The sequence below is a fragment of the Kordiimonas marina genome (assembly GCF_023006325.1).
GTDB lineage: Bacteria > Pseudomonadota > Alphaproteobacteria > Sphingomonadales > Kordiimonadaceae > Kordiimonas > Kordiimonas marina.
The window spans coordinates 57,672-114,365 of sequence record NZ_JAINDF010000002.1; the positions used below are offsets into that span (position 1 = coordinate 57,672).

A 56,694-nucleotide genomic window follows, 5' to 3' on the forward strand; every position below is an offset into this window, starting at 1 on the left:
GGATCATCCCGGCGGGCATTGCGCCCACCAGCGTCGCCACCGCGACCCACAGGGTGGGCAGGCCCAACAGATAGTGGGTGACCAAGAACACGGCGGCGGGCAACAGGGCCAGCTTGATGACAACAGACGTGCCGGCCTGGGTGAGGTCACCCGCGATCTTGACGCGCGAGAGGGCCATGCCGGCCGCGAACAGGCCGACGGGAGAGGCCGCAAGGGATGGCAGCTCGAACAACCGGTCGAACCAGCGCGGGAACGGCAGCCCGAGCGCCGACCAACTCAGGCCGGTGATGAGCGCGATGATGATCGGGTTATGGCGGATGCTTTGGAACACGCGCTTGGCGACGCCGTCCTCACCTTCAAGCGTGCCCTTGCCGCGTTCGACCAGAATAGTGGTGACGGGCAGAAGCGTCAGCGAATGGAAGCTCATCAGCATCAGCAGAAGCCGCACGCCTTCATCACCGTAAGCGCCATGCATGATCGGGATGCCGACGAAGCCGAGGTTGGCGAAACAGCTCGAAAGCGCAAAGATGCCGCGCTCGGCGGCGCTCAGGCCGAACGCCACCCGCGCGATCAGCATGGACAGGGCATAGACCGTGTACATGGCGCCGTAATAGCTGCCGACCAGCAGGATTTCATTGGCATCCGGCAGGTGCCTGGGGGCGAGCGAGCGGAACAAGAGCGCCGGGATCGCCACATACCAGACAAAAGCAATGAGGACGTCGCTGGACCCGTCCGGGAACAGACGGGTCTTCCCAAGCCCGAACCCCAGTATCATCAGAAGGAATACCGGGGCGATGATGGTCAGGATATCAGCCACACGCCCTCACGCTCATGGTTTCGTTATTTGCCGCTCCGGCTGTTCCGGCGCGACAGAAGCTGCAGGCGGAGCGCGTTCAGCTTGATGAAGCCCTGGGCGTCGCGCTGGTCGTAGACGCTGTCTTCCTCGAAGGTCACATGCTCCATGGAATAGAGGCTGTAGGGGCTCTTGCGGCCAACCACATGCACACCACCCTTGAACAGCATCAGCCGCACGGTACCGGCGACATATTCCTGGCTCTTGTCAATGAGCGCCTGCATCATCTCGCGTTCGGGCGCGAACCAGAAGCCGTTGTAGATCAGCTCGGCATACTTGGGCATGATCTCATCCTTGAGGTGCATGGCACCCCGGTCGAGCGTGATCTGCTCGATACCGCGGTGGGCCTGCAGCAGGATGGTGCCGCCCGGTGTCTCATAGATGCCGCGGGATTTCATGCCGACAAAGCGGTTCTCCAGCAGGTCGAGGCGGCCGATGCCATGCTTCTTGCCGAGCTCGTTGAGCTTCGTGAGCAGCGTCGCAGGCGTCATGGACACACCGTTGATGGCAACAGCGTCGCCCTTTTCGAATTCGACCTCGATATATTCGGGTGCGTCGGGGGCGGTTACCGGGTTGTCGGTACGGCTGTAGACATATTCCTCGGCGCTGACCCATGGGTCCTCAAGCGCCTTGCCTTCGGATGACGTGTGCAGGAGGTTGGCGTCGACGCTGAAGGGCGCTTCGCCGCGCTTGTCTTTGGGGACCGGAATCTGATGCTTTTCGGCGAACTCGATCAGGTCGGTCCGGCTGTGCAGGTCCCATTCCCGCCACGGCGCGATCACCTTGATGTCGGGGTTGAGGGCATAATAGCCGAGTTCGAAGCGGACCTGGTCGTTGCCCTTGCCGGTGGCGCCGTGGCACACCGCGTCGGCGCCGGTCTCTTTTGCGATTTCGATCTGGCGCTTGGCAATCAGCGGCCGGGCGATCGAGGTGCCGAGGAGATAGAGGCCTTCATAGACCGTGTTTGCGCGGAACATCGGGAAGACATACTCGCTCACGAACTCTTCGCGGACGTCCTCGATGAAGATTTCCTTGATGCCCAACATCTCGGCTTTTCGTCGTGCCGGCTCAAGCTCCTCACCCTGGCCGAGGTCGGCCGTGAAGGTGACGACTTCACAGTCGTACGTGACCTGAAGCCACTTGAGGATGATCGAGGTGTCGAGACCCCCCGAATAGGCAAGCACCACTTTATTGATTTTGTCGGACATCTAACTCTGCTCCGTTAAGATTAACAGGCCGGGAGTATAGGGTAAGCGAAAGCTTGGTCAATCGCCAAAAGGCCTTAATTTTTGCGGGTTTCATGCAGTTTTTCTTGTCTCAGGGCCGCAAGCCACACCCAGCCCGCGTATTTTTCTTGAAAAAAGGCCTTGCCCCTGACGTAACGTCAGGCCTTAGGGCTTTTCCCTGTGGAAAGAAAACAGGTGTTTCATGCAGACAATGATGATCGGCGATCTGGCGAAACGGTCGGGCCTTACCGAACGGGCGCTCAGGCACTATGAAAAGATCGGGCTTCTTAACCCCCGGCGGACCCAGTCACGACAGCGGGTTTATAGCTATGCCGATATCCTGCGGCTGAATGAAATCCAGCTTCTCAAGCGCGCGGGCTTCACGCTCAGTGAAATCGGCGGGATGCTCGGCAAGACCGCGCTGGATGCCCGCGCGCTCCTTGAAGGCCAGAAGGCGGTGCTGGAGGCGGAAGCCGAAAAGCTCCGCGCGGGGGTGGGCGCCATTGAGGGCGCCCTCAAGGCCGTCGAGGCGGGCACCCCTGTCAATCTTTCCACGCTATGTCAGCTCATCAAATTAGGAGAACAGACCATGAGCGAGGAAAAGTGGCAAAAAGTATGGGACAAATTCTATACGGAAGAAGAACGAGAACGCTGGAAAGCAGCCAAGAATGCCGTACCGGACGCTGTTGTGCAGGAACATCAGAACATGTGGCCCGCCCTGATAGCCCGGACCGAGGAACTGGTGGCTGCGGGCGCAGATCCGACAAGCGACGAGGCACTTGAGGTCGTCGCCGAATGGAACAAGATGACCCAGGTGGTCTATGACATAGACCCTAAACTGGCAGGCAGCGCTGCCAAGCTTTATGACAATATGGACGCCTGGCCAGCGGACGGCCCGGCGCTGCCTTTCTCGAAGGAGGTCTGGGCCTTCATCAAGGAAGCCGGGGAAACCCTCAAGGCATCCCAGGTTGAGGCCTGATCCTTACACCCAACCAAGCGCGCTGTCGGCGGCGTCCACATGGGCGCCGTCTGCAGTTGCAGCCTTGGCCGCCGCTTCTTCACGGTCGCGCTCAGCGCGGGATTTCTTCTCACTGGCCGACTTCAGCTGGCCGCACGCGGCCATGATGTCGCGCCCGCGCGGCGTCCGCACGGGGGCCGAGATACCGCCTTCATACACAATGTCGGAGAAGCGCTGGATGCGGTCCCAGTCGCTGCATTCATAGTCCGACCCGGGCCACGGGTTGAACGGGATCAGGTTCACCTTGGCGGGCAGCTTGTATTTGCGGATCAGGCGCACCAGCTCCTTGGCGTCAGCGTCAGAATCGTTGATGTCCTTGAGCATGGTGTATTCGAACGTGATGCGGCGGGCATTGTGGGCGCCGGGGTAATCGGCGCAGGCCTGCAGCACCTCAGCGAGCCCGTATTTCTTGTTGATCGGCATGATGTCCGAGCGCACGTCGTCGCGCACGGCATGGAGCGAGACGGCGAGGTTGACGCCGATCTCCTGCCCGCAGCGTTCCATGTGCGGCACCACGCCGGAGGTCGACAGTGTGATCCTGCGCTTGGAAAGCTGGATGCCTTCCTCGTCCATCACGATCTCCAGCGCCTTCTTGACGTTGTCGAAGTTATAGAGCGGTTCGCCCATGCCCATCATGACGATGTTGGTCACCCGGCGGCCTTCGGTCGGGTTTTCCCATTCGCCGAGGTCGTCGCGCGCGACCATCAGTTGGGCGACAATCTCACCTGCCGTCAGGTTGCGGACCAGCCGCATGGTGCCGGTGTGGCAGAATTTGCAGTTGAGCGTGCAGCCGACCTGGGACGAGATACACAGCGTGCCGCGGTCATCCTCGGGGATATAGACTGTCTCGGCCTCATTGCCGTCGGCGAAGCGGATCAGATATTTACGCGTGCCGTCGTTTGAATATTGCGCTTCCACCACTTCGGGCCGCGTGATCAGGAAATGTTCCTTCAGGAGCGCGCGCACGTCCTTCGACACATTGGTCATGGCGTCAAAGTCGGTCACACCGCGGTGGTACAGCCAGTGCCATACCTGGCTCGTGCGCATTTTCACCTGTTTTTCGGGGACGCCAGCTTCGAGGAGCGCAGCCTTCAGGTCATCCCGGTCATAGCCGAGGATGTTCTTCTTACCGGTGGCTTCCGCCGGGTCGATACGCGGGGAGACGATCGGCTCTTGGCCGTTCGGGGTGATCTGCATCTTTTTAACTCCTGCCTTTAGGGCGCATGTCTTGCCCGCCAGGTCGCTTCAGGCACCGGGGCGTTCCACCCCGGTACGGGTTTATCTTGGCGCGGCTTATACGCTTCACGAAAGCTCTTGTAAAGCTGCTCGCCATAGGGGAAGGATGGGACAACCTATCAGGGAGTATTGATGCCGTGGATACTATCCTCAAAAAGAAGCTGGCCTTTGCGCTTATCCAGCTCGCCGCCGGGATCGCTCTTTTAGTCGGTGATTCCCTCGGTTGGTTTTCGGCCACTGTTTTTCCGTTTGTGATCATCAGCAGCGGTCTTTACCAGACCGTACGGTTCTATGATCTTCTGAAGGAGAGGAAACAGAAGGGTACTGACCGCTTCATCAAGGATCAGGCTCGCCAGTTGACCTATGCGGGTCTCCTGTTCAGCGCTGGCCGGAAAGCTGGTGCAGGGAAGGCCGAGATCGAAAAGCTCCAGCAGCTGATGGAGGAACGCTTTGGGTCCGCGCCCCTCTATCCGATGGTGGCCAGGGGTATCGAGGAGGCGGACGGCTTGGAAGGCAGGAAGTCTCTTTTTGAAGATCTGCGGCTGTTTTCCCGCAGCTTTGGCGCCGATACCGTGCAGGAGCTTTTGCAGCTGTTCCAAGGGTTCGCTCATGATCCGGTACTGAGGTCGCCGATGACTGAGCAAGCTTATAGCGAGCTGGAGGCTGTGCTGGAGAGCGCACGGGCCTGAGCCCGCGCGCCATTTTTTCCTTTATTCCGCCATCACAGGCACAGCCTTGGCTTTCAGCGCCTTCAGGCTGGGCGCATCCCCGAACACGCCGAACAGGGGCCGGAGCCACGAAAGCGGCCGGATGACATATTCATAAAGCCCGAAGCAGCCGAGCGTGGTGAGCCCCACGAGGGCCACGAACTCGGGCACGGCGCCAAGGTGGAAGCCGGACAGCCATACCCCGAACAGGATAATCAGCGTCTGGTGCAGGATATAATAAGGGAAGATCGCCCGGGTGAAATAGGTCAGCAGCGGGCTCGGCCGGTTGAGATATTCCTGGGCCGCGCCCAGAAGGCTCAGGATAACCGCCCAAGCATAGAGCACCTTGGACACCTGCGCGATCACGGTCAGCACCGGGTGGCCGTGCATCCACTGGGCCCAATGGCTCCAGACCGGGGTGAGGATGATGCCGAGGCCCACCGCCACGGTCAGGCACAGCCGCCACTGGCTTGCGACCACCCGCCAGAAGGCACCGCTTTTCGCAAGGAGCAGGCCATAGAGGAAGATGGTGAAAAAGTTGGCGTGGGCGTTCCAGTCGTCAATGAGCGCATGGGTCATCGGGAACCACATGTCGGTGGTGAAGCGGAACAGGATGAAGGGCAGGATCGGGATGATGAGGATACGCCCGCCTGACAGCAGGCGTTCGACTCGGTCATTATCGAGTCGTGCCGCCAGCCGGCGGAGCAGCGGCATCAGCGCCATGGCGACGAGCGTGTAAGCGATCAGGTACGCGACATACCAAAGATGGTTCCAGGTCGGCACGATGATGCTGAAGCTGTCATGGCTCAGGTAGCGCGGCCAGAAGGCGAGGATGCCGGGCTCGATCTCATGAAGCCGGAGCAGCTGGAAGTAGGATTGCGGCATCACGATCACCGCCATGCCGAACGCGAGCGGCACGAAAAGCTTGTAGAAACGGCTCCAGGTGAACTGAAGCGCCGGCGCTTTGTCGGCGGCGAAGCGGATGGCAACGCCCGATATGAAGAACAGAAGTGACAGGCGCCACGGACTGAGGAGCATCATCGGGGCTTCGGGAGCCGTGTTCATATAGGGGCTTTTGACGTGCCAGTCCCACGGCACATAATACATGCCGATGTGATAGAAGATCAGAAGCCCGAAGGCGATGACGCGTAACCAGTCAAGGTCATAGCGCCTGCGGCTGAGGGTGGGTGCTGTCATGACTCGGGTCTCCCGAAATTTTTGCGATGTTTTTTGATGTCAGGAAACCTGCCTGAGATGCCTGTCTGCCGCCAGCGCGTGGGGGCGAATTATGCGCCCGGCGGGATAAGCGGCAGGCGTAATTCGGGCCGCTGGGATGAGCGGAAAGTGGGCAGGGACAAGCGGTAAAAGCCCTGATTTAAAAGGCCTTTGCGGAAATTCCGCGCCGTAATAGACTGCCGTGCATGATTGGACGTGCGCTTAAAGCTTATATCGGCACCTACCGGCGGCATGTGGCCTTTGTCGTGGCGACAGTGGCGATAACGGCCGTCTTTACCGCCGTCAACAGCGCCTCCGTTATCAGCGATTACGCCCGGCTCGGCCAGCCCATCGCCTGGGGCAAGCCGGTGATGTTTGAGACCACGAGCGCGCTCGCGATCCTGATCATGCTGCCGCTCATCATCCGGGTGGGGGAGGTCTGGCCGCCCACCCGCGCCACGTGGCTCCGGCAGGTGCCGCGCTATATTTTGGCCAGTCTCATCTTTTCCGCCGGGCACGTCACGCTCATGGTCATCATGCGGCAGTTGCTTTATACGCCGCTCTTTGGGGGCAGCTATGACTTTTTCCGCGGTGGCTATGGCGCCATCCCTTACGAATATTGGAAGGACCTCCGCACCTTCGTGCTGCTGACAGGGGCTTTTTTCCTGCTTAAGGATGCTATGGCCGGGCGGGCGGCCAAAAAAGGAATGGCCCCAATCGAGCTCAGGAGCGGCGCTACGCGCATCTTGCTGGACCCGGCCGAGTTTCTTTACGCCAAGGCGGCGGCCAACTATGCCGAGATCATCACGCTCACCGGCGAAAGCCTCGCCCGCATCACGCTGAAGGAGCTTGAGGAAAAGCTGAAAGAAGGCGGGGTTCAGGCCGTGCGGGTGCACCGTTCGATGCTGGTGAACCGCGCCATGATCCAGACAATCGACCCGCTACCGGGCGGCGATATGAAGCTGGCCCTCAAGGGCGGCCACACGCTCCGCGCCAGCCGCCGCTATAAGGCGGGGCTTGATCAGTAAAGTTGCGTTTTAGGTGCCTTCCCAACCCAAGTCCTCATAGTGTCACCCCGGGGTCGTAAAGCGGGCGCTTGCGCCACCTGATCCCGGAGTCCATACGATGCTTGAACTCGCACGGAAGGCGGCCGGTTGAGTTGTGGATAGCGGGATCAAGTCCCGCTATGACTCAAGGAAAGAAATGGCGCAGAGTAAGATACTTCGCCTTAGTTGCATGCCTTCGTAATGGCGTTATAGGCGGCGGTGAAGCCCGAAAGGCTGTAGGTGTCGGTCGTCTTCGTGCCGCGCTGGCTGACGCCGTAGGCGACAAGGTGGCTGCCGGCCCTCATGGCGTTCACCATGGCGGTGTCATCCTTGGGGTCATAGGCCCAGGCGCCCTCGCCTTCGGTGAACAGCTCGAATTGGTGGCGGCCGTCGACGCGCACCTTCATGGTGCTGCCTTCCTTGAGCGGATAGCCGACGATGACATTCACTTCGTTTTTCACGTGCGCGGCCGGGCGGTGGCTGATGGTGATATAGATATCGCCGCGGCTGGCCCCGCTGCGGCTGGCGACTGATTTTTTCGGCATCGAGATCATGTAGCAGACCTTGGTGTTGCCATGTTTGGAAACGATGGCGTCCCAGTCCCGGTAACTGCCCAATAGTTCGCGCCCCGCTGCGGCGCTGGCCGGCAGGCTAAGCCCGAGGATAAGGGCGGCGAACAGGGTAACGGTTCTGGTCTGCATGAAATCAGTCCTCCTTGGTGTCTCGTTGTGTTTTAGCGCGTTTCTCTCTGCGTTCGAGGCGGCTGAAGCTGCCGCCGTGCACATGCTCAGCGCGCGGCTTTACCTCCTGGCCTGCCATAACCGGGCGTTCCGGGTAGCCCCCCAGAAGCCGGTGGCGATCATAGAGGACTATAGCACCCGCAGTCGCCACGTTAAGGCTGAACTTTGTCGGGATTTTGATCATATGGTCGCACCTGGCGGCCATGGACGGGCTCAGGCTCTTGCGTTCACCGCCGAGCACATAGATGGCGTTTAAAGGGTGGCGGAAACTCGGCAGGTCGACGGCATCGTCGGTTATCTCAATGCCGACAAGCTGGCAGCCCTCAGGGATCGGCACCTCATCCGCGCTCGCGTAGGTGAAAAAGGGCATTTGCCCCGCGCTCTTGCTGGTGTCGGTGACAGGTTTGGTCACCAGTTCGCCGGAGTGGGCAATGACCTTGGGGTTCACCGCGAAGGCGAAGCTGGCGCCAAAGGCATGGGCGGTGCGCACCAGGTTGCCGATGTTGCCGGTCTTCGAAACACCGTCAATCCCGATTGCGAAATAGCCGCGCAAGGCTCAGTCCTCCACTGTGGCGTTGGGGGCTTGCGGGTCCGGTCTGCGGTCACGGGGCCTTCTGGCGTCCGGGTGCAGCGCGGCGGTGACCATGAGCACAACCATGATCGCCGAGGTTATCAGGAGCGAGCCCTCCAGGTTAATCTCGAAGGCTAAACCCATAACGGCATTGGCGATGGGAAGCAACCCGATGGCCATAACCATGAAGATGCTCATCACCCGGCCGAGCATCCGCTCCGGTGTGATGCGCTGCAGCCAGGTGGTGAAATTGACCCACATGAAACTGTCGCCCAGCCCGGCGACGAAGAAGAAGCCCATGGCATATTCGTAAGGGTGAAAGAGCACCAGAAGCCCGAGCGAGGCGCCCGAATAGGCGAACACCCAGAACATGATGCGGAGGAGCATCCGCTCCGGCACGCTTTTCATGGTGCCGCCCGCGAGCGAGCCAATGAGCGCGCCGGTGCCGTAAGCCGCGAGCTCGAGGCCGTAGACCAGCGCGCCTTCCTCGAAACGCTGTTTGGCCAGCACGGGCAGGCCGACGAAGATCGGCGCCTGATAGAGGAATTCGAGCGCGGCGACCCCGATGAAGCCGAGGCGGATGCTCGGGTGGGCCCACACCCATCTGAGCGCCTCCATCACGTCGCGGACAAGCGAGGGACCGCTTTCCGCTTCGTCCTTCTTGAGCGAGCGCGCCCGTACGAACAGGAGCGTGACGAAGGAGGTCGCGAACACGATGCTGTTGAAGCCGAAGGCGCGGGCGAGGCCCAGCCGGTCGGTGGCATAAGTGCTGCCGCCCATGCCTGCCTCATGCCCGGCCATGCTGACGTGCCCCGCGATCACCAGGCCCGCGATCAGCGGCCCGAGGATGACGGAGAGATAGATGGTCATCTGAATCACGGCATTGCCCGCCTGCAGCTGCTCCTTGCTCACCAGGCTCGGCAGGATGGCGTTCTGCGCCGGGTAGAAGAAGGCGTCCACCAGCCCGAAGGCGAGCGCCATGATGAACACCAGCGTGATGTCGGCGCGGTCCATGGTGATGAGCCAGGCGAGCGCGAGCACGAGCATCGCGCGCAACAGGTTGCTGACCAGCATCACCGCGCGGGGGCTGGTACGGTCAACCACGGCACCGCCCGCGAGCAAGAGCACCGCCCGTGGCAGGCCCTGGACGGCATAGACGAGGCCGGTCATCGCCGGGCTGCCCGTCAGCTGCAGCGTCAGCCACGGGAAGGCGATCAGGCTGACATGGTCCCCGACCACAGACACAAATTGCCCGATCCAGAAGACGAGAAAGTTGCGATTGCGGAAAAGCTCAAGCATAAAAGGCATCCGTTTCAAAGCGTGGGCGCCACTCTGGGGCCGGGAAACGCTGGCGGGCAAGCCGTAACGGCCCCGTGGGTCACACATTCAGGGTTTTGAGGACAAGATGGCTGACAAAAAAGCAACAGATATGACAGAAGCCACATCCCAATCGGAAAAGAAGGCGCCGTCCGCGCTGACCCGGATCGCGATCGACTTCGGCCCGCTGATCGCCTTTTTCCTCAGCTTCAAGTTCGGCGGCATCTATACCGCCACCGCCACCTTCATGGTTGCGTCCGCGATCGCGATGGTCGTCTCACGTGTTCTGACAGGCCATGTCGCCACCACGCTCAAATTCACCTTTGTTGTCGTGATGGTGATGGGTGGCCTCACGCTGTGGCTGAAGGATGAGACCTTCGTCAAGATGAAGCTGACGGTCATCAACACCATCTTCGCGCTTATCCTGTTCTTCGGGCTCAAGACCGGTCGGCTCTATATCAAGATGCTGATGGGCACGGCGATGGAGATGGAAGAGGCCGGCTGGCGCCTCCTCACCCGTAACTATGCCATCTTCCTGGCGGTGATGGCGGGGGTGAACGAGCTGATCTGGCGCACGCAGTCCACCGACCTGTGGGTTGATTTCAAGACCTTCGGCTATATGGGCATCATGATCATCTTCCTGTTCGCGCAGGCGCCTGTCCTCGCCAAATATATGCCACAGGAAGAAAAGTCCGACAAAGACGAAGGCTGAGGGCGTCCGTCAGGCCTGTTCCCAGCCTTCGGGGTTGGTGAAGGGGACGATGCTGTCCTGGTCCATCACCGCCCGGTAATGGTTCAAGACCCAATGGACGCTCGGGAAGGCGAGCTCGTCCCACGGGATGTCCTCCCACGCGAACAGGCCGACCTCGAGGCTTTCATAGCCCGGCGCGAACTCAGGGCTCGCCAGCCGGGCGCGGTACATCATTTGCACCTGGCTGATGCGGCGGACCGAATAAACCGCCAGCAGGTCGCGGATTTCGATGCGGGCTGTCGCTTCTTCATAAGCCTCACGCACCGCGCCTTCGGCCGGGGCTTCGCCGAGCTCCAGAAAGCCTGCCGGGATGGTCCATTTACCATGCTGGGGGTTGATCGCGCGCCTGCACAGCATGATCTTGCCGTCATGCTCGACCACCGAACCGGTGATGATGCGCGGGTTCTCGTAAGCGATAAAACCGCAGTCCTTGCAGACGAGCCGTTCGCGCTCGTCGCCTTCAGGCACGGTTTCGTGGAAGTTCGCGGGTCTGTTTAAGGGGTCAGCCATAAAGCATGATGGTAAAGCGCATTTGGCCGCCGTCCAGCGGAAATGAAAAAGGCTGACCTGAAGGCTGGCTTAAACCCGGATGTCGATGATCTGGCCGAGCGGCACATTGCGGCCGTTCGCGGCCTGAGTCGAAATCCGGCCGATGGGTGCTTCACGCTGGCCCGCGCCGAAACTTGTGGCGCGTTCGGTCGCGGCTTCGATTTCCGCGTCGGTTGAAAGTCCGCCGGTGCGCGGGTTCGCGCTTTTGATCAGCTGGCGGCCGGTGCCGGTTTCCGATCCCTTTTCAAAGGGGCTTTGCACGCGTGCGACAGGTTTGGCCGGGCCTTTGCCTGCCCGTGCCTGAAGCTGTGCCTGCAACTGGGTCTGCAGCCCGGATGCGTTTGGATTGATATCGACCATGGTCGTCGGACCCTGTCCAAAACGGTTAAAGCTCTTTTAGCATGGATGTCGGTGCGGACTTCTTACCGCACCAAGGGACACCTGGCTCTAACGCGCAGAATAAGACGCATTCCTCACCAGAATGTTAAGGATCGGATTTTGAGGCGATCTTGTCAAGAAACGCCTGCATTTCCGCCTTTTTATCCGCGTCGGTAACCGAGGCAAGCCCGCGCTTGAGCGCCGCGGCAGCAGCGTCCTTGTCGCCCATCGTCAGGTGGGAGCGCGCCAGCATCATCCAGCCCTCGGCATCGTCAGGATTGGCTTCCAGCTTGGCGGACAGCCGGTCCATCATCGAATGGATGAAGGCCTTGCGGTCCTTTTCGTTCATGCCGGCAACCGCCGCCATCTGGCCCTGGCTGAGTGCGGGCGGGGCACTGTCGCCATCCAATTTGGCGATCTGGGCCTTGAGCCCCGGCATCCAGGGCGCATCGGGCGCGGAGCGATTCGCAAGCGCGGTCCAGACCGCCTTGGCCTGGTCCGTCTTGCCCGCCTGCAGATAGGCGAGGCCGAGATAATATTGCCCGGCCGGGTGGTTCGGTTCCCGCTGGATAATATCAGCCAGCAACATCCTTGAGGCCGGGGTCATCTGCCCGTTGGCGAGCGCGAGGAAGGCTTCGAAGCGATCGATCCGCCAGCGGATGTTGTCGGGCTCCAGCTCAACCAGTTTGCCGTAGGCATCGGCGGAGACATGAAATTCCTGCACCGTGCGTGCGGCTTTCGCGAGCACGAGCCAGCCTTTTTTGTCCTTGGGGTCCTTTTTCAGGTGGGCTTCGACCGCCTTGATCGCGGCGTCATAGGTCGGCCCACCGGGTTTGACCGGTGCCTCGCGCGCGACCATGACGGCGGCTGGCGCTGACGGCAGGTCCGGGCGGCCGAGGAACATATAAAAGGCGAAGGCACCGGCGACGGCGGCGATGGCGAGCAAGAGCGGCAGCGGTGTCTTGCCGGACGTATCCACGGGTGCCGCTTCAGCCTTATTGTCAGCCGCTTTCAGGATGCGGCGCTCTATCTCCAGCCGGGCGGCCTTGGCCTCATCGGCACCGATCACGCCGCGGGCTTCGTCTTCTTCAAGCTCATTCAGCTGCGCGCGGAAATGGGCGAGCGCATCGGTCGGCTTGACCTTGGGCGCGCGCACGGTGGCGAGCAGCAGCAAAACGACGAGGGCGACAAGGGCGAAACCAAGCCAGATCATGCCTTGTCTCCTTTGCTGCGCAGCAGCTTCTTCAGCTTGGCTTCTTCTTCCGCGCTCAAGGGCTCAGGCGCGTTCGCGCGCACCCGGCGGCGCATCACGGCGATCCCGCCGAGGATGAGAAACAGGAAGGGTGAGCCCCACAGAAGGTAGGTGCTGGGTTGGACCGGCGGCTTGAGGAGCACCCAGTCGCCGTAACGGTCGACCAGGAACTGACGTATCTGTTTCGGACTGTCGCCCTTGGCGACATGCTCGCGGATAAGACCGCGCAGGTCCTTGGCGAGGTCGGCGTCCGACTCGTCGATCGACTCGTTCTGGCAGACCAGGCAGCGGATTTCCTTCATCAGGCTGCGGGCGACCGCTTCCTTGGCCGGGTCAGCAAGCGGCTTGTCCGCCACCACAGCAAATGCGGGTGCAGAAAACGCGAGGCACAGGATGAAGACCATCAATCGTTTCATTTGATCGCCTCGATTTCCGGCAGGATTTTCTTCTCGATGCTATCCACCACCACAGGCCCCCACAGACGGTCCCGGATTTTGCCGTTGCCGTCGACGATGAAGGTTTCCGGCACGCCGGTCACACCCCAGTCGATACCGGTGCGGCCATGCAGGTCGGCGGCGATGGTGACATAGGGGTCACCCAGTTCAGCCAGATAGGCCCGTGCCTTGGCCGGGTCATCCTTATAATTGATGCCGATGATCGGGATATGGTGTTCTTTCGCAAGTTTCATCAGGTTGGCGTGTTCGGCCCGGCAGGGCACGCACCAGCTGGCGAAGAAATTGACCAGAACCGGGTGCCCGGTCCGGAGCACGTCATCGGTTACCTGCTTGTCCGCTTCCAGAAGCGCGGGCAGCGTGAAGGCGGGCGATTCCTTACCCATCATCACGCTCTTGATCTCATGCGGGTTCCGGTCCCGGAGCAGCATGGACAGGAACAGGGCGGCAAGCGCCGCGACCACAATCAGGGGCAGGAAACGCTGCATCGGCTCAGGCCTCCTTCAGCTTCGTGGACGGCTTTTTGGCCTTGCTGCCCGTCGGCGCCCCGATACGGCGGCGGCGGTCGCTCAAGGACAGCAGGCCGCCCAGCATCATCATCAGCGCGCCGGTCCACAGGCCGGAAATGAAGGGTTTGAAATAAAGCCGTACGGACCATTTACCGCCGCCTGCGGCCTGGCCGATCACGGCATAAAGGTCCCCGGTCAGAAGCGGGCGGATCGCGGCTTCGGTCGTCTCCATCATCGGATGGGCATAGACCCGGTCCTCAGGCGCCAGCTTGGCGATCTTTTTGCCATTTTTGGTCACGTCAAAGAAAGCGCGCACGGCGGTATAGTTCGGGCCTGCCACGGGGGCGACGCCGTTGAAGCGGAAGTCATAGGCGCCGACCTTGACCGTGTCACCGGGGCTTACCAGCTTCAGCTCTTCCTTGGTCCAGGCGGTGCTGATGGTGATGCCGAGGACGATGACGGCCAGCCCGGCGTGTGCGAGGCTCATGCCCCAGCTTGCGCGCGGGATCGCCTTCGCCCGGGCCCAGAAACGGCCGGGTTTCTTGAACAGCTGGGTGCGTTCGGCAACTTCAAGGAAGACCGAGGCGATGAGCCAGGCGGCGAGCGCGAGGCCGACAGCGGTCATGATCAGCTGGCCGGACGAATGCCACAGCACCGCAAGCGCTGCCACAAGCGCGACACCCAGCGCCGGGAGCATGATCTGCGCGGCGCGGCTCAACCGGCCCCGCTTCCAGGCCAGCAGGGGCCCGATACCGAGCGCGACGATCAGCGGGCTCATCAGCACGGTGGCGCCATAGTTGAAGAAGGGCGCGCCGACGCTGATCTGGCCAGCGTTGAAGGCTTCCATAACCAAGGGATACAGCGTGCCCACCAGCACCACGGCGGCGAAGCAGGACAGCAGGATGTTATTGAGGACCAGCGCGCTTTCGCGGCTGACCATGCCGAATAGGCCACCGGGTACCAGCTTGGGCGCGCGCCAGGCATAGAGGGTCAGCGAGCTGCCAATGGCGATTGCCAGGAAAATCAGGATGAAGATGCCGCGGGCCGGGTCAACCGCGAAGGCGTGCACGCTCGTCAGCACGCCGGAGCGCACAAGGAAGGTGCCGAGGAGGCTGAAGGAAAAGGCGACGATCGCCAGAAGGATCGTCCAGCTTTTAAGCGCGTCGCGTTTCTCGACCACGATGGCGGAATGGAGGAGCGCGGCTGCCGCCAGCCACGGCATGAAGCTGGCATTCTCGACCGGGTCCCAGAACCACCAGCCGCCCCAGCCGAGCTCGTAATAGGACCACCAGCTGCCAAGCGCGATGCCGCCGGTCAGGAAAATCCAGGCCATCAGCGTCCATGGGCGGACCCAGCGGGCCCAGAGGGGCGTCACTTCGCCGTCAATCAGCGCTGCGACCGCGAAGGAGAAGGAGACCGAAAGCCCGACATAGCCGAGGTACAGCATCGGCGGATGGAAGGCGAGGCCGGGGTCCTGCAATAGCGGGTTCAGGCCGTTGCCTTCAGCGGGCGCGGGATTGAGGCGCAGGAACGGGTTGCTGGTGAGCAATATGAACAAGAGGAAACCGACCGCGAGCAGGCATTGGACCGACAGCACACGCGCGCGAAAATGCAGCGGCAGCTTGCGCCCGGCCAGCGAAACCGCGGCGGCGAAGACGGTCAGGATCAGGATCCACAGCATCAGGCTGCCTTCGTGGTTCCCCCACACGCCGGAAATTTTATAGAGCATCGGCTTGGCGGTATGGCTGTTCGCGGCGACCAGCAGGACCGAAAAGTCCGAGGTCACGAAACTATACATCAGGCAGCCGAAGGAAATGGCGACCATCAGGAACAGGCCGACGGCGACACGGTCGGCCAGCGCCATCAGGCGGCGGTTGCCAAGGTGGATGCCGATATGCGGCACGCTCGCGCCCAAAAGCGCCAGCATGAGCGCCATGACGAGCGCGAAATGTCCGATCTCAGGTGCCATCAACGGCCGCCTTTCTTGAGGGCCGACAGCGCTTCCGGGTGGCTGCAGGCTTCGGCGTTCTTGGGGGCGGTGCCCGGCGGCGTGTAATTCTCGTCGTGCTTCGCGAGCACGGTTTCGGCGACGAAGACACCCTGCTTGTTGAGGCGGCCTTCGGTCACGACACCCTGGCCCTCACGGAACAGGTCCGGCAGCAGGCCCTTGAACTTGACCGGAATATCGACTGCACAGTCGGTCACCGTGAACAGGTAGGTCAGGCCGTCGGTGTCCCGGTGGAAGGAGCCGGTGGCGACAAGGCCGCCCAGGCGGAAGCGCTTGCCTGCGGGCACCTGTTTTTCCATCACCGCGCTTGGCTGCAGATACAGGTTCAGGCTGTCGCCGCCGAGCGCGAAAGTGATCAGGATGATCGCACCGACAATGGCGATGAGCGCGGCCGAGACAATGACAAGACGCTGGCGCTTGCGCGTTTTCAGCCCCTTGGATTTTTTCGGTGCGGCCATGGCTTATCCTTCCTTGCGGCGACGCGCGCGCAGGGCTTCAACGCGCTTGCGGGTCGTCCTGCTCGCCCTGAGGCTGGAGACGGCAAGCCAGACAAGCGCCACGGTGCTGATGCCGTACGCCGACCAGACGAAAACGGCATAGCCGCCCATATGGAAAAAATTTGCCATCAGCCGTAAACCTCGGCTCTGTTCATCACGCTGAGTTTGCGCTGATTGATCTCAAGCTTCATGCGCCACAGGAACACGACGACAAAATACGCCTGGAAAGCTGTCGCCATGATGAACAAGGGCCAAAGCATGGAATCGGCGATCGTCGGTCCGCCCATGCGGAAGACGCTGGCAGGCTGGTGCAGCGTGTTCCACCAGTCGACCGAGAATTTGATGATCGGGATATTGGCGACGCCGACAAGCGCGAGGATCGCGGCGGCGCGGCCGGCCTTTTCCTCATCGTCGAACCCGTGCCAGATCGCCATATAGCCGAGATAGAGGAAAAACAGCACGAGGACGGAGGTCATGCGGCCGTCCCACTGCCAGTAGGTGCCCCACATGGGCTTGCCCCACAGGCTGCCGGTGATGAGCGCCAGCGCGGTGAAGGTGGCGCCGATGGGTGCGGCCGCCTTGCCCGCCAGTTCGGCCAGCGGGTGGCGCCAGACGATGGCGACGAAGCTTGCGCCAGCCATCACCATATAGGTGAACATCGCCATCCAGGCGGCGGGCACATGGATATACATGATGCGCACGCTTTCGCCCTGCTGATAGTCGGGCGGGCTGCCGATCAGCGCCAGATACAGGCCGGCGACGAGGCTGATCGCCATAACGGCGATAGCCCAGGGTAATATCCGGTCTGCCAGACGATTGAACTCGGCGGGATTGGCGAATCTATGCATGGACTTTTCCTATCGCTATCCGGGCGTTACAGCAAGTGCGACGTGATGCCTCACGGTATGTTTACGGGCAGCCTATTCAAGCGCGAGACGGAGCGCCGCGGCGGACGCGAAAGGCCCGATCGCCAGCGCCACCAGCGTCACTGCGCCCAGAAGCGCCAGGTTCGCGCTGGAGCCGACCATGCCCATGGCGGCATCGACCGCGCCGACCCCGAAGATCAGGGTCGGAATATAAAGTGGCAGCACCAGAAGCGCCATCAGAACCCCGCCGCGTCTGACCGAGACGGTGAGCGCTGCGCCGATCGATCCGATCAGGCTGAGGGCCGGTGTGCCGACAAGCAAGCTCAGGAGCAGGATGCCGTAGCCTTCCGGGGCCAAGTTCATGAACATGCCGAGGAGCGGCGCGATCAGGATCAGCGGCACGACGGTCGCCAGCCAGTGCGCGAGAATTTTCGCCGCCGCGACACCGGTGAGGCCAAGCGGGCTAAGCGCAAGATCGTCAAGGCTGCCGTCCTCATAATCGGCCTGATAAAGCCGGTCGAGGCTGAGAAGGCACGCCAGAAGCGCCACCACCCAGATCACCCCGGCGGCGATGCGCGCGAGCACTTGGGGTTCCGGTCCAACCCCGAACGCGAACAGCGTGACCGCAATCATGAAGAAGCTCAAAGCCATGGTGCCGGTGCCACCCTGCGACCAGGCGAGGCGGATATCGCGCATCAAAATGGCACGGAAAGTGGCGGACAAGGGCGTGCTCATAGCCAGCCCTCCTGAACTGTTGCACGTGCAGCATATTGGGAGACGTCAACTGTTGCCCCTGCAACACCGATCGGATCGTGGGTCGCCGCCAGGATAAGGCCGCCGCGCGCCAGGTGCCGGGTCATCAGACCGGCCAGTTTTTCGCGGTTGTCAGCATCGAGCCCGACCGTTGGCTCGTCCATCAGCCATACCGGCCGGTCCGCGAGCAGAAACCGCATCAAACTGGCCCGGTGGCGTTGCCCGCTTGAGAAAAACCGCACGGCTTGGTCGAGGAGCCGGTCGAGCGCGAAGGTCTCGGCGGCGTCATAAAGTACGTTTTCCGACAAGGACTTACCGGTCATGATGCGCGCGTAGGTCTGACAGTTTTCCCGTAAGGTAAGCGCGGGTTTGAGGCCATGGTCATGGCCGACATACACCACCGCTTCCGATAGCGCGGCATCGCCCGTGCCCCAGGCGTCGTCACCGTACATCAGCTCGCCATCCGCGGCAGGAACAAATCCTGCGATCAGGCGGAGGAGAGTCGACTTGCCGCTGCCGTTGGCGCCGCGCAGATAAAGAAGCGCGCCCGGCTCCACCGAAAAATCGAGCCCTTCGAACACCATGCGGCCGCCGCGGCGGCAGGCAAGGCCGTGCGCCGACAGGGCTTTGGCATCGAATGAGGGTTCGGGTGTGTCCATGGCGGTCACGCTACCCAAGCCGCCGCGCGCGAACAAGCAAAGAATGACGCCCCAGCTCCGCTTTGTGCTCGATTTACTCAAGTCTCTGTTTTTCTGGGCCTTTCCGATGGGCCCCTCATGCCCTATATGGAATAGGAAGCGTGTAAGCGGGGAGGCTTATGAGCCTGGACATCACCACATGGTCTAATGGCCTGTTGATCGCAGCCTTTGTGTTCTGCGTGCAGTTTCTGGCGAGCAGCCATATCCTGAGGACCAAGACCCAGGTCAGGTCCGCGGTGGCGTGGCTCGGCCTCGTCTGGCTTGCGCCCGGTTTCGGCATTATCTTTTACGTCCTTTTCGGCATGAACCGTATCCGCCGCCGCGCGCGCATGACCCGGATCAAGCGCGGCCTCGCGCCCCGGACCGGGGTGCTGACCGATCCGGCGGGCCCGTCGCTTCTGGAGGCTGGCACGAAGGCGCCGACGCGCTGGCGCGCCCATGCCAAGCTGGCCGGCAGGGTGACGCGGACCCCGCTTACCCTCGGCAACCGCATCACGCCGCTCATGGGTGGGCGCGAGGCCTATGACGCGATGATCGAGGCAATCGATAACGCGTCCTACACAGTCGCGCTCACCACCTATATTTTTCAGGCCGACCAGGCGGGGCGGCGCTTCATCGGCGCGCTCGCCCGCGCGCACGAACGCGGTGTGAAAGTGCGGGTGCTGGTTGATGCGGTTGGCAACCTGTATGGTCTCAAGCCGGTCTCCAACCTGCTTCGCCGCCGGGGCATCGAGGTTGCGACCTTCAACCCCGCCCGCCTCAGCTGGCGGCTGGCCTTCTTCAATCTGCGCACCCACCGCAAGCTCCTGATCGTCGATGGTGTCACCGGCTTCGCGGGTGGCATGAATATCCGCCGCCACCATCTGGAAGATGAAAACGGCAAACCACGCGTGCAGGACACGCACTTCCGCCTTGAAGGCCCGGTGGTGAGCCAGATGATGGATGCCTTCGCCGACGACTGGGCCTTTTCCTGCGGGGAAGAGCTGGATGAAAATATCTGGATGCCGGTGGTCGAACCCATAAGCGACGGCGTCGCTGCCCGTGCGATTGCCGATGGCCCGGATGAACCCAATGACAAGACGGCGATGATCATCGAAAGCGCGCTGGCGTCCGCACGCCGGAGGGTTAGCATTGTCACGCCTTATTTCCTGCCGGAGGAAGCGCTCACCGCTGCGCTCAAGCAGGCGTCGCTACGGGGCGTGCAGGTGGATATCCTGATACCCGAAAAGAACAACTTGCCGCTTTTCGGTATCACCAGCCTGGCCGGGGTGCGCCAGCTGATTGAGGCCGGGTGTCGGTTCCATCTGTCCCCACCGCCGTTCGACCATTCGAAGCTGATGGTGGTCGATGACGCCTGGGTATTGTTCGGCTCCTCCAATTGGGACGCGCGCTCGCTGAAGCTGAATTTCGAATTCAATGTCGAATGCTATGACCGCGGCTTTGCCAAGACGATGTCCGACTGGGTCAAGGCGCGGTTCGAAAGTGCCAGCCCGCTCGGCCTGCAGGAGCTGGATGGCCGTCCGCGCCTCTCCCGCGCGCTCGGCCGGGTGCTGTGGCTCGCCAGTCCTTATCTATAAAGCCTGACACCGGCTTGCCGCTGTGGTCGCACCGTGGCAGGCTCACACTTCTGGCTATTGCCTGTGTGAAGGAGAGCGCTTCCGGATGCCGAGCCATCCCATACCGCCGGACCGTTTGGCCGATTTTCAGGAAACCGGCAAGGGGCTGACGACGGCTGAAGCAGCCGCCCGCCAGGCGCGCCTGGGCTATAACGATATCGTCGTCTCCCCGCCGTCTTCGTGGCGGGACCTTGTCCGCAACACTGCCCTTGACCCCATGATCTGGTTTCTGGTCGTGGTCAGCCTCCTGTTCGCTTTCATGGGGGAGCGCACTGAAGCGCTGGTACTGATGGTGGCGATGGTTCCGCTTGTCGGGATGGATGCCTACCTGCACCGGCGCACCCAGGCGTCGACCCAGGGCCTGGCGAGCCGGTTGGCCGCGCAGGCGAAAGTGCTGCGGGATGGCGACTGGGCCATGATGCCCGCACGGATGATCGTGCCGGGCGATCTGCTGGAGATCGCGGCGGGGGAACTTGTCCCGGCCGATGGCATCATCGTTGCGGGGGAAGGCCTTCAGGCTGATGAATCTTCGCTGACGGGCGAAGCGTTCCCGGTTCGCAAACAGCCAATGGCCGGGATTACGGCCCATACGCGCGCAGCTGACGGGGCACATTGGGTTTTTGCCGGCACCCGCTTGCTGACCGGGCGGGCACAGATGTGGACCATCAATACCGGCGGGGCCACGCTTTATGGTGAAATCAGCCGTTCGGCGCTCGCGGGCAGCAAGGGGCGCACGCCGCTCCAGAAAGCTGTGGGCAGGCTGGTCATGGTTATGCTGGCGGCAGCCTTGTTCCTGTGCGCGCTCTTGGCCGCGATCCGGCTTGCGCAGGGCTATGGCCTCGTTGACGCGTTTCTAAGCGCCGCGACCCTGGCGGTCGCCGCCTTGCCGGAGGAATTTCCAGTCGTCTTTACCTTCTTTCTCGGCGTCGGGGTCTACAGGCTCGCGCGCAGGCAGGCACTGGTCCGGCGGGCGGTGGTGGTTGAGAATATCGGCCGGCTGAGCTGCATCTGCTCCGACAAGACCGGGACGCTGACGGAAGGGACGCTGGTCCTGATGCATCAGCTTCCGGCGGAAGGCATGACCGGGCACGAAAATCAGGGAGACCTGGCCGCCTGGGCGGCACTGGCCGCGCGGGAAGAAAGCGGCGATCCGCTCGATATCGCGCTTCTGAAGGAGGCGACGGCCATCGAAGCCACACCGCTTACCGTCTTCGCCTTCACCGAGGACAGGCGGCGCGAAACAGCGCTTGTGCGCCTTCCGGACGGCTGTATCGCTGCCGTCGCCAAAGGCGCGCCGGAGACCATCTTCGGCGTGTGCGGGCTTGAAGGTGGCGTCCTTGAAGACTGGCGTGCCCAGGTCACCCGCTTTGCCTCCACCGGTCATAAGGTGATCGCCGTTGCCGCCCGTTTTATGGAAGCGGCAGACGCGGACAGCGCCGAGCCTGGTGACGGGTTTGAGTTTCTGGGGCTTCTGGCCTTTGAGGACCCGCTTCGGGATGGGGTGGAAGAGGCCATTGCCGCCTGCAGGCAGGCGGGAATCCGCGTTATCATGGTCACAGGCGACCATCCTGCGACGGCAGAGGCCATCGCCCGCGCGATCGGGCTTGGCGGGGAGAACCCGCATATCATGCTCGCTGACGCGCTTGAGCTTGAGGATGTATCCCCGGACGCCCTGGCCGATGTGGATGTGATCGCCCGCGCGACACCCGAACAGAAGCTTGAGCTTGTCCGCGCGCTCCGGCGTTCCGGCGAAATCGTTGCCGTGACCGGCGATGGCGTTAATGATGTGCCCGCGCTCCAAAGCGCCGACATCGGGATCGCGATGGGCGAACGCGGTACCCAAAGCGCCCGTGAGGTGGCATCCATCGTCCTGCTGGACGACAATTTCCGCACCATTGTCGGTGCGATCGCCGAGGGGCGGCAGCTTTTCCTCAATCTGCAACTGGCGTTCGCCTATCTCCTGCTCATCCATATCCCGTTCGTGTTGAGCGCGGCGGTGGTGCCGCTTGTCGGGCACCCGCTTCTCTATCTGCCGGTCCATGTCGTGTGGCTGGAACTGGTTATCCACCCGACCGCGCTTCTGGTGTTCCAGGATCTGCCGTCCAGCGGCACCTTGCTGCCGACGGTGCGGGACGGCGCGCCCCGTTTCTTCGCCCCGAAAGCGTGGGGCCTGATTATTGTTGCGGGTCTTCTGCTGGCAGGCCTGGTCTCAGCCGGGTTCGAGCTGGCGCTGGGCCCTGCGGGGAATGCCCTGGGGAATGTGGTTCATGCCCGGTCGATGGCGCTTGGCGCGCTGGTGTGCGCAAGCGCGGGCATGACCGCGGCGCTCAGCCGTCTCCGGGGGCGGGTGTCGCGGCTGATCGTGGCCGCTGAACTTGCCAGCCTGGTTGCTTTTGTGCAGATGCCCTGGCTTGCCGCGCGTCTGCATCTGGAGCCGCTGCATCTCGCGGACTGGGGCCTTGTGGCCCTGGCCGGCCTTCTGGCGGGCGCCCTGGCAATGGCGGTGCGCGCCGCGATCCGGCCTGTGCGGATGCGTGGGGGTTGACCCACCTCAAAAGACGGTCAGGTCTCAGGTGTCTCGGTTCGCCGCCCTTTTGGTTGGGGTCATGAACAGCATGAACCGGGCCATTGGTAGTTTGAACAGCAGGACATAGCCAATGTGGGCGGCGACCAGGAACATGAGGGCATTGCCGAAGGTTTCGTGGATTTCCTCAACCGCGCCTTCTTCATGATCCCGCTCATGACGGTGCTCACGCGGGGGCTGATGGCCTTCCGTTTCCGCATAGGCTGTTTGTATGGTTTCCTGCCCACTGATGCCGAGGGCGTGGCCTTTATCCATCAGGATGCCCGTCGCGGTAACACCAACAAGGCAGAGGGCAATCCCGAACAGAAGGCTGCGGCCCACTGCCGGATGTGTATGGAGATTACCGGGCCTGAGCCCCTTAAAGCGCGGGTAGAATTTAGCGAGGCCAAGTACCGGTTTTTGCGACAGGGCCATCAGAAGCCGGATCACAATGACGGTAACGACACCGTAGCCGAGCCAGGCGTGGATTATACCGGCTTCACTGGTCAGATAGGCCGCGAAGGCAAGAAGCGCGAGCGCGGCATGATAGGCCCTCAGTCCGTGCATAAGCATGGGACCACCTTTCTTCTTTCGGGACCCTTAGCCGAAAGAAACTATAGCGCAGACAAGCTGTCTGGACGCTGACAGGAAAACGTCCCTACGCGCAGGTGGTTATGCGTGAGGGGACTAGCCCGCCTTGGGCAGGTAGGTGTCGATGCGTTTGCCAATCTCGGCCTTGAGGCCCTGTTCCAGCCCGGCCATGAACAAAAGCTCGGCTATCAGGAACGACGGCGCCATGAAAATCTGCAGCAGATTATTGAAAAGCGCCGGGCGGCGGCCTTCGAAGCCGTGGCCGATGAACTGGATGATCCAGCCGACGACGAACAGGATGGCGAAGATGCCGGTGGCGTTGCCCTGGGCCGCGACCATGGCGGCGACATAGGTGAGGGCGCCGTATATCAGCACGGCGATCAGCCCGACCAGCGGCGCCACCAGAATATAGAAAAACACAAGCGCGGCCATCAGCACTTCCGCCAGTGTCACGCTCACACCGCTGATCGTGGTAAGCGGGACGGTGGCGGCGATCACCAACAGCGAGAAAACGATCATCGGCACGCCCAGATGGTGGGTGGCCTGGTTGCGGCCGTCGCGGTGGTAGGCCGAATACATGGCCATCTGCTCATAGAACCAGTTTTTCATTGGAAGCTCCCCTTTCTTCCCCATTCCCTAGGGTAAGAATGGGTCCAGGCGTGCCGGAAGGCAAGCGAGACGGTGGGGGGCAGGGCTGGAGGGCATAATAAAACACCGCCCCATGCGGCAATCGCGGGGGCGGTGTCCTGAAACTTGGGGCCGGCCGTTTAGGCGGCGTTGCTGGCCGGCTGCGCAAGCATGGCAAACAGCGCGCTGGCATCCGATGTCTGGCGCAGCTTGTCGCAGGTGCGGTCGTCGCGCAAGAGGCGCGAAACTTTGGCCAGGGCCTTCAGGTGGTCGGCACCGGCATCTTCCGGGGCCAGCAGCATGAAGACAAGGTCCACCGGCTGGTCGTCGACCGAATCGAAATCGATCGGCGCGGCAAGCCGGGCGAACAGGCCGGTGATTTCAGTGATGCCTTCGATCCGGGCATGGGGAATAGCCACGCCCTTGCCAACGCCGGTGCTGCCCAGGCGTTCGCGATCAAGAAGTTTGTCAAACACCAGACGTGGATCGAGACCTAAATGCGCGGCCAGTTTACGCGACAGGGCCTGGATCGTCTGTTTTTTACTCGAAGCTTTAAAGTCAGCAACGACATTGTCTGCTGAAAGCAGGTCTTCGATTTCCATTGCACTTCTCTTTAACCGGGCCCGACTGCTGCGGGTTTCCTATGCAGCCTCAGGCCCGGTGCACCTCTTAACGGTGTTTCCTACCTGTATGGCGCCTGCCTAGTTGGCGCCCGGGCTGATCCAGCCGATATTGCCATCGGTACGGCGGTAAACCACCTCAAGCAGATCGCTCTTCTTATTGCGGAACATGAAGGCATTGGCATCCGCCAGGTCCATCAACATGACCGCATCCCCGACCGTAACGTTCGGGATCGCTTTCTTGCTCTCGGCGATAATGATCGGCTGTTCATCTTCGCCTGCCCCTTCTGGGGCAACATTCACTTCTTCACCGTCGATACGCTGGATAACGGAATAGCTCGAAAGCTCCATTTCCGCTTCTCGTTGCGGCAAAGCGTGGTGGTTCTTAAGGCGTCGCTTGTACCGACGCAACTGTTTTTCGACTTTTTCTGCTGCCAGGTCGAAGGCGACATAGGGATCATTCGCCTCGGCACGGCCCTGCATATTGATCCCTTGATTGGCGTGTAACGATATGTCCGTTCTGTAAAGGTGCCCCTCTTTCGCGAATGTCGCGGATGCATCAACGGCGCGGGTGAAATATTTGTCCGCTATGGTAACGAGGCCGGCTTCCGCATGGCTTGTAAGTGCTTCGCCGACATTCATTTTCCGTCCAGTTACATTGATTTCCATAGGTGCCAATCTTCCTTTCTCAGGCTGTGGGAGGCACAGCCTTACTGGTACGACGGATCGTGGCGATCCGTTCGGCGGCAAGCTTTTCGGTTATGGTGTTTTTCACGCTTTCCTCCGCCGCCTGTTCCGGCCCTTGCGACCGGTTTAAAAAGCTTAGCACAAAAGCTGGTATAAGGGAGGTTAATCGGCGTTGATCTAAGTCAAATTTCTGAAAATAAAGCTCTTTTGAAAAGGCGTTTTCGGGCGTTTTTCAGGGGACGGGCGTTTCGGGCTGGACGACTCAGGCGGCCGGGCAGCGTGTGACTGGTTATCCTGTTTGCGGTGTGGCTTCCGGGCCTGATCCCGGCCCTCACAGAACCGCCTGGCCGAACCCCGATTTTCCCTTGCGTCAGCCCATGTTTTTCTGGCGGCGGCGCTCGACCGAGGACGGGATCCGGAGCGCCTCCCGGTATTTGGCAACCGTGCGCCGGGCGATATCGATGCCTTCGGCTTTCATCAGCGTGACCAGCTTGTCGTCGGACAGGATTTTCTTCGGATCTTCGGCGTCGATCAGTTCCTTCAGGCGGTATTTGACCGATTCGGCCGAATGGGCGTCGCCGCCGTCGGCCGCCGAGATCGACGAGGTGAAGAAATATTTCAGCTCGAACATGCCGCGCGGGCACGACATGAACTTGTTGTTGGTGACGCGCGAAACGGTCGATTCGTGCATCCCGATTTCATCGGCGATGTCCTTGAGCGTCAGCGGCTTGAGGAAGCGAACGCCATGCTCGAAGAAAGCGCTTTGGGTTTTCACAAGCGCGGTCGCCACCTTGAGGATGGTGCGCGCGCGCTGGTCCAGCGCCTTCACCAGCCAGTTGGCGTTCGAGACGCACTCAGACACGAAAGCCCTGGCTTCCTTGCTGCCGCCGATGTCGCTGAGTTCGGCGACATATTGGCTGTTGATCAGCACCTTAGGCAGCGTGTCGCTGTTGAGCTCCACCACCCAGGTGCCGGCGCGGTTCTTCTGCACGAAAATGTCGGGCACCACCGGCTGGACCGCGACACCCCCGAAGGCGAGGCCGGGTTTGGGGTTGAGCGCGCGGAGCTCATGGACCATGTCGGTCAGGTCTTCCTGGTCGATCCCGCACAGGCGTTTGAGCGCGGTCATGTCGCGCTTGGCCAGCAGGTCGAGATTCTCGACAAGCGCCTGCATCGCCGGGTCGTAGCGGTCCTGTTCCTTCAACTGGATCGCCAAGCATTCGCTCAGCGACCGCGCGAACACGCCAGACGGTTCGAGATTCTGCAGCGACAAAAGCACCCGCTCCACATCCTCGGGCTCGGCGCCCAGGCGCGGGGCCACGTCCGCGACATCCGCGGCATTCACATAGCCGGCTTCGTCGACAAGATCGATGAGGTGGGTGGCGATCAGCCGGTCGGACGCCTCATGGACCGCAACCATCATCTGGCGGGTCAGGAAATCATGGAGATTTTCCTCGCCTTCGAGCGTCTGGTCGAGCCCGCGGTCGTCGCCGATGCCGCCGCCCTTGATGCTGCCGCCGCCTTCGTAGCTGAGGCTGCCGGATGCCGGGCCTTCGACCCGGTCGGAATCGCCGTCGCTGTTATAGATGTTTTCGCCATAGTCGGTGTCGAGCGCGGCGCCTGACGTGTCCGACGTGTCGACCGCGCTTTCCAGGCTGCGGTCCGCGGCGATCAGCTCGCCGTCGCCGCTGTCACCGCCTTCGCCGCCATCGCCGCCGCTTTCGCCGCCTTCGCGCAGATAGTCATCCGACGCGGTACCGCCGTGTTCGCCGCCTTCTTCCGCGCCGCCCTGGTCCGAAGGGTCGCCGACCTCAAGGATCGGGTTGCGTTCGACTTCCTCGGCGACATAGTCGGCGAGTTCGAGGTTGTTGAGCTGCAAAAGCTTGATCGCCTGCTGCAGCTGCGGTGTCATCACCAGCTGTTGGCTTTGCCTTAGATCCAGACGTGGCGCCAGTGCCATGGTGGGACCCCCTTAAAGGCTGAAGCTTTCGCCCAGGTAAACCCGGCGGACGTCCGGGTCCTTGAGCACGGCGTCGGCTGTGCCCTCAAACAGGACATGGCCGTCATAAATAATATAGGCACGGTCGATGATATCGAGCGTCTCGCGCACATTGTGGTCGGTGATCAGCACGCCGATGCCGCGGTCCTTCAGGTGCGCGGTCAGGTCGCGGATATCGGCGATGGCGATCGGGTCGATACCGGCGAACGGTTCATCCAAGAGCACGAAGCTCGGGCGGGCCGCCAGCGCACGGGCGATCTCGCAGCGGCGGCGTTCCCCGCCGGACAGCGCGAGCGCGGGCGTGTTCCTCAGGTGCGTGATCGAGAATTCTTCCAGAAGCTCGTTGAGCATGGCGTCACGGAGCGCGCGGTCGCTTTCCACCACTTCGAGGACGGCGCGGATATTTTCCTCCACCGTCATGCCGCGGAAGATCGAGGTCTCCTGCGGCAGGTAGCCGATGCCGAGACGCGCGCGCCTATACATGGGCAGGTGGGTCAGGTCGGCGCCGTCCAGTTCGACGCGGCCATGGTCGGGCGTGATAAGCCCGGTGATCGAATAGAAGCAGGTGGTCTTGCCGGCGCCGTTCGGGCCCAGAAGGCCGACGACCTCACCGCGGTGAACGCTTAAGGACACGTCCCGAAGCACGGGGCGGCCGCTATAGGCCTTGCCGATTTCGATGACATGCAGGCCCTCGTTTGCGCCCTGGCGCGCTGCGTCCTTATGGTGACCGTTCAGACTCATACCTTGCCTCGTTACAACCGGGTCGTCCTTTGCCTCAGGCTCAGCCTTTAGGGCGGAGGAAACGCCGGGTTTTGTGTTGGCTCATTTTATGCATAAGCTTTCTCAATAAACCATGAACAAATAAAAACCGCCAGAGAATTCCGGCGGTTTTTTCATCAAGAAAATCTAATGGATGGCGGGGGTTCCGCCTGGCCTTACTGGCCCTTGGGCGTGTCTTTTTTCTCGTCTTCATCCTTGGTGGGGACGCTGAAACGCCCGCGCACCTGGCCGCCCGACGCGTCATTGCCGTCCAGCTTGGCAAGGCCGGTCACCAGGTTGAATTCGAGTCGGTCACCCTTCAGGGTCGATTCGCCCTGGGTGAAGACAACATGGCCACCCAGGGTGACCATGCGGCGGTCGACATCATAGATGCCCCAGTCGCCCGACAGTGTCTCGGTGGAGGAGATGAGCTTGACGTCACCTTCGGCATTCAGGCGCGAAACGGCCGGGTTGGCGGCGCCTTCCTTGGTCTTGTAGAAGACGGTCAGGCTGTCGGCGGTCAGCGTCAGCTCGCCCTGCTTGACCTTGACGGCACCCTTGAAGATGGCGCGGCCTTCCTTCTGCTTCATCTCCAGCCGTTCGGCGGTGATGTCGAGCGCTTGGTAGGTGTCATGATTCTTGAGGGCGGACTGGGCGTATGCGGCGCCCGCAAGTCCGGTGCCCGGAATGCCCGTTGCCAGAAGGCCTGTCGCCACAAGGGCCGCCATCATCGTGTGTGAAACTTTTCTGGTCATTTCCCTGTTCCATCCCTGTTGGCAGCCTTGGCCGGGCTTCCCGGCCGTTCCGGTGTGATATGAATATCAATACCGCCCGAAAAGGTGCCTTCTTCTTTATCCGCGATTATTTCCATATGGCCAGCCCGGATGGTGCCGAGCTTCGACTGACCGTTGATTTCACCCTGGCCGGTGGCCGTATGGGCCTTGAGGTCCACTTCGGCGCCCGCCATATCCAGCCGGTAGCCGTTGCCGGTTTCCACATGTACTCCGCCCACCAGCGACAGCGTGCTTTCTTTCATCCGATAGATGCCGGTGCGGGCGCTGACGTGCGCCTTCACCCCGGGTTCCACTTCCATCTCGGCGCGGATGTCGCTCAGGCGGATGCGCGGCGAGGACGGCGTGTCCTGGATGCCCGCGGCGGCTTCCACCTTGAAAAGCCGGTTGACGGAATCGGTGCCGGTGTAGCGCATCTTGGTCATGCGGATCTGGCCGTCGCTTTTGGCGACATCGTCCTTCGAGAGCGTGAAGCTCACCTCGGTGTCATTCAGGAACGGCCACAAAACCGTGACAGCGCCGAGAATGGCGGCCGAGGCCGGCAAAGTCACGCGCATCAGCCGGATGAAGCGGTCCCACGCCGGGCTTTCGGCGCTGGCATGCGGCACCGGCATCAGCGCCGCGCGGGCTTCCGTGCGGGCCGCGCGTTCGCTGGTAAAATGCTCCGGTGTCTGCTGGCGCGCCATTGAGGTCTGTTCCGTTTACGAGTGCGCGAAAATATCCATCGGCTCGAAGCCTGCGAGGTCAAGCTCGGCCCGGACCGGCAGGAAGCGGAACGCGGCTTCGGCCAGTTCGGTACGGCCTTCGCGCGCGAGCATCATATCGAGCTTTTCCTTCGCCGCGTGCAGGTAAAGCACGTCGGAGGCGGCATAGTCGCGCTGGGCGTCGGAAATCACATCGGCGCCCCAGTCGCTGGACTGCTGCTGCTTGTTGAGGTCGACACCCGCCAGTTCCCGCACCAGGTCCTTGAGGCCATGGCGGTCGGTATAGGTGCGCACCAGCTTGGACGCGATCTTGGTGCAATAGATGGGCGTGGTATCCACACCCAGATACTTTTTGATCACCGCGACATCGAAGCGGGCATAATGGAAAATCTTGGTGACATCCGGGTTGGCCATCAGCGCCTTCAGGTTCGGGGCGTTGTATTCGCCCTTCCCAAAACGCACCAGATGGGCATTGCCGTCGCCTGCGGACAATTGCACCACGCACAGCCTGTCCCGGTGCGGGTTGAGGCCCATGGTTTCGCTGTCGACCGCGACCGAGGCCCCGAAATCGAGCCCGTCCGGCAGGTCGCCTTCATGAAGGTGGATTGCCATTGTCTTTCCGTTCGTCCCTAATTCTTCGTCACAACAGTATAGGCAGCCTTGTGGCAGAAAAAAGGACAATAAGCGAGCCTTAAGGCCGCGCCAAGGCGAAGTTTCAGCGAAGTTTTTGGCCCGTATGGACCTGTGCAGGTGTCGTGTTTGGGCTTGCCCCCGGCCGTCTCAGGGCTACCTCTAGGAAGAAAGCAGGATATGAGGCAAAGGAAGCCGATATGACGACAGAGCTGAGTATGGCGGACATTCTGGCACGGCTGCAGGCAAGCGGCGGCAAGCTGACTGAGGTCAGCGCCAGCTGGATGCAGGGCCGCGCGGCTTTCGGCGGGCTTGCTGCAGCCCTGGCCGTGACCGGGATGCGCGAAGTGCTGCCCGAGGAAAAGACCATCCGTTCACTGATGGTGTCCTTCGTCGGGCCGGTTCCGGCCGGTCCCGTCACGGTGGATGCCCGGCTCGCGCGCGCGGGCCGCAACGTCAGCCAGGCCTCGGCCGAGGTGCGGGACGGAGACGCCGTCTGTGTGCAGGCTCTGGCGGCCTTCGGTCAGGCGCGGGACACCGAAAGTGCCGCAGCCACCGCCGTCTTCAAGCCGGAGCCGCGGGACAGCGTCCCGGCCGTGGCCATGGGGCCGATGCGCCCGCCGTTCCTGCAGTATTTTGATGTCCACTGGACCGGGGGCGGCATTCCGCTTTCGGGCAGCAAGGACAGGCGCCTCGGCAAATGGGTGCGCCATAAGGAGGACCTGAGCGCCTGGCCGGTGGAACGCATCGTCGCCATCGCCGACATCCCGCCGCCGGTGATGATGTCGCATTACACCAAGCCGGTAGTCAGCAGCTCGCTCAGCTGGTCGCTTGAATTCGTGCGCGACCCGCACGAGGTGACGGCCGAATGGTTCTATCTGGATTATGTGCTCGAACACGCCGCGGACGGCTACAGCCAGCAGTCCGGCACCATCTTTACCGAAGACGGCGAGCTCGTCGCGCTCTCACGCCAGTGCATGGTCTATTTCGAGCGGGGGTGAGTTGGCCCAGAAAACACAAAACCCGCTCGGGTGAGCGGGTTTTTGAATTGGTGCCCAGAAGAGGACTCGAACCTCCACGTCCATACGGACACTAGCACCTGAAGCTAGCGCGTCTACCAATTCCGCCATCTGGGCACCGTAGAATTAGTGGCGCGGATTTAGCGTGCCTTCATCCCTGCTGTCAAGCGTCCACGCGCAAAAATACCAAACTTTGTGAATTTATTTTGACGGGGGCCGGAAACCCTTGGGTGATCCGCCCATTGCCGTCGTCCGTATTTGGTCATGACCCCCGGTTCGGGGTAGACTGTTTTGTGCTCTTGTTATCGGCAAGGAGAGAATCACATGTCCCGGCGATTGGTGACTGTTTTTGGCGGCTCCGGTTTCATCGGCCGCTATGTGGTGGAACGGTTGGCCGACCGTGGCGATGCGGTGCGTGTCGCCGTACGGCACCCCAATGAAGCCCTGTTCCTGAAGCCCTTGGGGGATGTCGGCCAAATCCAGCTGATGGCGGCGAACCTCAGGGATGAGGCCTCGGTGCGGCGCGCGGCCAGTGGGGCGGATGCGGTGATCAATCTGGTCGGGGTGCTCTATAACAGCGGCAAGCAGACCTTCAGCGCGCTTCAGGCTGAGGGCGCGGGGCGTCTGGCGGTGGCCGCCGCCGAAGCCGGGGTGCAAACTTTCGTGCAGATGTCCGCGCTTGGGGCTGACCCGGCCTCAAAGTCCGAATACGCCCGCACCAAGGCGGCGGGGGAGGCTGCCGTGCGCGCGGCCTTTCCGGATGCCACCATCCTGCGGCCGAGCCTGGTGATCGGCCCGGAGGACGGCTTCTTCAACCGTTTCGCGGCGCTTGCCCACAAGCTGCCGTTCCTGCCGCTTCCGGGCACCGAAACCAAATTCCAGCCGGTGACGGTGAATGATGTGGCTGCGGCGGTGGTGCGCGCGAGCCTGGGCGGGGACGGTGTCGCAGGCGAAACGTTCGAGCTTGGCGGGCCGGAGGTGATGACGCTCCGTGAGCTTCTCACCCTGATGATGGACAGGATCGGCCTGCACCGGAGCATCTACCGCCTGCCGTGGGGGCTTGCCATGCTGCAGGCGACCTTCCTTGGGCTTCTGCCCGCCCCGCCGCTCACGCGGGACCAGGTCCGGCTTCTGAGAAGTGACAATGTGGTAAGCCCGGGGTCCAAGGGCTTCAAGGCGCTGGGCATCGCCCCGAACGGGTTCGAGGCGGTGCTGCCGCAGTATCTGACCCAGTACCGGGTCGGCGGACAGTTCGGTCCGGCGTCAGGGCGTGGTTCTTAAACCACACCCGTCCAGATAAGGTAGAAGAGCCCGAGGCCGAGCAGGACGCGGTAGGCCACGAAGATGGTCATGTTGGCGTGGCTCAGCCAGCGCATCATCATATAGATGGCGGCCAGCGCGGCGAGGCAGGAGACGCCGGCGGCGAACGCCGCATGGACCCACACAAGCTCGTTCCCGGTCTTGACGAGGTCGATGGCCCCCAGGGTGCCTGCAGCCATGATGGTCGGGATCGACAGCAGCATGGAGAATCGCGCTGCTTCCTGACGCTGGAAGCCGAGCCAGCGGGCCGCGGTCATGGTGATGCCGGAGCGGCTGGTGCCGGGGATCAGCGCCAGCACTTGCGCAAGGCCGACGATCAGCGCCGGTTTCATTTTCATGCTGTCCATCATCTTGTCGGTCGCGCCCTTATGGTCGGCGATGAACAGGAGGATGCCGAAGATGATCGAGGTCGCCGCGATGATGCTGGCGAGCCGCATGGCATCTTCAAGGCCGGTTACCTCGAAAATGCCGCCGACGATCACCACCGGGATGGTGGCGACGACCAGATACCAGAACATCTTGCCGTAGATGGTATTCTCGACCGCGCGCCTGGCCGGGGCGACCCCGCAGGCGCCGAGAAAGGCGAGGAACAGGCCCTTGGTGTCTTCCCGGAAATAGAGAAGCACGGCGGCCAGCGTGCCGACATGGACCGACACGTCCATCAGCAGGCCCTGGTCGGGCCAGCCGGTAAGGACGGGGATGAGGATCAGGTGGCCTGACGAGCTGATTGGCAGGAACTCAGTAATGCCCTGGACGATGGCCAGGAAAAAAAGGTGCAAGGCCGTCATGGCGCTTTGTCCTCCCCCTTGTTTTCAGGGCCTCGAACGTGCCCCGGATTCTTATGCTGATTCTGTATAGCAGGGCCTTTCATTGCCCGCGATACTCTATTTAGTACAATAATGGTACTAAATATCCCGTGACAGGGGCCGGAAGATTCATTAAAAATAAAGGACTTACGAAATATAAGTCAGCAATCATGACCTATCAGCTATTTTTTGCGTGAAATTCATGATTTTTGAATTTATAGTGCGCAACACCGAAACCAAGGTTACTAAAATTACGTGTCAGGATGGAGGCTTTGCCGACGACCCCCCAAGCGATCATCTGATCGATCATCAGGGGGACCGCCGCAGCCTCTGTTAGTGTCGGGAAAGCCGACGCCGAAAGGGTAAATTATGGCAGACGATCTTCTTAAATTTGTCTCGATTGAGCAGAAAATGCCGTCCAAGCGTGCGGCAGAGGAGCGTCTGAAGGATTTTGACGAGGTCTATGCCGAGTTCGACCCGAAAGGGGCGAAGGAGCAGGCCAGCCGCTGTTCGCAGTGCGGGGTGCCCTTCTGTCATATCCATTGCCCCTTGGGGAACAATATCCCGGACTGGCTGCGCCTGACCGCCGAAGGCCGGGTCGAGGAAGCCTATGATGTGGCGTCCAGCACCAACAATATGCCGGAAATCTGCGGCCGTATCTGCCCGCAGGACCGCTTGTGCGAAGGCAATTGCGTCATTGAAAAGGATTTCAACTCGGTCACCATCGGCAGCGTCGAGAAATATATCGGCGATACCGCCTGGGAAAACGGCTGGGTGAAGCCGATCACCCCGGCGCGCGAACGCGAGCAGTCCATCGGCATCATTGGCGCGGGGCCTGCGGGGCTTGCCGCGGCCGAGGAGCTCCGCAAGCACGGCTATCAGGTTCATATCTATGACCGGCATGACCGCGCGGGCGGCCTCTTGATTTACGGTATCCCCGGCTTCAAGCTGGAGAAGGATGTGGTTGGCCGCCGGACCGGAAGGCTCGAACAGTCGGGCATCACTTTCCATCTGGATTTTGAGGTCGGCCGTGAGGCGGGGCTGGGCGAGCTCCGGGACAAGCATGACGCGCTCCTGATCGCGACCGGGGTTTACCGCGCGCGCGGGCTGAAGGTGCCGGGCGTCGGCCTTTCGAACATCCGTGAAGCGCTTGATTATCTCATCGCCTCCAACCGCAAGGGCCTCGGCGACAAAGTGCCGGAGTTCGAAAACGGCACTTTGGATGCCAAAGGCAAGGACGTTGTCGTGATCGGCGGCGGCGATACCGCCATGGACTGCGTGCGCACCGCCGTGCGCCAGGGTGCCAAGTCGGTCAAATGTGTTTACCGCCGCGACCGGGACAATATGCCCGGTTCCGCGCGTGAGGTTAAAAACGCCGAGGAAGAAGGCGTTGAATTCGTATGGCTCGCGGGGCCGGAGGCTTTTGTCGGTGACGACAAGGTTGAAGGTGTCCGCGCCTATAAAATGCGTCTGGGTGCGCCCGACGCGACCGGGCGCCAGACGCCTGAGCCGGTGCCGGGGTCGAGCTTCACGCTCGACTGCGATCTCGCCGTGCTCGCGCTCGGTTTCGAACCCGAAGACCTGCCGGCCCTGTTTGGCGCCCCTGAACTCAGGGTCACGCGCTGGGGCACGGTCACGGTCGACCACACGTCCATGATGACCAACCTCGATGGGGTGTTCGCCGCGGGCGATATCGTCCGCGGGGCCTCCCTGGTTGTCTGGGCCGTTCGCGATGGCCGCGATGCCGCAGGCGCCATCCATCAATATCTGAGCGAAGAAGCCAAGGCCGGTGCCGACGCTTCCGCCGCCGCCTGAGTAAGGGGATACGACATGCAAACTTTCAACGATCATATTCCTGGACCTCAAGGCCTCTACGACCCGGCGGACGAACATGACGCCTGCGGTGTCGGCCTCGTCGCCGCGCTCGACGGCAAGCCCAGCCGCAAAGTCGTGCTGATGGGCATCGAAGCCCTCAAGGCCATCTGGCACCGGGGCGCGGTGGATGCCGACGGTAAGACCGGCGACGGCGCGGGCATCCATGTGGAGATCCCGCAGGAATTCTTCAAGGAACATGTGCGCGCGACCGGCCATGACATCCATGACGGCAAGCTTGCCGTCGGTATGGTGTTCCTGCCGCGTATCGACCTGTCCGCGCAGGAGACCTGCCGGACCATCGTCGAAACCGAAATCCTCAATTTCGGCTACACCATCTATGGCTGGCGTCAGGTGCCGGTCGACATCGATGTGATCGGCGAAAAAGCCGAGGCCACCCGGCCGGAAATCGAGCAGATCATGATCGCCAACGCCAAGGGCGTGGATGAGGAAACCTTCGAGCGCGAGCTTTACCTGATTCGCCGCCGGGTTGAACGGGCCGTGATCCAGGCGCAGGTGGGTGACTTCTATATCTGTTCGCTGTCGTGCCGCTCGGTCATCTATAAGGGCCTGTTCCTTGCCGAACAGCTTTCGACCTTCTACCCGGACCTGCTGGACAAGCGGTTCGTGTCGTCATTCGCCGTTTATCACCAGCGCTACAGCACCAACACATTCCCGCAGTGGTGGCTGGCGCAGCCGTTCCGGATGCTCGCCCATAACGGTGAGATCAACACCATCCGCGGCAACAAGAACTGGATGAAGAGCCACCAGATCCGCATGGCCGCCGTCGCCTTCGGTGAAAACTCCGAGGATATCAAGCCCGTGGTGCCGCATGGCGCGTCTGACAGCGCCGCGCTCGATGCTGTCTTCGAGGTGATGGTGCGCGCGGGCCGGTCGGCGCCGATGGTGAAGACGCTCCTGGTGCCGGAAGCCTGGACCAACAAGATGAGCATGCCGGAAGCGCACCGGTCCATGTATGCCTACACCAACTCGGTGATGGAACCGTGGGACGGCCCGGCTGCCCTCGCCGCAACCGATGGCCGCTGGGTTATCGCCGGGCTCGACCGGAACGGTCTCCGCCCCATGCGCTTCACGGTCACGGCGGACGGCTATCTGGTCGTCGGTTCCGAAGCCGGCATGGTGACGGTGGAGGACGAGGACGTCCGTGAAAAAGGCCGCCTCGGGCCGGGCCAGATGATCGCGCTCGACCTCAAGGAAGGCCGTTTCTACCACGACCGGGAAATCAAGGACCTCCTGGCCGCGTCGCAGCCGTTCGAGGAATGGGTCAAGGACCTGCTTGCCATCGACGACCTGCCCGGCTTCCGCGGGCCGGAAGAGCCGGACTTTAGCGGTGAGGAACTGCGCCGCCGTCAGGTCATGGCGGGCCTGAGCCATGAGGACCTGGAGCTTATCCTGCATCCGCAGGTGGCCACCGGCAAGGAAGCCATCGGCTCGATGGGTGATGACACGCCGCTTGCGGTGCTTTCCAGCAAATACCGCAACCTCAGCCATTATTTCCGGCAGAATTTCAGCCAGGTCACCAACCCGCCGATCGACAGTTTGCGCGAACACCGGGTGATGACGCTTAAAACCCGTTTCGGCAACTTCGCCAACGTGCTCGATAGTGGCCACACCCAGGCCGGCGCGATCGTGCTCGACAGCCCGGTGATTTCGAACCGCGAATGGAAGGTGCTCCTGAAGCATTTCGGCGACAGCGCGCAGGTGATCGACGCCACTTTTGACGTGCATGAAGGCCCTGGTGCGCTGAGGGCCGCCATCGACCGTATCCGCCGCGAAGCCGAGGACGCTGTGCGCGCGGGCCGTGGCCATATTTTCGTGACCGACGAAAACCTCGGCCCGAACCGGGCGCCGGTGCCGATGATCCTGGCGACAGGCGGGCTCCATACCCACCTGATCCAGCAGGGTCTCCGGACCTTCACCAGTCTGAACGTCCGCGCCAGCGAATGCCTGGACCCGCATTATTTCGCCGTGCTGATCGGCGCGGGGGCGACCACGGTCAACGCCTATATCGCGGAAGACTGCATCATCGATCGTCACAGCAAGGGCCTGTTTGGCGACATGGACCTCAACACTGCGGTGACGCGCGCTTGCGATGCCATCGACCAGGGGCTTCTGAAGATCCTCTCCAAAATGGGGATTTCGGTGATCTCCTCCTACCGGGGCGGCAACAATTTCGAAGCGCTCGGCCTCTCGCGCTCGCTGGTGGCGGAATTCTTCCCCGGCATGCCGACCAAAATCTCCGGGATCGGCCTTGCCGGTATCGAACAGAAAATCCTCGAACAGCACGCCAAGGCCTATGGCGGTGAAAAACCGTCACTGCCGATCGGCGGCCTGTACCGTTTCCGCCGTGGTGAAGAAGTGCACGCCTATGACGGCCAGCTGATTCACCTGCTGCAAAGCGCAGTCAGTGAAGACAATTACGCCAAATATCTGACCTATTCGAAGGGGCTGTCGAAGCTGCCGCCGGTGAACCTGCGCGACCTTCTCGGCTTCAAGAAACCTGCGAAGGGCGTGGCGCTTGAAGATGTCGAATCGATCACGCAGATCAGGAAGCGGTTCATCACGCCGGGCATGTCCATGGGCGCGCTGTCGCCCGAAGCGCACGAGACGCTCGCCATCGCCATGAACCGGATCGGCGCCAAGTCGGTCTCCGGTGAGGGCGGCGAGGACAGCAAGCGCTACAAGCCTTATGAAAACGGCGACAATGCCAACAGCCCGATCAAGCAGGTGGCGTCCGGCCGTTTCGGCGTGACCGCGGAATATCTGAACGCCTGTGAGGAGCTGGAAATCAAGATCGCCCAGGGTGCCAAGCCGGGCGAGGGCGGCCAGCTGCCGGGCTTCAAGGTGACGGAAATGATCGCCAAGCTCCGGCATTCCACGCCGGGTGTGATGCTGATCTCACCGCCGCCGCACCATGATATCTATTCGATCGAGGACCTGGCGCAGCTCATCTATGACCTGAAGCAGATCAACCCGCGCGCCAAGGTATGCGTGAAGCTGGTCTCGTCCGCCGGGATCGGCACCATCGCCGCCGGTGTCGCCAAGGCACACGCCGACGTGATCCTGGTGTCCGGCCATTCGGGCGGCACGGGGGCAAGCCCGCAAACCAGCATCAAATATGCTGGTACGCCGTGGGAAATCGGCCTTGCTGAGGTCAACCAGGTGCTGACCCTCAATGGCCTCCGTCACCGCGTGAAGCTGCGGACCGATGGCGGCATCCGCACCGGCCGTGACGTGGTGATCGCCGCCATGCTCGGCGCCGAGGAATTCGGTGTCGGCACGTCGTCGCTCGTCGCCATGGGCTGTATCATGGTGCGCCAGTGCCATTCCAACACCTGCCCAGTGGGCGTGTGTACGCAGGACGAAGCCTTGCGCGCCAAGTTCGAAGGCACCGCCGACAAGGTCGTGAACCTCTTCAGCTTCATCGCCGAAGAAACCCGCGAAATCCTGTCGGAGCTGGGCGTCAATCATCTGAATGACATCATCGGCCGTACCGATCTCCTGAACCAGGTCAGCCGCGGGGCCGAACATCTGGACGACCTCGACCTCAACCCGCTCCTCGTGCAGGTTGGCGGACGGGGCAACCGTTCCATCTGCACGCTCGAAGGCCGTAATGAGGTGCCGGATACGCTCGACGCCCAGATGCTGGATGACGCCAAGGCCGTGTTCAGCAAGGGTGAGAAGATGCAGCTGACCTATTCGGTGCAGAATACGCTGCGCGCCATCGGCACGCGTTTCTCGTCCGAGATTACCCGCACGTTTGGCATGACCGGCCTCAAGCCCGGCCACGTGACCGTGCGGCTTCGCGGGTCCGCAGGCCAGTCGCTCGGCGCTTTTGCCGTGCAGGGCCTGAAGCTTGAAGTGGCGGGCGACGCCAACGACTATGTCGGCAAGGGCTTGTCCGGCGGCACCATCGTCGTCCGGCCGTCGAACCGCTCCACCTTCACCGCGCGGGAGAATACCATCATCGGCAACACCGTCCTTTATGGCGCTACAGCGGGCAAGCTGTTCGCGGCGGGCCAGGCCGGGGAACGCTTCGCGGTCCGCAACTCGGGCGCGGATGTGGTGGTTGAAGGCTGTGGGGCCAACGGCTGCGAATATATGACCGGCGGCAACGCCGTTATTCTTGGCTCCGTCGGCGATAACTTCGGCGCCGGCATGACTGGCGGCATGGCCTTCGTGCTCGATGAAGACGGCACGTTCGAGGAGCATGTGAACGACGAATCGGTCGTGTTCGCCCGGCTTGAAAGCGCCCATTGGGAAGCTGTCCTGAAGGCCCTGATTGAGGAGCATGTTCAGGAAACCCATTCGCGTTGGGGGGCGACCGTGCTCTCGAACTGGGAGGCGAAAAAAGGCACCTTCTGGCAGGTGGTTCCCAAGGAAATGCTAAGCCGTCTCGACCATCCGCTCAGCGATCAGGAACCGGCCCGGGCACTCAGTGCTTGACCTGGGACCTGGGGTTGAACAAGGGCAATTTCAGAAAGCGACACAGGACTGTCGTTTGGTGATTGGCGGCCTCCCTTTCTTGCGTTAAGAAGGGGGCTGTCATGCCAACTCTTTATCATCACTGGCTCAGTCCTGCCGCTCGTTTTGTTCGCGTGCTTCTCGCCGAGAAGCGCGTCGATTTCGACTTGCGGCTGGAAAAAGAGTGGGAACGCCGCCCGGCGTTCCTGGCGCTCAATCCGGCCGGTGAAGTGCCGGTGCTGGTGATGGATGACGGCCATGCCTATTCGGGCGTGATGGCCATTGCCGAATATCTGGAAGAAGTGATCCCGGAGCCGCCGCTTTTGATCGGCGACGCCGATGAACGCTATGAAATCCGCCGCCTGATGGGCTGGTTCCACACCAAGCTCGGCACCGAGGTCACGCGTCATACCGTGCAGGAAAAGCTGTTCAAGCGCTTCCTCGGTATGGGCGAACCCGATTCGGAGGCGATTCGCTGCGCCGCGCATAACCTGCGTACCCACCTGAAATACATCACCCACCTGGCCGAACGGCGGCATTATCTCGCCGGCCAGCAGTTCACCATGGCGGATGTCGCCGCGGCGGCGCACCTATCGGTGGTTGACTATTTCGGCGATATCGCGTGGGAAAACTGGCCCGTAGTGAAGGACTGGTATGTGCGGGTGAAATGCCGCCGTGCCGTGCGCGCGCTGCTTACCGACCGCATCACCGGGCTGACCCCGGCCAAACATTACGCCGAACTGGATTTCTAAGATGCCTGCGCCCGGCGATATCCGCGCCGCGCTTGAGTTGAAGGCCAAGGAGCTGGGTTTCGACCAGATCGGCTTTACCGGGGCGGAAACCAGTGAGGCTTTTGTGGCTGCCTTGCGCACCTTCGTGGCCGAAGGCCGCCACGCCAGCATGGACTGGATGGCCGATCGCCTGTTTCACCGCGAAAACCCCAAGAACCTGTGGCCCGAGGCCAAAACCGCCATCATGCTCGGCGTCAACTATGGCCCCAAGGACGACCCGCGTCCGCTGCTTGCGGCGCGGGATGTCGGCAATATCTCGGTCTATGCCCGGGGCAAGGACTATCACGACATCATCAAGAAGCGGCTGAAGGCGCTCGGCCGGTATATGGCGGAGACCTGGGGCTGCCAGCTCAAGGTGTTCGTAGACACCGCGCCGGTGGCTGAAAAACCGCTCGCGGCGCAGGCCGGGCTCGGCTGGCAGGGCAAACATACCAATCTGGTGTCGCGTGAGTATGGCAGTTGGCTGTTCCTGGGGGCTATCCTGACCGACATGGAGCTGCCCGTGGACGCAGCGCACCGGGACCAGTGCGGCAGCTGCCAAGCCTGCCTTGATGCTTGCCCGACGAACGCTTTCCCGGCCCCGTACCAGATCGATGCCCGGCGCTGCATCAGCTACCTGACCATCGAACACAAGGGTCCGGTGCCGGAAGAATTCAGGAAGGCGCTCGGCAACCGCATCTATGGCTGTGACGACTGCCTGGCCGCCTGCCCCTGGAACAAGTTCGCGGAGGTAAGCCGCGAAGCTGCCTTTCATGCCCGGGTGGAGCTGGGCGCCCCCGCGCTCGCCGACCTGGTCAGGCTCGATGACGCGGCCTTCCGCACGGTCTTCTCCGGCAGTCCGATCAAACGCATCGGCCGGGACCGGTTTGTCCGCAACGTCCTCTATGCCATCGGCAACAGCCATGACCCAAGCTACTTGCCAGCGGTCCGCGAATTGTGCAACGATACCAGCATAGTTGTCCGCGATGCCGCCTTATGGGCGCTCGCTGAGCTTGGGGGAGCAAATGGGGACACATATAGCTGACGGGGCCCGGCTGGGGGCCTATGAACGGCAGGAAGCTGGCAAGCGCAGTGCCTTTGGGCGCGTGATGGTTGCCTTGGTCCTGCTGCTTTCGGCGGTCTGGTATGTGGGCGGAAGGCCTGCATCACCGGCGCAGATTGTTGCGGCCAAAGTGGTCGCGCTCAAGGCCATGCCGGATGGCTGGCGGGTGGTAACGGTCCGCCTTCAGGACGGCAAAACCCGTGAGATCAGGACGCTGGCGCCCTTCTTCTTCAAACCCGGATACAAGGCCGAAGTGGGCATTTACAAGCGCCCGCTGCTTGCCGACCAATATGACATTGTCGGTGAAAGCAAGTCCTGAGACTTTTCGCGCTGAAAAGAAAACGGCCGGAGCATATCTGCCCCGGCCGCTATTATTTTAGGTTAAGCCTTAGCCCTTTCAGGCTGCGCGCTTTTTGAAAAACACTTTGTCGCCGCCAGCCTTTTTGCCGCCAGCTTTGGGGCCTTTACCGGTGGCTGTTTTCTTGCGCGGTGCACTGTCTTTGCCAGCCTTGAAAGGCTTTTTGCCCCGGCCTTCTTCGTTGCGCTTGCCTTTGAAGCCACCGGGCTTGCCGGCTTTGAAGTCATCCCGCTTTTCGCCATCGGCGTCGCGGCGCTTGGCACGGAATTCCTTGGGCTTGTCGCCATCGAATTCTTTGCGCTTGCCGCGGAACTCAGACGATTTCTCACCGTCGAATTCCTTACGCTTGCCCTGGAATTTACCAGCTTTGTCGCCGGTGAATTCCTTGCGCTTGCCGCGGAAATCGTTGGATTTGTCGCCATCAGCGTCCCGACGTTTAGCGCGGAAGTCGCTGGATTTTTCACCGTCGAAATCCCGGCGCTTGGCGCGGAATTCCTTGGGCTTGTCGCTATCGAATTCTTTGCGCTTACCGCGAAACTCGGACGGCTTCTCGCCGTCGAATTCCTTGCGCTTGCCCTGGAATTTGCCGGCCTTTTCGCCATCAAACTCTTTGCGTTTACCGCGGAAACTGTCGCGCTTGTCGCCGGTTGCTTCACGGCGCTTGCCGCGGAACCCGTCGGCCTTGCCACGGTTGCCTTCGAAGCGCTTGCCACCACCACGGTGTTCGGGGCGGACATGCTCCCGGCGCTTGCCGATCGCCTGCGGGAACGGGTTGTCTTCGTCCACTTCGATCGGCTCTTTGATCAGCCGCTCGACTGCACGCAGAAGGCCGATCTCACCACGGCTACAGAAGGTGTAGGCGGTACCGGACTGACCGCCACGGGCGGTCCGGCCGATCCGGTGGACATAGCTTTCCGCCTCAACCGGGACATCGGTGTTGAAGACGTGGGTGACGTCCTGAATGTCGATGCCGCGGGCGGCAACATCCGTGGCGACCAGGAAGTCGATCCGGTCGTCGCGGAAATTCTGGATGATGCGCTGGCGCTGGCGCTGCTGCTTGTCGCCATGAATGGCGTCCGCTTTCAGGCCGTGCCCGATCAGCACGTCGCTCAGTTCATCGGCTTCCCGTTTGGTACGGGTGAAAATCAGCGCTTTGTAGACCTGCTTCTCCTCAAGCATATGCAGGAGAAGGTCGGTTTTGGTTTCGCGCGCCGTGAACATAACCTTGTGGGTCAGGTTGTCCGCGATCGTCGCCTGCGGCGTGATCTGGATATGCTCCGGCTCCTTGAGAAGCGTGTTCGCAAGGCCCTTGATCGCATGGTTCATGGTGGCCGAGAACATCACCGACTGGTGGCCCACAGGCAGCTTCGAAGAGACGATACGGACATCGTCGACAAAGCCCATGTCGAGCATGCGGTCAGCTTCGTCGAGAACGAAATAACCGGTCTCATCGAGATAGATGTTGCCCTGCTTCATATGGTCCATCAGGCGGCCAGGGGTGGCGACAAGAATGTCGACGCCGCGGCGCAGGATATGGATCTGGGTGCGGTAAGGCGCCCCGCCATAAATGGTGCAGCATTTAACTTGGGTAAAACGTGCCAGGTCCTGGATCGCGCGGGTGATCTGCATGGCAAGCTCACGCGTCGGCGCAAGGATAAGCGCACGCGGCATGCCCGGCTTCGGCTTGTCTTCAGCCAGGATCAGACGCTCCAGCATCGGCAGGACGAAGGCCGCGGTCTTGCCGCCGCCGGTTTGGGCAACGCCAATCACGTCGTTTCCGTTCATCAGCGCCGGAATGGTCGCTGACTGGATCGCGGTCGGGGTGGTGAAATTTTGGTCGTCGAGTGCACGCAGCACCTGCGCGCTCAAGCCGAGCGCTGCAAAGTCAGTCATTCTTGTGTCCTATCGGTTCCCGGCTTCGGCAATATGCTTCAGGCCGCCATTAAATTCAGGCGGGAACTCTATTTCCTAAACCGGACAGGAACACCGAACACTCTCGGACTGACTTGGGTCTGTGCGACATCGCACGGAAATTTCGTTCAACAAAATAGCCCGGCTTATCAGACCGGGCCTCGCGCCCGGCAAACCGGGGCGTCGTTTTCGCCGCCGCGCTGATAACCTGCTTTTGAGGGAATTGTCAAGGAAAGCTTTTGCACCGCCCCACGGCAGGAACGGTGAAAATGTGTGGTTCAGCTGGATGATACAGGCAGAAAAGCCTTACGGCATACTTGCCTTGAAAACCTTCGGCGGCGTGTTGAGCGTCAGGCTGGCGGCGCCGACGATCGGACCATGGCGGTAGCCGCTTTGCAGCAGGATGGCGACATGATCAGCCCCTGCGGCTTCCCCGCGTTTGGCATCCAGGCTCAGGCTCACAGCCCGGCCGTCCCAATCCTTGAGGATGTCGGTCCGGCGCACGACATTGGTATAGTGCAAGAGACGGCCGCTGTTTTCGCCGCCGCCGACTTCAACCTCGGCGTCGCCCAGATACCAGACCACGCGGACAGTCGCATCTTTCTTGAGGGCGGTTTCCGGCAGGCTCACGCTGATGTGGCTGCCGGACTGCTTGATGACCGGGCTCACGAACAGCGACTTGATCGCCCGTTCTTTAGCGATTCCCATGCGGATTTCATCGGGTTTGGAGCCGACACACTGGAGGCGGCCATCGAACACCATCTGGGGCGTGAAGACGCCGCCACGGCCCAGGCGCTTGTTGTAAGCGGCCTGCCGCATGCCGTTGTTCGGTTTGGCGAACGTGTCTTCCCAGCCGAGCCTGTCCCAGTAATTGACCGGCCATGACAGGGTCAGGATACCCGGGCGGTCACGGAGCGACCGCAGGGCGGCGTCGGCCGGAGGGCAGCTTGAACAGCCCTGGCTCGTGAACAGCTCGATGACGACAAGGCGCTGGTTGGCTGTGCCATTATCCGGCCCTGCGCCGTTTACCGGCTGTGCCGTTTGGGCAGGCGTCTGCGCATGGGCGAGGCCGCCAAACACCAATAGAAGCGCAACTGTTAACCACTTTCTCATGTTTTTAACTTACTGATGAGGAGGGTCACTGACCAATCACCTGTGTGTGAGTATTGCGGTTGCTATAGCGAAAACCGCGCCGTGTTTGAACCTTTATCTTTGCAGGCTTGGGAATATAGTGACTGTATCTTTTATTTCTCTCGACAGTGCGGAACGGATCAAGCGCCCTTTTGGCGAGGTCTATTATTTTCCGATCGCTGATGGGTTGCCTGATCTGCCGATCTTCTCTGAAGTGATCGACCTGTTTGCCTTCAGGCGCAGGAAGGCCCCCGTGCCTCAAAAAACATCCTTCAATTTCAGGGATTTGAGAGGCTGGCACGCCCGCTTCAGCCTGACGAAGTTCAATGACGATTACAGCGACGGCCAGATCAGAATCCTTGGTGAGGACTATAAGATGCTGTTCGGCGGTGCGCTCAAGCAGGGCATGTCCATGTCCGATACAGACAATGAGAAACTGCCCGGCCTGGTCCAGTATTTTGGCCAGCTGCTGACCCGCCCGGCCATCGGCTACTTTACCGGCAGCTTGCCTGAAATGGGCCGTGAGCATGTCAAAGCGGATATTCTGGACTTCCCGGCAACGGATGCGGAGGGCAGGAACCGTTTCATTCTCTCCTTTATCCGGGAAAGAGTCCGGTGAAGTACCGGGCTTCGTGAGGGGACCTCAGCTATCCGGATAGATATAAGAAAAGGGCGACCCGAGGGCCGCCCTTTCTGCATTTGGGGCTTACCGGGCCTTAGGCGGCGAGGCGGCGCAGCACATAGTGCAGGATGCCGCCGTTCCTATAATATTCATACTCGTTCTCGGTATCGATCCGGCACAGGGCCTTGATGGCCTTGGTGCTGCCGTCGGCGAAGTGGATGGTGACATCCACATCCTGCTGCGGCTTGATCGACCCTTCGATACCGGTGATATCGAAGGTTTCGGTGCCTGTGAGGCCGAGGCTTTCGCGGCCCTGCCCGTCCTTGAACTGCAAGGGCAGCACGCCCATGCCGACGAGGTTGGAGCGGTGGATACGCTCGAAGCTTTCGGCGATCACGGCTTTGACGCCCAGAAGGTTGGTGCCCTTGGCGGCCCAGTCACGGCTCGATCCCGTGCCATATTCCTTGCCGCCGATGACGACGAGCGGAATACCGGCTTCCTGATATTTCATCGAGGCGTCGTATATCGACATGATGTCACCGTCCGGCTGATAGGTGGTCCAGCCGCCTTCGGTGCCCGGCGCCATCAGGTTGCGCAGGCGAATGTTGGCGAATGTCCCGCGCATCATGACTTCGTGGTTGCCCCGGCGCGAGCCGTAGCTGTTGAAGTCGGCGACCTGAACACCCTTGCCCTGGAGGTATTTGCCGGCGGGGCTGTCCGGCTTGATGGCCCCGGCGGGCGAGATATGGTCGGTGGTGATGCTGTCGCCCAGAAGCGCGAGCGGACGGGCACCCAGAACGTTGTGGGTGTCGTCAACATGCTGGGTCATGCCGACGAAGTAGGGCGGATGCTGGACGTAGGTGCTGTCCTTGTTCCAGTCATAGGTCTCACCCTCGGCAACCGGGATCGCCTGCCATTCGGGCGTGCCTTCGAAGACGTTGGCATAGCGCTCGATGAACATGTCACGGGTCAGCGACTTGGCGATGGCCTGGTGGACTTCATGGTTGGTCGGCCAGATATCCTTGAGATAGACATCGTTGCCGTCTTTGTCCTGGCCGAGCGGCTCGGTGGTGATGTTGATACGCATGGAGCCTGCGATCGCGTAGGCGACCACAAGGGGCGGCGAAGCCAGATAGTTGGCCTTCAGGTCCTGGCTCACGCGGCCTTCGAAGTTCCGGTTACCCGAAAGGACGGAGGCACACACCATGTCGTTCGCGTTGATGGCCTTGGAGATCGGGGCGTCCAAGGGGCCCGAGTTACCGATACAGGTGGTGCAGCCATAGCCCACAAGGTTGAAGCCGAGCGCGTCCAGATGCTCGGTCAGACCGGCCTTCTCCAGATAGTCGGTCACAACCTGGGAGCCCGGCGCCAGCGAGGTTTTGACCCACGGCTTGCGCTCGAGGCCGAGCGCATGGGCCTTCTTGGCGACGAGGCCAGCAGCGATCAGCACACCCGGGTTCGAGGTGTTGGTGCAGCTGGTGATCGCCGCGATGCAGACATCCCCGTTGGTGAGCTTATAGTCTTCGCCTTCAACATCGTAGGAGGCCGACGCGTCCTTGCCGAAGTCTTCGAGAACCTTGTCGAATTCGGCGGCCGCAGTCGCCAGTTCCACGCGGTCCTGCGGGCGTTTGGGGCCAGCAAGCGACGGCACGACGGTCGAGATATCCAGCTCAAGCGTGTCGGTGAACACCGGCTCGGGCGAGTCCGCGCCGCGCCACATGCCCTGTTCTTTGGCGTAGGCCTCGACCAGTTTCACACTTTCTGCGTCCCGGCCGGTGAAGGTCAGGTAATCCAGCGTCTGTTTGGAGATCGGGAAGAAGCCGCAGGTGGCGCCATATTCCGGCGCCATGTTGGCGATGGTCGCCTGGTCGGCCAGCGTCAGTTCATCAAGGCCTGAGCCGAAGAATTCGACGAATTTGCCGACAACGCCCTTCGCGCGCAGCATCTGCACGACAGTGAGCACGAGGTCGGTGGCGGTGATGCCTTCCCGGAGCTTGCCGGTCAGCTTGAAGCCGACAACTTCCGGGATCAGCATGGAGACCGGCTGGCCGAGCATGGCGGCTTCGGCTTCGATACCACCGACACCCCAGCCGAGAACGGCGAGGCCGTTGACCATGGTGGTGTGGCTGTCGGTGCCGACGCAGGTATCCGGGTACGCCACCGTGCGGTCGCCGTCTTTATTGGTCCAGACCGTCTTGGCGAGATATTCCAGGTTCACCTGGTGGCAGATGCCGGTTCCCGGCGGAACGGCCGAGAAGTTATCCAGGCTGTTCTGGCCCCAACGCAGGAATTCATAGCGCTCGCGGTTGCGCTCCATCTCCAGGTGAACGTTTTCTTCAAACGCTTTCGGTGTGCCGAACTTGTCCACCATGACCGAGTGGTCGATCACCAGGTCGCATTTGGCGAGTGGGTTGATCTGCTTGGGGTCGCCGCCCATGGCCTTCATGGCGTCACGCATGGCGGCAAGGTCAACCACCGCGGGCACACCGGTGAAGTCCTGCATCAGAACCCGGGCCGGGCGGTAGGCGATCTCGTGGTTCATGCGTTGCTGTTTCTGCCAATCGGCCAGCGCCTGGATATCTTCCACTTTTACGGTGTCGCCATCTTCATAGCGGAGCAGGTTCTCGAGCAGAACCTTCAGCGTGTAGGGGAGGCGGGAGGTGTCGCCGATTTTGCCTTCTGCGGCCTTGAGACTAAAATAATCATATTCCTTGCCGTCCACCATAAGGGTGCGGCGGGTCTGCAAGGTATCTTGGGGTGCGGATGCCATAAGGTAAGGCCCTCCAGTCAAAGGGGTTTGAAATAGGCCGGCTTTCTGCACTGTAAAGCGCTAAAATTGGCCGAAAACCGTTGTTATTTGCGCCGAACCATCTTGCAAGCAGGGGACTGTTGAAATAGTATGCGCTGCCCCGCTTCTCCCTTGCTTGGCAGACTCCTCTGCGGCCCGGGTTTCAAGCTTCCTCTAACACTTTTTGTCAGGACAGTCATGGGTTTGTACACTGAATATTTGAAAGAGATCGAAACGCGCAAAAGCCAGGGCTTGCATCCTAAGCCCATCGAAGATGGCGCGCTGGTAAAAGAGATCATTTCCCAGATCAAAGACCTCGCGAACGAACACCGGAAAGAGTCGCTCGAGTTCTTTATCTACAACACCTTGCCAGGCACCACGAGCGCGGCCGGTGAGAAGGCAAAGTTTCTGAAGGATATTATCCTCGGGGACGCTGCCGTTGCGGAAATCTCGCAGGATTTTGCCTTTGAGCTCTTGTCACATATGAAGGGTGGCCCGTCGGTTGAGGTTCTTCTCGACCTGGCGCTTGGGGATGATGCAGCGATTGCCGCGAAAGCAGCTGACGTCCTTAAGACGCAGGTTTTCCTGTATGAAGCGGATACGGACCGGCTGGCTAAGGCCTATGCTGACGGCAGTGCCGTCGCCAAGGACCTTCTGGAAAGCTACGCGAAGGCTGAGTTCTTCACCAAGCTGCCTGCCATTGACGAAGAGATCAAGGTTGTCACCTACGTTGCCGCGGAAGGCGATGTGTCCACCGATCTTCTTTCGCCGGGCAACCAAGCGCACTCCCGCTCGGACCGTGAACTGCACGGCAAATGCATGATCTCGGAAGAGGCGCAGGCGGAAATCGTCGCGCTCCAGAAACAGCACCCGGACGCACGCGTGATGCTGGTTGCCGAAAAGGGCACCATGGGCGTGGGCTCGTCCCGCATGTCCGGCGTGAACAACGTGGCGCTTTGGACCGGCCGACCCGCCAGCCCCTATGTTCCTTTCGTGAACATCGCCCCCATCGTTGGCGGCACCAACGGTATCTCGCCGATCTTCCTGACAACGGTTGGCGTGACCGGCGGTATTGGCCTCGACCTCAAGAACTGGGTCAAGAAGCTGGACGCTGACGGCAAGCCGGTTCTGGACGAAAATGGCGATCCGGTTCTGGAGCAGGTCTATTCCGTAGACACCGGCACGGTTCTCACCATCAACACCAAGACCAAGAAGCTGTATAACGAAGCTGGCGACAAAGAACTTGTCGATATCTCGTCGGCGCTGACCTCGCCGAAGGTGGAATTCATCAAGGCGGGCGGTTCCTATGCGGTTGTCTTCGGCAAAAAGCTGCAAAGCTTCGCGGCTGAAACGCTGGGCATCAGTACGCCTGCCGTTTATGCGGCTTCCAAGGAAATCTCCCATGAGGGCCAGGGCCTGACGGCTGTTGAAAAAATCTTCAACAAGAACGCCGTGGGCGTGACGCCGGGCAAAGTGCTGCACGCCGGTTCCGACGTTCGCGTGAAAGTGAATATCGTTGGCTCGCAGGACACCACCGGCCTGATGACGGCCCAGGAACTGGAAGCCATGGCGGCGACGGTTATCTCGCCCACGGTTGACGGTGCTTACCAGTCCGGCTGTCACACCGCGTCTGTGTGGGACAAGAAAGCCCAGGCGAACATTCCGAAGCTGATGAGCTTCATGAACAAGTTCGGCCTGATCACCGCGCGCGATCCGAAGGGCGTTTATGCGCCGATGACCGACGTGATCCACAAGGTCCTCAACGACATCACCGTTGACGACTGGGCTGTGATCATCGGCGGCGACAGCCACACCCGCATGTCCAAGGGCGTTGCCTTCGGGGCCGACTCGGGCACCGTGGCGCTGGCGCTGGCAACCGGTGAAGCCACCATGCCGATCCCGGAATCGGTCAAGGTGACCTTCAAGGGCACCCTGAAGGACCATATGGATTTCCGCGACGTGGTGCACGCAACCCAGGCACAGATGCTGAAGCAGTTCGGCGATAACGTCTTCCAGGGCCGCGTGATTGAAGTGCACATCGGCACCCTGATTTCCGACCAGGCCTTCACCTTCACCGACTGGACGGCAGAGATGAAGGCGAAAGCCTCCATCTGTATTTCCGAGGACGAGACGCTGATCAAGTCGCTCGAAATCTCCAAGAGCCGTATCCAGATCATGATCGACAAGGGCATGGAAAATGCTGCGGGCACGCTCCACGGCCTGATCAAGATTGCCGACAAGCGCATTGCCGAAATCAAGTCGGGTGAGAAGCCGGCGCTGGCGCCTGACGACAATGCCAAATATGCCGCCGAGTTCGTAGTGGACCTGGACCAGATCGTCGAGCCGATGATCGCCGACCCGGATGTGAACAACGCCGACGTCTCCAAGCGCTATACCCACGACACGATCCGCCCGGTTTCCTTCTACAAGGGCGAGAAGCAGGTCGACTTGGGCTTTGTCGGCTCCTGCATGGTGCACAAAGGCGATATGAAAATTGTCGCCCAGATGCTCCGCAACATCGAGAAGCAGAACGGTACGGTGGAGTTCAAGGCACCGCTCGTGATCGCGCCGCCGACCTACAACATCGTTGATGAACTGAAGGCTGAAGGCGACTGGGCCGTTCTGCAGAAATATGCCGGCTTTGAGTTTGACGATACGGCGCCAAAACATACGGCCCGCACCCAGTATGAAAACACCCTGTATCTGGAACGCCCGGGCTGTAACCTCTGCATGGGTAACCAGGAAAAGGCTGAAAAGGGCGACACCGTCATGGCGACGTCCACGCGCCTGTTCCAGGGTCGGGTTGTTGAGGATTCGGCCAATAAAAAGGGTGAATCGCTCCTGGCTTCCACGCCTGTTGTCGTGCTCTCGACGATCCTCGGCCGGACGCCCAAGATCGAAGAGTATGAAGCCGCGGTTGAGGGTATCAACCTCACGCATTTTGCGCCGCCGCTCGGCAAACCGCCGGTGACTGCACTGCATCACTAATCACGGGTTCGGGCATCCTCGGGCATCCCCGGGGTTACCTGACGACAAGACAATCCGGCAGCGTGCCTCGTGTGCGCTGCCGGTTTCTTTTTCTGCACAAATGGTCTCTGCTTCACGGTCGGGCCGGTCGCAGTCCTCTGTGTGCTACAAAAAGATGTGAACGAAGAAGCCCTTGTCCCCATGCCCCTTACGCGGCAATAAAGCTTACTTAACTCCCGGCCTCTGTATAAGGACGCTTGGGGGCTTTTGGCAGGGGGCGGAAGTCTGTGCGTGTATTGCTATCATTCATTCTGGGGGTCGTAGGCCTTGCCGTGCCAGCGGTTGCGGCCGACAGCCTGACGATTACCTATTATGATTATCCACCCAAGATGACGATCGTGGGTGGTAAGCCGGCAGGTGCGCGTATCGATCAGATGACGGAAATCGTCGAAGCCGCCGGTTTGAAGGTGCGTTGGCTCAAGGCATCCATCAGCCAAGAAGCCGATATGCTGAATGCGGGAAAGCGAACTTTCTGTGCGACCGGGCGCAGTTATACGCCGGACCGCGCGAAGCGCTGGGTTTTCCTGCCTTATTATCTGGATGCTTTATCCGAACATGTGATTGTTGCCCGCACGGAAGATGCAGCTCGGATTCGTAAGTTAAAGACCGTTTCGGCTGTGTTGGCGGACAAAAGTCTGACCGGTGTTCTGTTGCAGAACTATCTCTATGGACCGGTGGTGGACCCGATCCTGGCCAAAGGGCTTCCATGGGTCAGCCGTCAGGCGAACATGGTGGTGCAGGAAATTGACATGATCCGGTTGGGCCGCGCCCATTATACTATCGTGCCGGTTCAAAGCTGGCGGGCTTATCAGAAAGCGAACGATGGCGCGCGCGGGCTTGTCAGTATCGACACGTTTGGCGCCATGCCGCGGGACTCGCTCTATATCGCCTGTAGCCGGGCGCTTGATGCGGCTACGATCGCCGCGCTTGAAAATGCGATGGCGTCTCTCGGCTACCGTCCTGTTGACTTTGACAAGCTCCCTAAGGCACCCTGAGGCTAGGTTTTACGCCTGACATCGTTTGGGGGGCTTGGAAATTTACCAAACCCTTACCATTTTAGGTATATGATGTCTGTGCGAGGCGCGGAACGCGCCATGTTTGGGAGTATATTGCATGACCGCAGAAATTCTGGCCCTTGCTCTTCTGGCTTTGACGGCTGCCGCCGCTTTTAAAGTGGCCCGTCCGACGCCGCGCCGCGTGCCGGTGCGCGTGAAGAACCGCCGCCAGCCCTAAACTAGTTTTCAGCCTTGGACGAACCCTGTGGCATGGTGTCTCAGGGCCATGTTTTTAGGCAAACTTCAGGCAGGCAGGTCGGCTTTGACCGACAGGGCATGAACAGGTCCCGCAAGCTCTTCCTTCAAGACAGACATCACCATACGCTGACGCTCCAGCCGGCTTTTGCCTTCAAAGGCTTGGCTGGTGATTTCGACCCGAAAATGGCTCTCGCCGCCTTCCCTGTAGCCGCCATGGCCCCGATGCCGTTCCGACTCGTCGATCACGGCGAGTTCAACAGGCGCGAGCGCCTCAGTGAGTTTTTTTTCGATAATTCTGGTGACTTCGCCCATAACTGCCTTACTTTCACTCGATTGAAGCCGGAATTTTCATACGTTCCAAGTTGGCCCGGCCACTGGTAAATGCTTATGGCATTCTTTAGACTGGTGATCAAAACCGATCTGACATGTGCCGAATTGACAAGAGGATGAGTAAATGACCGCCATCGCGGCCGAGAAATTGCCGAGTTTGACCCTGCCTGAAGAGAAAGTGTCCGTTCGGGAGACCTTCGGGCTCGATTTCGATATGGAAGTTCCGGCCTTTGCCGAACGTACCGAACATGTGCCGGACATCGACCCGACCTATGTGTTCGATCCCGACACCACGCTCGCCATCCTTGCGGGTTTCGCCCATAACCGCCGGGTGATGATCCAGGGCTATCACGGTACGGGTAAATCGACTCACATCGAACAGGTTGCGGCGCGCCTCAACTGGCCGACCATCCGCGTCAACCTCGATAGCCACATCAGCCGGATCGACCTTGTCGGCAAGGACGCGATCGTGCTCCGGGACGGCAAGCAGGTTACCGAATTCCAGGAAGGCATCCTGCCGTGGGCGCTGCAGAACCCGACCGCGATCGTGTTCGATGAATATGACGCCGGCCGCCCGGACGTGATGTTCGTGATCCAGCGTGTGTTGGAGGTTGAAGGCAAGCTCACGCTTCTCGATCAGAACCGCGTTATCCGCCCGCACCCGGCGTTCCGTATCTTCGCGACCTCGAACACCGTGGGCCTCGGCGATACCACCGGGCTTTATCACGGCACGCAGCAGATCAACCAGGGCCAGATGGACCGCTGGAACATCGTGGCCACCCTCAACTATCTGCCGCATGACACGGAAACCAATATCATCCTCGCCAAGGAAACCGGCTACGACACCGATGAAGGCCGCATGATCATCGGCAATATGGTGCGCGTCGCGGATCTCAGCCGCACCGGCTTCATGGCGGGCGATATTTCCACCGTCATGAGCCCGCGGACCGTGCTCACCTGGGCGCAGAACGCCCGCATCTTCGGTGATGTCGACTTCGCGTTCCGGGTCAGCTTCCTCAACAAGTGCGATGAAGCCGAGCGTCCGATCGTGGCGGAATATTACCAGCGTTCTTTCGGTACCGAGCTTAAGGAATCGGCAGCTAACCTGGTTATCGGCGCTTAAGGGCGTTTTCGGAGCCCATCATGGCTGACGGCAGTAACAATTCCAAAGAAGTGTTCGAGCAGGCGCTCGCGGCCGCCACCCGTGCGGTGGCGGAGGACAAGGCCATGGAGGTCAAGTTCACCGCAGACATGCCGGGCATGACGGGCGAGGAAGTCCGCGTGCCCTATCTGCCGCATAAGGTGAAGGCCCGCGATATCGCCGAAGTGCGCGGCCAGGCCGACTCGCTCGCGCTCAAGCACCGCTATCACGATGCCAAGCTCCACAGTAAACTGGCCCCTGGCGGCAGCCTTGCCCGCGCGGTGTTCGATGCGGTCGAAGACGCGCGCGTGGAAGCCATCGGCGCCCGCCAGATGCCGGGCATGAAAGCCAACCTTGGGGCCTTGGCCGAAAAGAAAGCGCTGGAGGCTGGCCTCGGCCGTCCGTCATCGGATGAAAGCGGCCGGCTTGCCCATGTTCTGGGCCTTCTCGTCCGGGAGAAACTGACCGGTGCGCCGCCGCCTGAATCCGCCGTGGTCGCGGTCGAAAGCCAGCGCAAATGGCTGGAAGAAAGCGTCGGGCATCTCCTGGGCCAGCTTGAAGGCAAGCTCGGTGACCAGAAGGGCTCCGCCATTCTCAGCCGCACCATCATCGCCGAGCTGATCGGCGGTGAGGACGGGCAAAGCGAAAGCGAAGACCAGCCGGAACCCAACGCCGAGGATGACGGCACCTCGCCCGAAAGCCAGGACGGCGAACCGGGAACGGAAGAAGGTGACGAATCGCAAGGCGCTGAGTCGTCGGAGGATGGCGAGGGCGAAACCGCTGATGATGACGCGTCATCCGAAGCAGCGCTCGACGAAATGGACGATACCGAAGGGGAAGCCGGCGAAGGCAAGCATGAAGGCAGCATTCCGTGGCGGCCTAACCGCCCGCTCGACAGCCTGCCGGACATGCCGTTCTATAAGGTCTTCACCGAGGAGTTCGATGAGGTTGTGAAGGCTGAGGAGCTGTGCGACCTCGATGAGCTCGAACGCCTGAGGAAATATCTCGACCAGCAGATGGCGCACTTGTCCGGTGCCGTCTCCAAGCTGGCGAACCGCTTGCAGCGGCGCCTGTTGGCACAACAGCGCCGCCATTGGCAGTTCGACCTTGAGGAAGGCATCCTGGATGCCGGGCGCCTCGCGCGCGTGGTGTCCGCGCCCACCAAGCCGCTTTCCTACAAGCTGGAGTCTGACACCGAGTTCAAGGACACGGTGGTAACGCTGCTCCTGGATAACTCCGGCTCCATGCGGGGCCGGCCGATTTCCATCGCCGCCATTTCGGCGGATATTCTCGCGCGTACGCTGGAACGCTGCGGCGTGAAGGTGGAAATCCTCGGCTTCACCACCAAGGCCTGGAAGGGTGGGCAGAGCCGCGAGAAATGGCTGCAGGCCGACAGGCCCAAGGCGCCCGGCCGCCTCAATGACCTCCGCCATATCATCTACAAAACCGCTGACGCGCCGTGGCGGCGCTCGCGCCGGAACCTTGGCCTGATGATGCGCGAAGGGCTCCTCAAGGAAAACATCGATGGCGAAGCGCTGATGTGGGCGCACAACCGCCTGATGGCGCGGTCGGAAGAGCGCCGCATCCTGATGGTGATCTCGGATGGCGCCCCGGTCGATGACAGCACCTTGAGCGTCAACACAGGCACCTATCTTGAACTCCACCTCCGGCAGGTGATCAAATGGATCGAGGACCGCTCGCCGGTTGAACTGATCGCCATCGGCATCGGGCATGATGTCACGCGCTACTATAAGCGCGCGGTGACCATATTGGACGCCGAACAGCTCGGCGGCGCCATGACAGAACAGCTCGCGTCTCTCTTTGAGGAGACGCCGCCCACCCCGCGGAGGATTCGCGCGTGAAACGTTTGATGCAGCACAAAGGCAAGCTGGCGCTCCTTTTTCTGGCGGGGCTTGTGGCGGCTTATATCGTACTGCCGCACACGGGCCAGGCACAGACTGGTCTGGGCGAACGGCCGACGCATATCCAGGCGACCGCTATCCCGCTCAACACCGATGACCCTGCTGACCGCACGGTCGGCAAGCTGCAGTATGTCGCCGGCTGGGCCTTGAAGGCCGATGACCCGCGCTTCGGCGGCTGGTCCGGGCTCGTGGTGCGCCCGGGCGGCAAGAAGCTTGTGGCGATCAGCGATATCGGTGTCTGGCTGACGGCCGACCTGGACATGAGCGCGAAACAGCCGCTCAGCGACGCCAAGATCATTCCGTTTGAACCCGCGCAGGAACATGCGTCCAAATCGGCGTATGATTCCGAAAGCGTGATCGAGATGCCGAACGACACCTCGGCCGAGGGTCATTATATTGTCAGCTTCGAACAGAAGCACCGGCTGCATTATGCCGTGCCCGGTGGGCCTAACAGCCGCGCGCCTTATTCTGACGTGATCGACTTTACCGGGGTTGAGAAAAACTCCGGCATGGAAGCCATCACCTGGATGCGCGGCGGCGCGGAAGACGGCAAGCTCTTGGTCTTCATCGAGGACCCGATCGACGACAGTGGCAACATCCCCATGTGGCTTGCCGGGAAAACCCATGCCGACCGTCTATGGCTCGTC

The 56,694-nt window shown here is 61.3% G+C and carries 51 protein-coding genes and 1 tRNA gene (2 of these 52 running past the window's edge); 19 read left to right on the forward strand and 33 right to left on the reverse strand.

Annotated elements, in window-relative coordinates; translation table 11 throughout:
• Together K6118_RS03305 and K6118_RS03310 are read right to left on the reverse strand one after the other, a co-directional pair.
• A protein-coding gene (locus tag K6118_RS03305) for an AEC family transporter (protein ID WP_247118796.1) crosses the window boundary here: on the reverse strand, positions 1-817 show its 5' portion. The gene continues 131 nt to the left of window position 1, outside the view; only the first 817 of its 948 coding nucleotides appear in the window; it begins with the start codon at positions 815-817; its stop codon lies beyond the left edge, outside the window.
• A gap of 23 nt (positions 818-840) precedes the next feature.
• The gene (locus tag K6118_RS03310; RefSeq protein ID WP_247118797.1) at positions 841-2,061 is read right to left on the reverse strand and encodes an argininosuccinate synthase; all 1,221 of its coding nucleotides are present in this window, start codon (positions 2,059-2,061) and stop codon (positions 841-843) included.
• 220 nt (positions 2,062-2,281) lie between these two features.
• On the opposite strand from K6118_RS03310, the gene K6118_RS03315 reads away from it, so the two are divergent.
• Positions 2,282-3,058, forward strand: a complete 777-nt coding sequence (locus tag K6118_RS03315) for a MerR family transcriptional regulator (protein WP_247118798.1) — start codon at positions 2,282-2,284, stop codon at positions 3,056-3,058.
• Between the two features lie 3 nt (positions 3,059-3,061).
• Here K6118_RS03315 and rlmN read toward each other — a convergent pair whose 3' ends face one another.
• Complete coding sequence (gene rlmN / locus K6118_RS03320; protein ID WP_247118799.1) at positions 3,062-4,294, reverse strand: dual-specificity RNA methyltransferase RlmN; 1,233 nt, start codon at positions 4,292-4,294, stop codon at positions 3,062-3,064.
• Positions 4,295-4,470: 176 nt separating this feature from the next.
• Here rlmN and K6118_RS03325 point away from each other — a divergent pair, with 176 nt between their 5' ends.
• Positions 4,471-5,022, forward strand: coding sequence for a hypothetical protein (locus K6118_RS03325; protein ID WP_247118800.1), 552 nt, complete (start codon positions 4,471-4,473; stop codon positions 5,020-5,022).
• A 21-nt stretch (positions 5,023-5,043) separates the two neighbouring features.
• Here K6118_RS03325 and K6118_RS03330 read toward each other — a convergent pair whose 3' ends face one another.
• Positions 5,044-6,237: an acyltransferase family protein gene (locus K6118_RS03330; protein ID WP_247118801.1), complete on the reverse strand. Its 1,194-nt coding sequence runs from the start codon at positions 6,235-6,237 to the stop codon at positions 5,044-5,046.
• A 224-nt stretch (positions 6,238-6,461) separates the two neighbouring features.
• On the opposite strand from K6118_RS03330, the gene K6118_RS03335 reads away from it, so the two are divergent.
• The gene (locus tag K6118_RS03335) at positions 6,462-7,283 is read left to right on the forward strand and encodes a LytTR family DNA-binding domain-containing protein (RefSeq protein WP_247118802.1); all 822 of its coding nucleotides are present in this window, start codon (positions 6,462-6,464) and stop codon (positions 7,281-7,283) included.
• A 200-nt stretch (positions 7,284-7,483) separates the two neighbouring features.
• Here K6118_RS03335 and K6118_RS03340 read toward each other — a convergent pair whose 3' ends face one another.
• Genes K6118_RS03340 through K6118_RS03350 form a run of 3 tightly spaced genes read right to left on the reverse strand, consistent with a single transcriptional unit; the run spans position 7,484 to position 9,911 of the window.
• Positions 7,484-8,002 (reverse strand): invasion associated locus B family protein, encoded by a 519-nt coding sequence (locus K6118_RS03340; RefSeq protein WP_247118803.1) that lies wholly within the window; start codon positions 8,000-8,002, stop codon positions 7,484-7,486.
• A gap of 4 nt (positions 8,003-8,006) precedes the next feature.
• Positions 8,007-8,594 carry an RNA methyltransferase gene (locus K6118_RS03345; RefSeq protein ID WP_247118804.1) on the reverse strand — a complete coding sequence of 196 codons (588 nt, stop codon included), beginning with the start codon at positions 8,592-8,594 and terminating at the stop codon, positions 8,007-8,009.
• A 3-nt stretch (positions 8,595-8,597) separates the two neighbouring features.
• Entirely contained in the window at positions 8,598-9,911 is a 1,314-nt protein-coding gene (locus K6118_RS03350) for an MFS transporter (protein WP_247118805.1), read from the reverse strand.
• Between the two features lie 106 nt (positions 9,912-10,017).
• Between K6118_RS03350 and ispZ the strand changes: the two genes are divergently transcribed.
• Complete coding sequence (ispZ, locus tag K6118_RS03355; protein WP_247118806.1) at positions 10,018-10,641, forward strand: septation protein IspZ; 624 nt, start codon at positions 10,018-10,020, stop codon at positions 10,639-10,641.
• A 9-nt stretch (positions 10,642-10,650) separates the two neighbouring features.
• Here ispZ and K6118_RS03360 read toward each other — a convergent pair whose 3' ends face one another.
• The 11 genes from K6118_RS03360 to ccmA all read right to left on the reverse strand — a co-directional run bounded on the left by K6118_RS03360 (position 10,651) and on the right by ccmA (position 18,603).
• Positions 10,651-11,190: an NUDIX hydrolase gene (locus K6118_RS03360; protein ID WP_247118807.1), complete on the reverse strand. Its 540-nt coding sequence runs from the start codon at positions 11,188-11,190 to the stop codon at positions 10,651-10,653.
• Positions 11,191-11,259: 69 nt separating this feature from the next.
• The gene (locus K6118_RS03365; RefSeq protein ID WP_247118808.1) at positions 11,260-11,589 is read right to left on the reverse strand and encodes a hypothetical protein; all 330 of its coding nucleotides are present in this window, start codon (positions 11,587-11,589) and stop codon (positions 11,260-11,262) included.
• A 124-nt stretch (positions 11,590-11,713) separates the two neighbouring features.
• The gene (gene ccmI / locus K6118_RS03370; RefSeq protein ID WP_247118809.1) at positions 11,714-12,820 is read right to left on the reverse strand and encodes a c-type cytochrome biogenesis protein CcmI; all 1,107 of its coding nucleotides are present in this window, start codon (positions 12,818-12,820) and stop codon (positions 11,714-11,716) included.
• Complete coding sequence (locus tag K6118_RS03375) at positions 12,817-13,275, reverse strand: cytochrome c-type biogenesis protein (RefSeq protein ID WP_247118810.1); 459 nt, start codon at positions 13,273-13,275, stop codon at positions 12,817-12,819. The genes ccmI and K6118_RS03375 overlap by 4 nt, the downstream gene beginning before the upstream one ends.
• Complete coding sequence (locus K6118_RS03380; RefSeq protein ID WP_247118811.1) at positions 13,272-13,799, reverse strand: DsbE family thiol:disulfide interchange protein; 528 nt, start codon at positions 13,797-13,799, stop codon at positions 13,272-13,274. Before K6118_RS03380 ends, K6118_RS03375 begins: the two co-directional genes overlap by 4 nt.
• 4 nt (positions 13,800-13,803) lie before the next feature.
• A complete protein-coding gene (locus K6118_RS03385) occupies positions 13,804-15,789 on the reverse strand; it encodes a heme lyase CcmF/NrfE family subunit (RefSeq protein ID WP_247118812.1) in 1,986 nt (661 codons plus the stop codon).
• Positions 15,789-16,286: a cytochrome c maturation protein CcmE gene (ccmE, locus tag K6118_RS03390; RefSeq protein WP_247118813.1), complete on the reverse strand. Its 498-nt coding sequence runs from the start codon at positions 16,284-16,286 to the stop codon at positions 15,789-15,791. The genes K6118_RS03385 and ccmE overlap by 1 nt, the downstream gene beginning before the upstream one ends.
• A 3-nt stretch (positions 16,287-16,289) precedes the next feature.
• A complete protein-coding gene (gene ccmD, locus K6118_RS03395; RefSeq protein ID WP_247118814.1) occupies positions 16,290-16,454 on the reverse strand; it encodes a heme exporter protein CcmD in 165 nt (54 codons plus the stop codon).
• Entirely contained in the window at positions 16,454-17,173 is a 720-nt protein-coding gene (locus K6118_RS03400; RefSeq protein ID WP_281500573.1) for a heme ABC transporter permease, read from the reverse strand. Before K6118_RS03400 ends, ccmD begins: the two co-directional genes overlap by 1 nt.
• A gap of 72 nt (positions 17,174-17,245) precedes the next feature.
• Positions 17,246-17,926 (reverse strand): heme exporter protein CcmB, encoded by a 681-nt coding sequence (gene ccmB, locus K6118_RS03405; protein ID WP_247118815.1) that lies wholly within the window; start codon positions 17,924-17,926, stop codon positions 17,246-17,248.
• Positions 17,923-18,603 (reverse strand): heme ABC exporter ATP-binding protein CcmA, encoded by a 681-nt coding sequence (gene ccmA / locus K6118_RS03410; RefSeq protein WP_247118816.1) that lies wholly within the window; start codon positions 18,601-18,603, stop codon positions 17,923-17,925. The genes ccmB and ccmA overlap by 4 nt, the downstream gene beginning before the upstream one ends.
• A gap of 158 nt (positions 18,604-18,761) precedes the next feature.
• On the opposite strand from ccmA, the gene K6118_RS03415 reads away from it, so the two are divergent.
• Positions 18,762-20,219 (forward strand): phospholipase D-like domain-containing protein, encoded by a 1,458-nt coding sequence (locus tag K6118_RS03415; RefSeq protein ID WP_247118817.1) that lies wholly within the window; start codon positions 18,762-18,764, stop codon positions 20,217-20,219.
• An 85-nt stretch (positions 20,220-20,304) separates the two neighbouring features.
• On the forward strand, positions 20,305-22,803 hold the full coding sequence (locus tag K6118_RS03420) for a cation-translocating P-type ATPase (protein WP_247118818.1): 2,499 nt from the start codon (positions 20,305-20,307) through the stop codon (positions 22,801-22,803).
• 24 nt (positions 22,804-22,827) lie between these two features.
• Here the strand turns inward: K6118_RS03420 and K6118_RS03425 are convergent, their stop codons facing one another.
• From K6118_RS03425 to K6118_RS03465, 9 genes are all read right to left on the reverse strand, one after another.
• Positions 22,828-23,394 (reverse strand): cytochrome b/b6 domain-containing protein, encoded by a 567-nt coding sequence (locus K6118_RS03425; protein ID WP_247118819.1) that lies wholly within the window; start codon positions 23,392-23,394, stop codon positions 22,828-22,830.
• Between the two features lie 114 nt (positions 23,395-23,508).
• Complete coding sequence (locus tag K6118_RS03430) at positions 23,509-24,021, reverse strand: Mpo1 family 2-hydroxy fatty acid dioxygenase (protein WP_247118820.1); 513 nt, start codon at positions 24,019-24,021, stop codon at positions 23,509-23,511.
• 158 nt (positions 24,022-24,179) lie between these two features.
• Positions 24,180-24,641, reverse strand: coding sequence for a PTS IIA-like nitrogen regulatory protein PtsN (ptsN, locus tag K6118_RS03435; RefSeq protein ID WP_247118821.1), 462 nt, complete (start codon positions 24,639-24,641; stop codon positions 24,180-24,182).
• Positions 24,642-24,740: 99 nt separating this feature from the next.
• Positions 24,741-25,328 carry a ribosome hibernation-promoting factor, HPF/YfiA family gene (hpf, locus tag K6118_RS03440; RefSeq protein WP_247118822.1) on the reverse strand — a complete coding sequence of 196 codons (588 nt, stop codon included), beginning with the start codon at positions 25,326-25,328 and terminating at the stop codon, positions 24,741-24,743.
• 388 nt (positions 25,329-25,716) lie between these two features.
• A complete protein-coding gene (rpoN, locus tag K6118_RS03445; protein WP_247118823.1) occupies positions 25,717-27,306 on the reverse strand; it encodes an RNA polymerase factor sigma-54 in 1,590 nt (529 codons plus the stop codon).
• Between the two features lie 12 nt (positions 27,307-27,318).
• Positions 27,319-28,086 carry an LPS export ABC transporter ATP-binding protein gene (gene lptB / locus K6118_RS03450; protein WP_247118824.1) on the reverse strand — a complete coding sequence of 256 codons (768 nt, stop codon included), beginning with the start codon at positions 28,084-28,086 and terminating at the stop codon, positions 27,319-27,321.
• Between the two features lie 194 nt (positions 28,087-28,280).
• A complete protein-coding gene (locus K6118_RS03455) occupies positions 28,281-28,859 on the reverse strand; it encodes an LptA/OstA family protein (protein WP_247118825.1) in 579 nt (192 codons plus the stop codon).
• Complete coding sequence (gene lptC / locus K6118_RS03460; RefSeq protein WP_247118826.1) at positions 28,856-29,581, reverse strand: LPS export ABC transporter periplasmic protein LptC; 726 nt, start codon at positions 29,579-29,581, stop codon at positions 28,856-28,858. Before lptC ends, K6118_RS03455 begins: the two co-directional genes overlap by 4 nt.
• Before the next feature lie 15 nt (positions 29,582-29,596).
• Complete coding sequence (locus K6118_RS03465; protein WP_247118827.1) at positions 29,597-30,211, reverse strand: ribonuclease D; 615 nt, start codon at positions 30,209-30,211, stop codon at positions 29,597-29,599.
• Between the two features lie 218 nt (positions 30,212-30,429).
• Here K6118_RS03465 and K6118_RS03470 point away from each other — a divergent pair, with 218 nt between their 5' ends.
• On the forward strand, positions 30,430-31,230 hold the full coding sequence (locus K6118_RS03470) for a thioesterase family protein (protein WP_247118828.1): 801 nt from the start codon (positions 30,430-30,432) through the stop codon (positions 31,228-31,230).
• A gap of 48 nt (positions 31,231-31,278) precedes the next feature.
• On the opposite strand, the gene K6118_RS03475 is transcribed toward K6118_RS03470, so the two are convergent.
• Positions 31,279-31,365 (reverse strand) — tRNA-Leu (locus K6118_RS03475).
• A gap of 207 nt (positions 31,366-31,572) precedes the next feature.
• Between K6118_RS03475 and K6118_RS03480 the strand changes: the two genes are divergently transcribed.
• Positions 31,573-32,529: a complex I NDUFA9 subunit family protein gene (locus K6118_RS03480; protein ID WP_247118829.1), complete on the forward strand. Its 957-nt coding sequence runs from the start codon at positions 31,573-31,575 to the stop codon at positions 32,527-32,529.
• Here K6118_RS03480 and K6118_RS03485 read toward each other — a convergent pair.
• Complete coding sequence (locus K6118_RS03485) at positions 32,526-33,356, reverse strand: undecaprenyl-diphosphate phosphatase (protein WP_247118830.1); 831 nt, start codon at positions 33,354-33,356, stop codon at positions 32,526-32,528. The genes K6118_RS03480 and K6118_RS03485 overlap by 4 nt on opposite strands.
• 387 nt (positions 33,357-33,743) lie before the next feature.
• Here K6118_RS03485 and K6118_RS03490 point away from each other — a divergent pair, with 387 nt between their 5' ends.
• From K6118_RS03490 to K6118_RS03510, 5 genes are all read left to right on the forward strand, one after another.
• Positions 33,744-35,189, forward strand: coding sequence for an NAD(P)-dependent oxidoreductase (locus K6118_RS03490; RefSeq protein WP_247118831.1), 1,446 nt, complete (start codon positions 33,744-33,746; stop codon positions 35,187-35,189).
• A 15-nt stretch (positions 35,190-35,204) separates the two neighbouring features.
• Positions 35,205-39,713, forward strand: coding sequence for a glutamate synthase large subunit (gene gltB, locus K6118_RS03495; protein ID WP_247118832.1), 4,509 nt, complete (start codon positions 35,205-35,207; stop codon positions 39,711-39,713).
• A gap of 101 nt (positions 39,714-39,814) precedes the next feature.
• Complete coding sequence (locus K6118_RS03500) at positions 39,815-40,483, forward strand: glutathione S-transferase family protein (protein WP_247118833.1); 669 nt, start codon at positions 39,815-39,817, stop codon at positions 40,481-40,483.
• Position 40,484: 1 nt separating this feature from the next.
• Complete coding sequence (gene queG, locus K6118_RS03505) at positions 40,485-41,546, forward strand: tRNA epoxyqueuosine(34) reductase QueG (protein WP_247118834.1); 1,062 nt, start codon at positions 40,485-40,487, stop codon at positions 41,544-41,546.
• Positions 41,527-41,883 carry a hypothetical protein gene (locus K6118_RS03510; RefSeq protein ID WP_247118835.1) on the forward strand — a complete coding sequence of 119 codons (357 nt, stop codon included), beginning with the start codon at positions 41,527-41,529 and terminating at the stop codon, positions 41,881-41,883. Before queG ends, K6118_RS03510 begins: the two co-directional genes overlap by 20 nt.
• 78 nt (positions 41,884-41,961) lie before the next feature.
• Here K6118_RS03510 and K6118_RS03515 read toward each other — a convergent pair whose 3' ends face one another.
• Positions 41,962-43,815 carry a DEAD/DEAH box helicase gene (locus K6118_RS03515; protein ID WP_247118836.1) on the reverse strand — a complete coding sequence of 618 codons (1,854 nt, stop codon included), beginning with the start codon at positions 43,813-43,815 and terminating at the stop codon, positions 41,962-41,964.
• Positions 43,816-44,139: 324 nt separating this feature from the next.
• Positions 44,140-44,946, reverse strand: a complete 807-nt coding sequence (locus K6118_RS03520; RefSeq protein WP_247118837.1) for a DUF1223 domain-containing protein — start codon at positions 44,944-44,946, stop codon at positions 44,140-44,142.
• 46 nt (positions 44,947-44,992) lie between these two features.
• Here K6118_RS03520 and K6118_RS03525 point away from each other — a divergent pair, with 46 nt between their 5' ends.
• Positions 44,993-45,583 carry a hypothetical protein gene (locus K6118_RS03525; protein WP_247118838.1) on the forward strand — a complete coding sequence of 197 codons (591 nt, stop codon included), beginning with the start codon at positions 44,993-44,995 and terminating at the stop codon, positions 45,581-45,583.
• A gap of 97 nt (positions 45,584-45,680) precedes the next feature.
• Here the strand turns inward: K6118_RS03525 and acnA are convergent, their stop codons facing one another.
• Positions 45,681-48,356: an aconitate hydratase AcnA gene (acnA, locus tag K6118_RS03530; protein ID WP_281500574.1), complete on the reverse strand. Its 2,676-nt coding sequence runs from the start codon at positions 48,354-48,356 to the stop codon at positions 45,681-45,683.
• A 216-nt stretch (positions 48,357-48,572) separates the two neighbouring features.
• Here acnA and K6118_RS03535 point away from each other — a divergent pair, with 216 nt between their 5' ends.
• Together K6118_RS03535 and K6118_RS03540 are read left to right on the forward strand one after the other, a co-directional pair.
• A complete protein-coding gene (locus K6118_RS03535; protein WP_247118839.1) occupies positions 48,573-51,362 on the forward strand; it encodes a bifunctional aconitate hydratase 2/2-methylisocitrate dehydratase in 2,790 nt (929 codons plus the stop codon).
• Between the two features lie 266 nt (positions 51,363-51,628).
• Complete coding sequence (locus K6118_RS03540) at positions 51,629-52,396, forward strand: transporter substrate-binding domain-containing protein (RefSeq protein ID WP_247118840.1); 768 nt, start codon at positions 51,629-51,631, stop codon at positions 52,394-52,396.
• Positions 52,397-52,699: 303 nt separating this feature from the next.
• Here the strand turns inward: K6118_RS03540 and K6118_RS03545 are convergent, their stop codons facing one another.
• Positions 52,700-52,966 carry a BolA family protein gene (locus K6118_RS03545; protein ID WP_247118841.1) on the reverse strand — a complete coding sequence of 89 codons (267 nt, stop codon included), beginning with the start codon at positions 52,964-52,966 and terminating at the stop codon, positions 52,700-52,702.
• A 142-nt stretch (positions 52,967-53,108) separates the two neighbouring features.
• On the opposite strand from K6118_RS03545, the gene cobS reads away from it, so the two are divergent.
• The 3 genes in view from cobS to K6118_RS03560 are tightly spaced (at most 20 nt apart) and all read left to right on the forward strand, a layout consistent with a single transcriptional unit that may run on beyond the window.
• The gene (gene cobS / locus K6118_RS03550) at positions 53,109-54,107 is read left to right on the forward strand and encodes a cobaltochelatase subunit CobS (RefSeq protein ID WP_247118842.1); all 999 of its coding nucleotides are present in this window, start codon (positions 53,109-53,111) and stop codon (positions 54,105-54,107) included.
• 20 nt (positions 54,108-54,127) lie between these two features.
• Positions 54,128-55,987, forward strand: coding sequence for a cobaltochelatase subunit CobT (gene cobT, locus K6118_RS03555; protein ID WP_247118843.1), 1,860 nt, complete (start codon positions 54,128-54,130; stop codon positions 55,985-55,987).
• Positions 55,984-56,694, forward strand: the 5' portion of a protein-coding gene (locus tag K6118_RS03560) for an esterase-like activity of phytase family protein (protein ID WP_247118844.1). It continues 318 nt past the right edge of the window; the window shows 711 of its 1,029 coding nt (coding positions 1-711); the start codon lies at positions 55,984-55,986; its stop codon lies beyond the right edge, outside the window. Before cobT ends, K6118_RS03560 begins: the two co-directional genes overlap by 4 nt.

Excerpts from the sequence above, each read along its gene's own strand:
- K6118_RS03415 (WP_247118817.1), top strand. The coding sequence starts at position 18,762 with ATGAGCCTGGACATCACCACATGGTCTAATGGCCTGTTGATCGCAGCC.
- gltB (WP_247118832.1), top strand. The coding sequence starts at position 35,205 with ATGCAAACTTTCAACGATCATATTCCTGGACCTCAAGGCCTCTACGAC.
- cobS (WP_247118842.1), top strand. The coding sequence starts at position 53,109 with ATGACCGCCATCGCGGCCGAGAAATTGCCGAGTTTGACCCTGCCTGAA.
- acnA (WP_281500574.1), bottom strand. The coding sequence starts at position 48,356 with ATGGCATCCGCACCCCAAGATACCTTGCAGACCCGCCGCACCCTTATG.
- hpf (WP_247118822.1), bottom strand. The coding sequence starts at position 25,328 with ATGGAAATCAATGTAACTGGACGGAAAATGAATGTCGGCGAAGCACTT.
- K6118_RS03500 (WP_247118833.1), top strand. The coding sequence starts at position 39,815 with ATGCCAACTCTTTATCATCACTGGCTCAGTCCTGCCGCTCGTTTTGTT.
- lptB (WP_247118824.1), bottom strand. The coding sequence starts at position 28,086 with ATGAGTCTGAACGGTCACCATAAGGACGCAGCGCGCCAGGGCGCAAAC.
- queG (WP_247118834.1), top strand. The coding sequence starts at position 40,485 with ATGCCTGCGCCCGGCGATATCCGCGCCGCGCTTGAGTTGAAGGCCAAG.
- rlmN (WP_247118799.1), bottom strand. The coding sequence starts at position 4,294 with ATGCAGATCACCCCGAACGGCCAAGAGCCGATCGTCTCCCCGCGTATC.
- rpoN (WP_247118823.1), bottom strand. The coding sequence starts at position 27,306 with ATGGCACTGGCGCCACGTCTGGATCTAAGGCAAAGCCAACAGCTGGTG.
- K6118_RS03425 (WP_247118819.1), bottom strand. The coding sequence starts at position 23,394 with ATGCTTATGCACGGACTGAGGGCCTATCATGCCGCGCTCGCGCTTCTT.
- ccmB (WP_247118815.1), bottom strand. The coding sequence starts at position 17,926 with ATGAGCACGCCCTTGTCCGCCACTTTCCGTGCCATTTTGATGCGCGAT.
- K6118_RS03375 (WP_247118810.1), bottom strand. The coding sequence starts at position 13,275 with ATGAAACGATTGATGGTCTTCATCCTGTGCCTCGCGTTTTCTGCACCC.
- K6118_RS03365 (WP_247118808.1), bottom strand. The coding sequence starts at position 11,589 with ATGGTCGATATCAATCCAAACGCATCCGGGCTGCAGACCCAGTTGCAG.
- ccmD (WP_247118814.1), bottom strand. The coding sequence starts at position 16,454 with ATGGCAAATTTTTTCCATATGGGCGGCTATGCCGTTTTCGTCTGGTCG.
- K6118_RS03340 (WP_247118803.1), bottom strand. The coding sequence starts at position 8,002 with ATGCAGACCAGAACCGTTACCCTGTTCGCCGCCCTTATCCTCGGGCTT.
- K6118_RS03335 (WP_247118802.1), top strand. The coding sequence starts at position 6,462 with ATGATTGGACGTGCGCTTAAAGCTTATATCGGCACCTACCGGCGGCAT.
- K6118_RS03360 (WP_247118807.1), bottom strand. The coding sequence starts at position 11,190 with ATGGCTGACCCCTTAAACAGACCCGCGAACTTCCACGAAACCGTGCCT.
- K6118_RS03510 (WP_247118835.1), top strand. The coding sequence starts at position 41,527 with ATGGGGACACATATAGCTGACGGGGCCCGGCTGGGGGCCTATGAACGG.
- K6118_RS03455 (WP_247118825.1), bottom strand. The coding sequence starts at position 28,859 with ATGACCAGAAAAGTTTCACACACGATGATGGCGGCCCTTGTGGCGACA.
- K6118_RS03535 (WP_247118839.1), top strand. The coding sequence starts at position 48,573 with ATGGGTTTGTACACTGAATATTTGAAAGAGATCGAAACGCGCAAAAGC.
- ccmI (WP_247118809.1), bottom strand. The coding sequence starts at position 12,820 with ATGATCTGGCTTGGTTTCGCCCTTGTCGCCCTCGTCGTTTTGCTGCTG.
- ccmE (WP_247118813.1), bottom strand. The coding sequence starts at position 16,286 with ATGGCCGCACCGAAAAAATCCAAGGGGCTGAAAACGCGCAAGCGCCAG.
- K6118_RS03420 (WP_247118818.1), top strand. The coding sequence starts at position 20,305 with ATGCCGAGCCATCCCATACCGCCGGACCGTTTGGCCGATTTTCAGGAA.
- K6118_RS03470 (WP_247118828.1), top strand. The coding sequence starts at position 30,430 with ATGACGACAGAGCTGAGTATGGCGGACATTCTGGCACGGCTGCAGGCA.
- K6118_RS03350 (WP_247118805.1), bottom strand. The coding sequence starts at position 9,911 with ATGCTTGAGCTTTTCCGCAATCGCAACTTTCTCGTCTTCTGGATCGGG.
- K6118_RS03465 (WP_247118827.1), bottom strand. The coding sequence starts at position 30,211 with ATGGCAATCCACCTTCATGAAGGCGACCTGCCGGACGGGCTCGATTTC.
- K6118_RS03515 (WP_247118836.1), bottom strand. The coding sequence starts at position 43,815 with ATGACTGACTTTGCAGCGCTCGGCTTGAGCGCGCAGGTGCTGCGTGCA.
- K6118_RS03315 (WP_247118798.1), top strand. The coding sequence starts at position 2,282 with ATGCAGACAATGATGATCGGCGATCTGGCGAAACGGTCGGGCCTTACC.
- K6118_RS03520 (WP_247118837.1), bottom strand. The coding sequence starts at position 44,946 with ATGAGAAAGTGGTTAACAGTTGCGCTTCTATTGGTGTTTGGCGGCCTC.
- ispZ (WP_247118806.1), top strand. The coding sequence starts at position 10,018 with ATGGCTGACAAAAAAGCAACAGATATGACAGAAGCCACATCCCAATCG.
- K6118_RS03380 (WP_247118811.1), bottom strand. The coding sequence starts at position 13,799 with ATGCAGCGTTTCCTGCCCCTGATTGTGGTCGCGGCGCTTGCCGCCCTG.
- K6118_RS03385 (WP_247118812.1), bottom strand. The coding sequence starts at position 15,789 with ATGGCACCTGAGATCGGACATTTCGCGCTCGTCATGGCGCTCATGCTG.
- K6118_RS03310 (WP_247118797.1), bottom strand. The coding sequence starts at position 2,061 with ATGTCCGACAAAATCAATAAAGTGGTGCTTGCCTATTCGGGGGGTCTC.
- K6118_RS03330 (WP_247118801.1), bottom strand. The coding sequence starts at position 6,237 with ATGACAGCACCCACCCTCAGCCGCAGGCGCTATGACCTTGACTGGTTA.
- K6118_RS03485 (WP_247118830.1), bottom strand. The coding sequence starts at position 33,356 with ATGACGGCCTTGCACCTTTTTTTCCTGGCCATCGTCCAGGGCATTACT.
- ccmA (WP_247118816.1), bottom strand. The coding sequence starts at position 18,603 with ATGGACACACCCGAACCCTCATTCGATGCCAAAGCCCTGTCGGCGCAC.
- cobT (WP_247118843.1), top strand. The coding sequence starts at position 54,128 with ATGGCTGACGGCAGTAACAATTCCAAAGAAGTGTTCGAGCAGGCGCTC.
- K6118_RS03400 (WP_281500573.1), bottom strand. The coding sequence starts at position 17,173 with ATGCATAGATTCGCCAATCCCGCCGAGTTCAATCGTCTGGCAGACCGG.
- ptsN (WP_247118821.1), bottom strand. The coding sequence starts at position 24,641 with ATGGAAATCGAAGACCTGCTTTCAGCAGACAATGTCGTTGCTGACTTT.
- K6118_RS03480 (WP_247118829.1), top strand. The coding sequence starts at position 31,573 with ATGTCCCGGCGATTGGTGACTGTTTTTGGCGGCTCCGGTTTCATCGGC.
- K6118_RS03430 (WP_247118820.1), bottom strand. The coding sequence starts at position 24,021 with ATGAAAAACTGGTTCTATGAGCAGATGGCCATGTATTCGGCCTACCAC.
- K6118_RS03490 (WP_247118831.1), top strand. The coding sequence starts at position 33,744 with ATGGCAGACGATCTTCTTAAATTTGTCTCGATTGAGCAGAAAATGCCG.
- lptC (WP_247118826.1), bottom strand. The coding sequence starts at position 29,581 with ATGGCGCGCCAGCAGACACCGGAGCATTTTACCAGCGAACGCGCGGCC.
- K6118_RS03545 (WP_247118841.1), bottom strand. The coding sequence starts at position 52,966 with ATGGGCGAAGTCACCAGAATTATCGAAAAAAAACTCACTGAGGCGCTC.